At 69.7% G+C, this 56,168-nt stretch carries 56 protein-coding genes (1 of these 56 running past the window's edge); 36 read left to right on the top strand and 20 right to left on the bottom strand.

From position 1 onward, the window contains the following. Positions 1–540 precede the first annotated feature (540 nt). Positions 541–3,261 carry an FG-GAP-like repeat-containing protein gene (locus tag VNJ48_RS18135; protein ID WP_325604679.1) on the top strand — a complete coding sequence of 907 codons (2,721 nt, stop codon included), beginning with the start codon at positions 541–543 and terminating at the stop codon, positions 3,259–3,261. Positions 3,262–3,274: 13 nt separating this feature from the next. Here the strand turns inward: VNJ48_RS18135 and VNJ48_RS18140 are convergent, their stop codons facing one another. Then, complete coding sequence (locus VNJ48_RS18140) at positions 3,275–3,988, bottom strand: TIGR03089 family protein (protein ID WP_325604681.1); 714 nt, start codon at positions 3,986–3,988, stop codon at positions 3,275–3,277. Between the two features lie 58 nt (positions 3,989–4,046). Between VNJ48_RS18140 and VNJ48_RS18145 the strand changes: the two genes are divergently transcribed. After that, positions 4,047–5,195 (top strand): mannose-1-phosphate guanylyltransferase, encoded by a 1,149-nt coding sequence (locus tag VNJ48_RS18145; protein ID WP_325604683.1) that lies wholly within the window; start codon positions 4,047–4,049, stop codon positions 5,193–5,195. Between the two features lie 18 nt (positions 5,196–5,213). On the opposite strand, the gene VNJ48_RS18150 is transcribed toward VNJ48_RS18145, so the two are convergent. The 3 genes from VNJ48_RS18150 to cofD form a co-directional block, all read right to left on the bottom strand. Next, positions 5,214–5,948 carry a DUF3105 domain-containing protein gene (locus tag VNJ48_RS18150; protein ID WP_325604685.1) on the bottom strand — a complete coding sequence of 245 codons (735 nt, stop codon included), beginning with the start codon at positions 5,946–5,948 and terminating at the stop codon, positions 5,214–5,216. Between the two features lie 63 nt (positions 5,949–6,011). After that, complete coding sequence (gene cofE, locus VNJ48_RS18155; RefSeq protein WP_325604687.1) at positions 6,012–6,995, bottom strand: coenzyme F420-0:L-glutamate ligase; 984 nt, start codon at positions 6,993–6,995, stop codon at positions 6,012–6,014. Then, positions 6,992–8,008 carry a 2-phospho-L-lactate transferase gene (cofD, locus tag VNJ48_RS18160; protein WP_325604689.1) on the bottom strand — a complete coding sequence of 339 codons (1,017 nt, stop codon included), beginning with the start codon at positions 8,006–8,008 and terminating at the stop codon, positions 6,992–6,994. Before cofD ends, cofE begins: the two co-directional genes overlap by 4 nt. A gap of 173 nt (positions 8,009–8,181) precedes the next feature. On the opposite strand from cofD, the gene VNJ48_RS18165 reads away from it, so the two are divergent. From VNJ48_RS18165 to VNJ48_RS18175, 3 genes are all read left to right on the top strand, one after another. After that, the gene (locus VNJ48_RS18165) at positions 8,182–8,439 is read left to right on the top strand and encodes a WhiB family transcriptional regulator (protein WP_108343836.1); all 258 of its coding nucleotides are present in this window, start codon (positions 8,182–8,184) and stop codon (positions 8,437–8,439) included. A gap of 117 nt (positions 8,440–8,556) precedes the next feature. Further along, positions 8,557–11,439, top strand: coding sequence for a glycosyltransferase family 2 protein (locus VNJ48_RS18170; protein WP_325604694.1), 2,883 nt, complete (start codon positions 8,557–8,559; stop codon positions 11,437–11,439). Further along, positions 11,432–12,811 carry a DUF5719 family protein gene (locus tag VNJ48_RS18175; RefSeq protein ID WP_325604696.1) on the top strand — a complete coding sequence of 460 codons (1,380 nt, stop codon included), beginning with the start codon at positions 11,432–11,434 and terminating at the stop codon, positions 12,809–12,811. Before VNJ48_RS18170 ends, VNJ48_RS18175 begins: the two co-directional genes overlap by 8 nt. Positions 12,812–12,819: 8 nt before the next feature. Here the strand turns inward: VNJ48_RS18175 and VNJ48_RS18180 are convergent, their stop codons facing one another. Further along, positions 12,820–13,245, bottom strand: coding sequence for a metallopeptidase family protein (locus VNJ48_RS18180; protein ID WP_325604698.1), 426 nt, complete (start codon positions 13,243–13,245; stop codon positions 12,820–12,822). Between the two features lie 50 nt (positions 13,246–13,295). On the opposite strand from VNJ48_RS18180, the gene VNJ48_RS18185 reads away from it, so the two are divergent. After that, on the top strand, positions 13,296–13,652 hold the full coding sequence (locus VNJ48_RS18185; RefSeq protein ID WP_325604701.1) for a DUF3499 domain-containing protein: 357 nt from the start codon (positions 13,296–13,298) through the stop codon (positions 13,650–13,652). A gap of 6 nt (positions 13,653–13,658) precedes the next feature. Next, complete coding sequence (locus tag VNJ48_RS18190) at positions 13,659–13,937, top strand: superinfection immunity protein (protein WP_325604703.1); 279 nt, start codon at positions 13,659–13,661, stop codon at positions 13,935–13,937. A 32-nt stretch (positions 13,938–13,969) separates the two neighbouring features. On the opposite strand, the gene VNJ48_RS18195 is transcribed toward VNJ48_RS18190, so the two are convergent. The 4 genes from VNJ48_RS18195 to VNJ48_RS18210 are packed head-to-tail and all read right to left on the bottom strand — an operon-like array spanning position 13,970 to position 15,796. Next, entirely contained in the window at positions 13,970–14,131 is a 162-nt protein-coding gene (locus tag VNJ48_RS18195; protein WP_325604705.1) for a hypothetical protein, read from the bottom strand. A 42-nt stretch (positions 14,132–14,173) separates the two neighbouring features. Then, positions 14,174–14,437, bottom strand: a complete 264-nt coding sequence (locus VNJ48_RS18200) for an NUDIX domain-containing protein (protein WP_325604706.1) — start codon at positions 14,435–14,437, stop codon at positions 14,174–14,176. A 12-nt stretch (positions 14,438–14,449) separates the two neighbouring features. After that, on the bottom strand, positions 14,450–14,959 hold the full coding sequence (locus VNJ48_RS18205; RefSeq protein WP_325604708.1) for a SigE family RNA polymerase sigma factor: 510 nt from the start codon (positions 14,957–14,959) through the stop codon (positions 14,450–14,452). After that, positions 14,960–15,796 carry a hypothetical protein gene (locus VNJ48_RS18210; protein WP_325604710.1) on the bottom strand — a complete coding sequence of 279 codons (837 nt, stop codon included), beginning with the start codon at positions 15,794–15,796 and terminating at the stop codon, positions 14,960–14,962. Between the two features lie 1,027 nt (positions 15,797–16,823). Here VNJ48_RS18210 and VNJ48_RS18215 point away from each other — a divergent pair. Beyond that, complete coding sequence (locus tag VNJ48_RS18215; protein WP_325604712.1) at positions 16,824–17,114, top strand: hypothetical protein; 291 nt, start codon at positions 16,824–16,826, stop codon at positions 17,112–17,114. Positions 17,115–17,181: 67 nt separating this feature from the next. Here the strand turns inward: VNJ48_RS18215 and VNJ48_RS18220 are convergent, their stop codons facing one another. From VNJ48_RS18220 to VNJ48_RS18230, 3 genes are all read right to left on the bottom strand, one after another. Continuing rightward, positions 17,182–17,583 (bottom strand): hypothetical protein, encoded by a 402-nt coding sequence (locus VNJ48_RS18220; RefSeq protein WP_325604716.1) that lies wholly within the window; start codon positions 17,581–17,583, stop codon positions 17,182–17,184. 650 nt (positions 17,584–18,233) lie between these two features. Further along, positions 18,234–18,785, bottom strand: a complete 552-nt coding sequence (locus VNJ48_RS18225; RefSeq protein ID WP_325604719.1) for a SigE family RNA polymerase sigma factor — start codon at positions 18,783–18,785, stop codon at positions 18,234–18,236. After that, complete coding sequence (locus tag VNJ48_RS18230; protein WP_325604721.1) at positions 18,782–19,672, bottom strand: hypothetical protein; 891 nt, start codon at positions 19,670–19,672, stop codon at positions 18,782–18,784. Before VNJ48_RS18230 ends, VNJ48_RS18225 begins: the two co-directional genes overlap by 4 nt. 135 nt (positions 19,673–19,807) lie before the next feature. Here VNJ48_RS18230 and VNJ48_RS18235 point away from each other — a divergent pair, with 135 nt between their 5' ends. The 15 genes from VNJ48_RS18235 (at position 19,808) to secA (ending at position 37,022) form a co-directional block, all read left to right on the top strand. Further along, entirely contained in the window at positions 19,808–20,233 is a 426-nt protein-coding gene (locus VNJ48_RS18235; RefSeq protein ID WP_325604724.1) for an HIT family protein, read from the top strand. A gap of 11 nt (positions 20,234–20,244) precedes the next feature. Further along, positions 20,245–20,931 (top strand): polyprenyl diphosphate synthase, encoded by a 687-nt coding sequence (gene uppS / locus VNJ48_RS18240; RefSeq protein WP_325604726.1) that lies wholly within the window; start codon positions 20,245–20,247, stop codon positions 20,929–20,931. A 13-nt stretch (positions 20,932–20,944) separates the two neighbouring features. Continuing rightward, positions 20,945–22,339 (top strand): phosphomannomutase/phosphoglucomutase, encoded by a 1,395-nt coding sequence (locus tag VNJ48_RS18245; RefSeq protein ID WP_325604728.1) that lies wholly within the window; start codon positions 20,945–20,947, stop codon positions 22,337–22,339. 2 nt (positions 22,340–22,341) lie between these two features. Further along, the gene (locus tag VNJ48_RS18250) at positions 22,342–22,500 is read left to right on the top strand and encodes a Trm112 family protein (RefSeq protein ID WP_349255869.1); all 159 of its coding nucleotides are present in this window, start codon (positions 22,342–22,344) and stop codon (positions 22,498–22,500) included. 18 nt (positions 22,501–22,518) lie between these two features. Then, the gene (locus VNJ48_RS18255) at positions 22,519–23,550 is read left to right on the top strand and encodes an SIS domain-containing protein (protein WP_325604731.1); all 1,032 of its coding nucleotides are present in this window, start codon (positions 22,519–22,521) and stop codon (positions 23,548–23,550) included. A gap of 46 nt (positions 23,551–23,596) precedes the next feature. After that, on the top strand, positions 23,597–24,703 hold the full coding sequence (locus VNJ48_RS18260) for a DUF808 domain-containing protein (protein WP_325604734.1): 1,107 nt from the start codon (positions 23,597–23,599) through the stop codon (positions 24,701–24,703). 93 nt (positions 24,704–24,796) lie between these two features. Beyond that, a complete protein-coding gene (ahcY, locus tag VNJ48_RS18265; RefSeq protein ID WP_325604736.1) occupies positions 24,797–26,281 on the top strand; it encodes an adenosylhomocysteinase in 1,485 nt (494 codons plus the stop codon). A gap of 15 nt (positions 26,282–26,296) precedes the next feature. Further along, positions 26,297–26,995 carry an MtrAB system response regulator MtrA gene (mtrA, locus tag VNJ48_RS18270; RefSeq protein WP_325604738.1) on the top strand — a complete coding sequence of 233 codons (699 nt, stop codon included), beginning with the start codon at positions 26,297–26,299 and terminating at the stop codon, positions 26,993–26,995. A gap of 7 nt (positions 26,996–27,002) precedes the next feature. After that, on the top strand, positions 27,003–28,637 hold the full coding sequence (mtrB, locus tag VNJ48_RS18275) for an MtrAB system histidine kinase MtrB (protein ID WP_325604740.1): 1,635 nt from the start codon (positions 27,003–27,005) through the stop codon (positions 28,635–28,637). Beyond that, on the top strand, positions 28,634–30,364 hold the full coding sequence (locus tag VNJ48_RS18280) for an LpqB family beta-propeller domain-containing protein (RefSeq protein ID WP_325604742.1): 1,731 nt from the start codon (positions 28,634–28,636) through the stop codon (positions 30,362–30,364). Before mtrB ends, VNJ48_RS18280 begins: the two co-directional genes overlap by 4 nt. Positions 30,365–30,425: 61 nt before the next feature. After that, positions 30,426–31,139, top strand: a complete 714-nt coding sequence (locus tag VNJ48_RS18285; RefSeq protein ID WP_325604744.1) for a ComF family protein — start codon at positions 30,426–30,428, stop codon at positions 31,137–31,139. A 351-nt stretch (positions 31,140–31,490) separates the two neighbouring features. Continuing rightward, a complete protein-coding gene (hpf, locus tag VNJ48_RS18290; RefSeq protein WP_325604746.1) occupies positions 31,491–32,129 on the top strand; it encodes a ribosome hibernation-promoting factor, HPF/YfiA family in 639 nt (212 codons plus the stop codon). 36 nt (positions 32,130–32,165) lie between these two features. Then, positions 32,166–32,849 carry a response regulator transcription factor gene (locus VNJ48_RS18295; RefSeq protein ID WP_325604748.1) on the top strand — a complete coding sequence of 228 codons (684 nt, stop codon included), beginning with the start codon at positions 32,166–32,168 and terminating at the stop codon, positions 32,847–32,849. A 16-nt stretch (positions 32,850–32,865) separates the two neighbouring features. Further along, complete coding sequence (locus VNJ48_RS18300) at positions 32,866–34,086, top strand: winged helix-turn-helix domain-containing protein (protein ID WP_325604749.1); 1,221 nt, start codon at positions 32,866–32,868, stop codon at positions 34,084–34,086. A 77-nt stretch (positions 34,087–34,163) separates the two neighbouring features. Further along, on the top strand, positions 34,164–37,022 hold the full coding sequence (gene secA / locus VNJ48_RS18305) for a preprotein translocase subunit SecA (RefSeq protein WP_325604750.1): 2,859 nt from the start codon (positions 34,164–34,166) through the stop codon (positions 37,020–37,022). Positions 37,023–37,032: 10 nt separating this feature from the next. On the opposite strand, the gene VNJ48_RS18310 is transcribed toward secA, so the two are convergent. Beyond that, on the bottom strand, positions 37,033–37,542 hold the full coding sequence (locus tag VNJ48_RS18310) for an Rv3235 family protein (RefSeq protein ID WP_325604752.1): 510 nt from the start codon (positions 37,540–37,542) through the stop codon (positions 37,033–37,035). 20 nt (positions 37,543–37,562) lie between these two features. Beyond that, positions 37,563–38,252, bottom strand: a complete 690-nt coding sequence (locus VNJ48_RS18315; protein ID WP_325604754.1) for a LysM peptidoglycan-binding domain-containing protein — start codon at positions 38,250–38,252, stop codon at positions 37,563–37,565. A 92-nt stretch (positions 38,253–38,344) separates the two neighbouring features. Here VNJ48_RS18315 and VNJ48_RS18320 point away from each other — a divergent pair, with 92 nt between their 5' ends. Beyond that, positions 38,345–38,890, top strand: a complete 546-nt coding sequence (locus VNJ48_RS18320; protein ID WP_325604756.1) for a hypothetical protein — start codon at positions 38,345–38,347, stop codon at positions 38,888–38,890. Positions 38,891–39,151: 261 nt separating this feature from the next. Here VNJ48_RS18320 and VNJ48_RS18325 read toward each other — a convergent pair whose 3' ends face one another. From VNJ48_RS18325 to VNJ48_RS18340, 4 genes are read right to left on the bottom strand one after another with little or no spacing between them, the layout of a single operon-like run. Then, positions 39,152–39,472, bottom strand: coding sequence for a sec-independent translocase (locus VNJ48_RS18325; protein WP_325604758.1), 321 nt, complete (start codon positions 39,470–39,472; stop codon positions 39,152–39,154). Positions 39,473–39,475: 3 nt separating this feature from the next. After that, positions 39,476–40,621: an Mrp/NBP35 family ATP-binding protein gene (locus tag VNJ48_RS18330; RefSeq protein ID WP_325604759.1), complete on the bottom strand. Its 1,146-nt coding sequence runs from the start codon at positions 40,619–40,621 to the stop codon at positions 39,476–39,478. A gap of 33 nt (positions 40,622–40,654) precedes the next feature. Next, on the bottom strand, positions 40,655–41,182 hold the full coding sequence (locus VNJ48_RS18335) for a DUF1003 domain-containing protein (RefSeq protein WP_325604761.1): 528 nt from the start codon (positions 41,180–41,182) through the stop codon (positions 40,655–40,657). After that, on the bottom strand, positions 41,179–42,450 hold the full coding sequence (locus VNJ48_RS18340; RefSeq protein ID WP_325604763.1) for a magnesium transporter MgtE N-terminal domain-containing protein: 1,272 nt from the start codon (positions 42,448–42,450) through the stop codon (positions 41,179–41,181). Before VNJ48_RS18340 ends, VNJ48_RS18335 begins: the two co-directional genes overlap by 4 nt. Before the next feature lie 102 nt (positions 42,451–42,552). Here VNJ48_RS18340 and VNJ48_RS18345 point away from each other — a divergent pair, with 102 nt between their 5' ends. The 12 genes from VNJ48_RS18345 to VNJ48_RS18400 all read left to right on the top strand — a co-directional run bounded on the left by VNJ48_RS18345 (position 42,553) and on the right by VNJ48_RS18400 (position 55,316). Further along, positions 42,553–42,951, top strand: coding sequence for a hypothetical protein (locus tag VNJ48_RS18345; RefSeq protein ID WP_325604765.1), 399 nt, complete (start codon positions 42,553–42,555; stop codon positions 42,949–42,951). 89 nt (positions 42,952–43,040) lie between these two features. Next, positions 43,041–44,501 (top strand): phospholipase D-like domain-containing protein, encoded by a 1,461-nt coding sequence (locus tag VNJ48_RS18350; protein ID WP_325604767.1) that lies wholly within the window; start codon positions 43,041–43,043, stop codon positions 44,499–44,501. Between the two features lie 161 nt (positions 44,502–44,662). Next, a complete protein-coding gene (locus tag VNJ48_RS18355; protein ID WP_325604769.1) occupies positions 44,663–46,630 on the top strand; it encodes an endonuclease/exonuclease/phosphatase family protein in 1,968 nt (655 codons plus the stop codon). A 107-nt stretch (positions 46,631–46,737) separates the two neighbouring features. After that, complete coding sequence (locus VNJ48_RS18360; RefSeq protein WP_325604771.1) at positions 46,738–47,820, top strand: hypothetical protein; 1,083 nt, start codon at positions 46,738–46,740, stop codon at positions 47,818–47,820. Next, a complete protein-coding gene (locus tag VNJ48_RS18365; protein ID WP_325604773.1) occupies positions 47,817–48,692 on the top strand; it encodes a glycosyltransferase family 2 protein in 876 nt (291 codons plus the stop codon). Before VNJ48_RS18360 ends, VNJ48_RS18365 begins: the two co-directional genes overlap by 4 nt. Positions 48,693–48,699: 7 nt before the next feature. Next, on the top strand, positions 48,700–50,283 hold the full coding sequence (locus VNJ48_RS18370) for a class I SAM-dependent methyltransferase (RefSeq protein ID WP_325604775.1): 1,584 nt from the start codon (positions 48,700–48,702) through the stop codon (positions 50,281–50,283). Next, the gene (locus VNJ48_RS18375) at positions 50,280–50,474 is read left to right on the top strand and encodes a DUF6752 domain-containing protein (RefSeq protein WP_325604777.1); all 195 of its coding nucleotides are present in this window, start codon (positions 50,280–50,282) and stop codon (positions 50,472–50,474) included. The genes VNJ48_RS18370 and VNJ48_RS18375 overlap by 4 nt, the downstream gene beginning before the upstream one ends. 3 nt (positions 50,475–50,477) lie before the next feature. Further along, the gene (locus tag VNJ48_RS18380) at positions 50,478–51,587 is read left to right on the top strand and encodes a hypothetical protein (protein ID WP_325604779.1); all 1,110 of its coding nucleotides are present in this window, start codon (positions 50,478–50,480) and stop codon (positions 51,585–51,587) included. Positions 51,588–51,686: 99 nt separating this feature from the next. Continuing rightward, on the top strand, positions 51,687–52,886 hold the full coding sequence (locus VNJ48_RS18385) for an acyl-CoA dehydrogenase family protein (RefSeq protein WP_325604781.1): 1,200 nt from the start codon (positions 51,687–51,689) through the stop codon (positions 52,884–52,886). Between the two features lie 36 nt (positions 52,887–52,922). Continuing rightward, positions 52,923–53,948 (top strand): hypothetical protein, encoded by a 1,026-nt coding sequence (locus VNJ48_RS18390; protein ID WP_325604783.1) that lies wholly within the window; start codon positions 52,923–52,925, stop codon positions 53,946–53,948. Continuing rightward, a complete protein-coding gene (locus tag VNJ48_RS18395; RefSeq protein ID WP_325604785.1) occupies positions 53,945–54,754 on the top strand; it encodes a class I SAM-dependent methyltransferase in 810 nt (269 codons plus the stop codon). Before VNJ48_RS18390 ends, VNJ48_RS18395 begins: the two co-directional genes overlap by 4 nt. Positions 54,755–54,764: 10 nt before the next feature. Then, a complete protein-coding gene (locus tag VNJ48_RS18400; RefSeq protein WP_325604787.1) occupies positions 54,765–55,316 on the top strand; it encodes an AAA family ATPase in 552 nt (183 codons plus the stop codon). Between the two features lie 10 nt (positions 55,317–55,326). Here VNJ48_RS18400 and VNJ48_RS18405 read toward each other — a convergent pair whose 3' ends face one another. Both VNJ48_RS18405 and VNJ48_RS18410 read right to left on the bottom strand, forming a co-directional pair. After that, positions 55,327–55,806: an HIT family protein gene (locus VNJ48_RS18405; RefSeq protein ID WP_325604789.1), complete on the bottom strand. Its 480-nt coding sequence runs from the start codon at positions 55,804–55,806 to the stop codon at positions 55,327–55,329. Between the two features lie 21 nt (positions 55,807–55,827). Beyond that, positions 55,828–56,168: the final stretch of a glycosyltransferase gene (locus tag VNJ48_RS18410; protein ID WP_325604791.1), read on the bottom strand. Its footprint extends 796 nt past the window's final position; the window shows 341 of its 1,137 coding nt (coding positions 797–1,137); the start codon falls outside the window, past its right edge; its stop codon occupies positions 55,828–55,830.

Raw genomic sequence — 56,168 nt, forward strand, 5'->3', positions numbered from 1 at the left:
CAGACCAATCAGCGGCATGCGTGATCGGCGCACCCCCACACACCAGATCGAAGAACTCCTCCTGCATCTCGAACGAGATCCACTTCGGCATCACAACGCTCCTCAGTCAGCGTTGCTTAGACCGATGGACTCCGCCCGGTAGGTAAGTGCAGGAGTCCCCGGTTAAGCGGGGACTCCTGCGAGTGCTCGAAGACCCGCAACGATCGCGGGGCGGGTCCAGAACCGATCGCGCTGGCCGTGCTTGGGTCGAGCAACTGGCGGGGGACGACACCAGGTACGCCGACAGGGGTGTCGGGCGCCGCCAGTTCGTGCTGGACCGCCGCGTGGGCCTCCGCCCGGGCTCCCGTCAAGCACTCCGGAATGGATCCGGCGGCAGGAAGTCGGGGGTAAGGTGCTCAGAAACTTGACATTTCCCGAAGTCATCGGCGTGGCGACTGGAAATTACAACGTTGTAGTTACTCACGTTCCCTAGTAAACGCGTGTGACTGATGTGACTCTTGCTACTCGTGTGACCTTCCCCGCGCACTGGAGTAGCCACTTATGCGTCCTGTTCAAGCCCGATTCGTCACCGTCTGCCAGCAGCTGCTGGCTCTCGGTGTGGTCCTGGCCGTCATCACCCCCGCCGCCAGCGTCCTGTCCCTCGACATCGTGGGTGGACCCTCGCGCCCGGGCGGCGCCCCGGCGCCGCTGACCGGTGCGTTGAGCTCGGCCACCGTGCCCACCTCGACGGTCGAGCCCGAGGTCACCGAGGTCCCCCTCACCAGCCTCGCCGGGAGCTCTCGCGCCCTCGTCGGCTCGACGGTCCAGCGCCAGTCCCTCTCAGCCACGCAGGTCACCAGCCGCCCGCAGGCCGTCACCGGGTACGGCGCGGTCGGGGTCACGTGGGCCAGCGGAACCGAGGTCGCCGAGGACGGAATCACGGTCCAGGTGCGGACCCTGTCGGGGCAGGAGTGGAGCGAGTGGAGCGCGATCGAGTATCACGACGACCACAGTCCCGACGCTGACAGCCCGGAGGCGCTGAACGACCGCCCCGGCACCGAGCCCCTCATCATCGGCGACGTGGACTCCGTCCAGGTCAAGGCCGTCGTCGACGGAGGGAGCACCGCCGTGCTGCCCAGCGACCTCACGCTGGCCGTGATCGCGCCGGGTACCGCCGAGGAGTCCGAGAAGCAGGCCCCGGCCGAGGGTCCGTCGCCGGAGGAGGAGTTCGAGGAGCGCAGCGAGGGCGCGATCTCCCTGCGATCAGCCTCGACGACGCCGGCGATGCCGACCATCTACTCGCGCGCCCAGTGGGGAGCCAACGAGTCGCTCCGCAACAAGTCGGCGCTGCGCTACGGCACGGTCAGCGCGGGCTTCGTGCACCACACCGTCAACGCCAACGACTACACCGAGGCCCAGGTGCCCGGCATCCTCCGCAGCATCTACGCCTACCACGTCCAGTCCCGCGGCTGGAGCGACATCGGCTACAACTTCCTGGTCGACCGGTTCGGTCGCATCTGGGAGGGGCGCTACGGCGGCGTCGACAAGAACGTCGTCGGTGCCCACACGCTGGGCTACAACGAGCACTCGTTCGCGATGTCGGCCATCGGCAACTTCGACGTCGTCGACGCGCCTGACGTGATGCTCCGCTCCTACGGAGCGCTCTTCGCCTGGAAGCTCTCGATCAACGGCGTCTCGCCCGCCTCCATGTCACAGCAGGTCGGCCGGAAGACCTTCCCGGCCATCAGCGGCCACCGCGACGCCGGGTCGACCGCGTGCCCGGGTCGCTACCTCTACGCCAAGCTGGCCACCATCCGGTCCTACGCCTCCGCCGCGGCCCCGGCCCCGGCCCCGGCGCCGCCGCCCGCCCCGGTGCCGGAGACTCCGCTCGAGATCACCGACCCCGCGCCGCAGTCCAACCTGGTCGGCGCGGCCTACCCGGACCTCGTCGTCCGGCGGGCCAGCGACGGCCGTGGCCTGATCCTGCCCACCGGTGGACTGACGTCCTTCAGCAAGGCCACCGAGGTGTCCAGCAAGGGCTGGAGCAACCGCCCCGAGGTGCTGATCACTCCTGACGTGACGGGTGACGGCGTGCTCGACCTCGTCTCCACGAGCGAGCAGGGCGTGCTCCGGATCCGGCCCGGCAAGGGCAACGGCAGGTTCAAGGCGACGTCCAAGGTCATCACTGCCACCGAGGACCACACCCTGATGACCGCGGTCGGCGACGTCGACAAGGACGGACGCAACGACCTCGTCGCCCGGCACAAGGGCCGCATGGTGGCCCTGCTGGGCACGCCCAAGGGCGGCTTCAAGCGCAAAGAGCTGGCGAAGGGCATGGGCAGCTACACCCAGTTCATCGGCGTCGGCGACCAGACCGCTGACGGATCGCCCGACGTCCTCGCCCGCGACGGCAAGGGACGCATGTTCCTGTTCGCGGGCAAGGGGTCCGGCGCCTTCGGGGGCCGCACGACCGTGCCGGGGTCGTGGTCGTCGTACAACCGCGTCACCGGTGGCGCAGACTTCAACGGTGACGGCCGGGGCGACCTGGTGGCACGCACTGCCAAGGGCAAGATCTTCATCCACGTCTCCCACGGGGACGGGTCCTTCTCGCAGGCGATCGGTCCCGCCGCCAACGTGCGAGCCCTGCGCTCGCTGACCTCGGCCGGCAACCTTGTCGGCGACGCTGCTCCCGACCTGATCGGCGTCAAGGGCAACAGCCTGGTCGTGGTGCCCCACAAGGGCACCTTCGACCTCGGGGCACCGATCGACACCGGGATGTCCTTCGCGGGGGCCAACGCGATCATCAGCGCCGGCGACTGGGATCGCGACGGCGCCGGGGACGTCATCACCCGCGGCAGCGACGGTTTCCTCCGGCTCTACCGTGGGGACAACACGGGACTGCTGACGGGGCCGATCGACCTGGGTGGCGGGTTCGGCGAGGTCACCGGGCTGATGGCGGCCGGCGACGTGACCGGTGACGGATTCCCGGACCTGCTCGGCATGTCGGGCGGCGCACTCGCAGTGTGGCCGGGCACCGGGAGCGGGATCTCGCCCGGGCGGATGGTGGCTGCGCGCACGATCGCACGCACCGGCCTGCCCGCGGACCTGTCGCCCTTCGACTGGGTGATCCCGGTCAGCGACATCAAGGGGTCGGGGACCGGCGACTACCTGGTCCGTCAGCCCAGCACGGGCTATCTCTACGTCTACACCGGGACGCGGTCGGGTGTTGCGCCGCCACGGTGGCTCGGCGAGGGACTGGGGGCCTACGACCTGGCCGGCTGAGGCCCAGCGGCACTCAGAGTCGGTGCGTGGCGCGTTCGGCGTCGTACGTCGACTGCGACTGCTCGGCCGCGAGGTGCCGCACAAGAACCAGCGATCCGCCCTTTGCGAGCGGCTCGGTGAGGGTGACGATCCCCGGTGGGGAAGCCGGGTTCGTCGCCGAGAAGAGACGGCCGCCGTCGGTGAGGACACTCCCGGCGGCGGCCGCCTGCATCATCTCCGCCTGCGTCAGCCGCGTCCCGGGAGCCGCCACGGCCACGTCCGTCCCCGCCGGTGCGTCCCAGGCGGTGAAGGCGTCGGGCTGGGTCCACACCTCGATGCCGACGTCGTGCACTCCTGGTGGGACGGGCTCGGCGAACCGCACGCCGAGCGGGCGCAGGCTGCAGGCAAAGACCGGTAGCTCGTCAGCGCGCTCGCTCCACGCAGCCAGGGTGTCCGGACCGCACACGACCGCGTCTGCGTCGTCGTCGGTCACCACCAGTCCGATCGTCCAGGCGGCGCCCAGGAAGACCGGCCCGAGCCAGTGGGTCGGCAGGTCGAGGCGGAGCCTCATGCCGCGCTCGAGCTCGCCCTCCTCGACGAGCAGGCCGGCGGCCTTCGCCACCCAGTTGGCGTAGGTCGTGAGCGACAGCTCGACCCGTTCGCCGGTCGCATGGTCGTAGAAGGTGATGAACGGGCGGGACGCGTCGCTGCGCAGCTGTCGGGCCAGCTCGGCCGGGAAGGTCGTCACGGCCCCGAGCCTAGGGTTGCGGCCCGGCGGGTCTCGGCGGTGGCCTACTGTCGCGCCCATGAGCGAGCCCACGAGTGAGCCCAAGAATGAGCCCAAGAATGAGCCCAAGAATGAGCACAGCGCCGACCAGTTCCCTCACGAGCTCGACCACTTCTGGGCGGTGATCCCCGCAGGTGGGGCGGGCACGCGGCTGTGGCCGCTGTCGCGACAGACCTCACCGAAGTTCCTGCACGACCTCACCGGCACCGGGCGGACCCTGATCCAGGCGACGTACGACCGTCTGGTCCCGCTGGTCGCCGACCGGATGATCGTCGTCACCGGACGGGCGCACCAGGACGCCGTCGTCGCGCAGCTCGGCGCCCTCGGTCCCGACGCCGTCGTCGCGGAGCCGTCGGCCCGCGACTCGATGGCCGCCATCGGCCTCGCTGCTGCGCTCATCGAGCGGCGCGACCCCGACGCAGTGATGGGCTCCTTCGCGGCCGACCACGCCATCTCGGCCGACGAAGCCTTCCGGGCCGCGACGGCCACGGCGGTCGAGGCGGCACGAGCGGGTTGGTTGGTGACGATCGGGATCGAACCGACGCACCCGGCGACCGGCTTCGGCTACATCAGCGTCGGCGACGCGCTGGGCGACGTGCCCGGCGCCTTCGCCGTGCGTGAGTTCGTGGAGAAGCCCTCCGCCTCCGTGGCCGCGTCCTACGTGTCGGCGGGCTACCGCTGGAACGCTGGCATGTTCGTCGTACGCCCGGGGGTGCTCCTCGACCTCCTCGCCGAGCAGGACCCGGAGTTCGCTGCCGCCCTGCGCGGCATCGCCGCCGATCCGTCGACCCTGGGCGAGGCCTGGCCGAGCCTGCCCAAGGTCGCGGTGGACCACGCAGTGGCAGAGCCGGCCGCAGCCGCCGGTCGCGTTGCGGTGGTGCCGGGCGCCTTCGGCTGGGACGACATCGGTGACTTCGCCTCCCTCGAGGCCCTGCTCAGGACGGGGGACGGGATGACCGTCCTCGGCAATGCCGGGCTCGTGCGCGCGATCGACTCGTCGGGCGTCGTCGTGCCCGCCAGTGGCAGGTTCGTGGCCGTCGTGGGGCTCGACGACGTCGTCGTGGTGGACACCGGCGACGCCATCCTGGTCACCACCCTGGCGCGGGCGCAGGACGTGAAATCGATCGTGGCCGCCCTCAAGGAGGACGGCCACGACCACCTCGTCTGAGGTGGGAACAGATCGGGCTCAGCCGGCCCCGGGCTCGGGGGAGTCGAGGTAGGGATACTTCTTCATGAAGTCCTCCAGGGCTTCACCACTGGGTGCCGAGCAGTACTGGAAGACACCGGCCTGCTTGTCCTCAGCGGTCTCGCCGACGCCACCGACCGACCAGTGGGTCAGGGCCACGTGCTGGCCGCCGGGGAAGGGCTCGCCGTCCTCGGAGGTCCAGGGGGCGGCGATGAACTTGTCGCGGAAGTTCTCGGTGCCCTCGAGCTTGTCGGCGATGCCACGCAGGTCGTCCATCATCGCGTCGCTGTCGGCGACGGTCTTGTCGTACCAGAGGACCGTGTAGCCGTGCTCGAGGTTGTGCACGAGCGTGCCCACGTCGGGACGGTCCGAGGTGTAGAGCTTGCGCTCCATCAACGCGGGCACGTCGAAGTGCTGGCCGAACGCCGGCGGGGAGTCCTCGTAGGCGATGGGAGTGCCGAGGGGGACGTGGTCCTGGACGCCGGAGGCCTTCTTGGTCGTGATCTCCCCGCACTCGTCGGCGGCAGCGCCGATCTCGTCAAGGGACTTGGAGGAGAAGGCGCGCAGGTCGTACCAGTCCTTGATCGGCTGGTAGGCGGCCGCGCCGACGATCAGGAGGGCGATGGTGACGCAGACCCCGACGATCGCGAAGCCTCGCCGTTTCTCGGTGCCCTTCTGCTTGTTGCGGATGGAGTCGATGACCGCCTGGCGGTCGGTCCGTTCCTTCTTGGCCACAGCTGCTGAGTCTCTCGAAGTCGGTGGGCTCGCCCAGTGAACAGGCGGGGTCGGGGGCAGAGTCTACGGAGTGCCCGCTGAGACCTGCGCCACGACTCCCATTTCGTCCTCGTCCCAGCGCTCGAGGCGCCAGCCGTGGGCGAAGCAGACGGCAGCGATGACGGTCCGCTCTGGTCGCCCGCTGATCTCCAGGGCGTAGGCCGCCTGGCCCGCTGCGTCCCGGGCGCCGGCACCGATCCGTCCGGTGGCGTGCACGCGACCGACGGCCGCCACGAGCTCGCTCACGTCGGCGGGCGCACCGAAGGGCGGGCGGTCCGCCTCGTGCCCGGCCAGGGCCCGGAGCACGGCTTCGCGTGCGCCGTACCCGAAGAGATCGGAGCTCTCGGGGCGGATGAGCGAGATCGCCCCCGCTCCGTCGTCATCGATCGGCAGCACGAGGTCACCGCGGCCACGGACCAGGGCGACCGGTCGGCCACTCAGCTTGCCCTGCACGAGGTCGGCGGCCCCGGCGATCTCGTCAGCCACGGCCGGCAGCGTGACGACGAGGTCGTTGCCGTGGGCGTCGACCCGCCCGGCGTAGTCCTCGGCGACGCGGAGGCCGGCGGCCCCGACGGCGATGTCGGTCTGGCCGTCGCGCCACGCCCGTCCGGCGGTGTCGGTGACGACCACACCGACCCGGGCGCCGGTGAGGTCGTGCAGCCGGGCACGCAGGGCTCGCGCGCTGGCGTCCGGGTCGAGTGGCAGCAGCACGATGGAGCCAGGCTCCACGTTCGACGCGTCGATCCCGGCGGCGGCCATCGTCAGCCCGAGACGGGTGCGCACGATCGTGGTGGGGCCGCGACGCGCGACGACGCGTCGGGTCTCCTCGGCCAGGGCGTCCTCGCGGTCGCCGGAGCGGACCCGGCCCTCGGCCTTGCTGACGACCTTGCTCGTGACGACCACGATGTCGCCGTCAGTCAGCGTCATCGCGTCGGCGATGAGCGAGGCGAGGTCGGAGTCGGGAGTGATCTCGGGCAGGCCGTCAGGGGCGGTGACGACGAGCCTCACGCCGGCCGGACCAGGTCGATCGCGGCCGCCGCCATCGCTGCCGTGGCGTCGTGGTCGGTCATCATCAGCGGCACTGCGGCGCAGGTGATCCCCGCGGCCTCGACCGCGGCGACGTGGTCGCTGTCGGACTCGTCGACCAGCCAGCCGTCGAGCACCCCACCGGCGGTGCGCGAGCCGTAGTGGAGCGCAACGGCAGCCGCCGTCACGTCCACGCCGATCGCGTCGAGCATCTGCTTGGCCATCCCGTGGACGTGGGTGTCGGCGACGATGGGGGAGAGGCCGACCACCGGGGCGGGCGCGGAGATGAGTGCCTCGCGAAGACCCGGCACCCCCAGGATCGTGCCGACGGAGACGACGGGGTTGGACGGCGGCAGGATGACGAGGTCGGCGTCGACGATCGCGTCGAGCACCCCGGGCGCCGGCGTCGACTGCTCCAGACCCACGAAGACGAGCGCCTCAGCCGGGACTGCGGCTCGCAGGCGCACCCAGTACTCCTGGAAGTGGATGACGCGCCTGCCGCTCGGTGCGTCGGCATCGGCGATGGCGACATGCGTCTCCACCCGGTCGTCGGTCATGGGCAGCAGCCGCACTCCGCCCCAGGACTCGGCCGAGCGCCAGCGTCGGCACAACGCCGTGGTGACCTCGGAGAGCGGGTAGCCCGACTCGAGCATCTGCGTGCGGACCAGGTGGGTCGCGATGTCGCGGTCGCCCAGGCCGAACCAGGTCGGCTCGACGCCGTACAGCTCGAGCTCGGTCTTCGCGCTCCAGGTCTCCTCGCGACGTCCCCACCCGCGTCCGGTGTCGATCCCGTCTCCGAGGGTGTACATCACCGTGTCGAGGTCGGGGCAGACCTTGAGCCCGTGGATCCACAGGTCGTCGGCCGTGTTGGCGATCACGGTGACCTCCGCGTCGGGCGGGACACCTGGCAGCGAGCCGCGGGCGATCCCGTGAAGGAGCCCCTGGATGAACCTGGCTCCGCCCACGCCGCCGGACAGGACCGTGATCTTCTGCATGCGGACAGCCTGCCCTAACCCCCCGTACACCCTTCGTCGCTGTCCGTGGTGCGAAGGGGCCATATCAGATCCGGGCTTGACTTCCGCGTAGGACAGGCATGTAATTCCAACAGTGTTGTTCACACCGCGCAGCACTCGCAGCATCACATCACCGGGTCGAAAGGGCGAAAGCCATGAGAGCAGAACTTTTTCTCCTTGAGCCGGACGCTGAGGACATGGGCTGGCAGGATCGCGCTCTCTGCGCGCAGACCGACCCCGAGGCCTTCTTTCCGGAGAAGGGCGGATCGACCCGTGAGGCGAAGAAGGTCTGCCTGACGTGCGAGGTCCGCAACGACTGTCTCGAGTCCGCGCTGAGCAACGACGAGCGCTTCGGCATCTGGGGCGGCCTGTCGGAGCGGGAGCGCCGCAAGCTGAAGAAGCGGGCCGTCTGAGCCGCACCACCACACGTACCACCAGCACGCAGTCACGTCCCGGGTCGCCTGCGACCCGGGACGACTGCATTTCGGCTCCATTTCAGGGCCTGGCAGGTGCATGGCTAGGGTGCTGCGGTGACCGTCACCGCCCTGCTCGTCAGCCATGACGGGGCGCGGTGGCTGCCTGCGGTCCTCGCAGGAGTGGCTGCCCAACACCGGCGCGTCGATGCCTTCGTCGCCGTGGACACCGGCAGCAGCGACGCGAGTGCCGACCTCGTCGCCCGGGCGTGGGGCGAGGACACCGTCCACGTGGTCGACAGCTCCACGACCTATCCCCAGGCTGTTCGCACAGCGCTCGCGACCCTGCCCCCGAGGGCCTCGGACGACGAGTGGATCTGGCTCCTGCACGACGACGCCAACCCCGACCCGGACGCGTTGCTGGCGCTGACCCTGGCCATCGAGGAATACCCGGATGCCGACATCTTCGGCCCCAAGCTGCGTGAGTGGCCCTCGCTGCGCAGGCTGCTGGAGGTCGGGCTGACCATCAGCGGCACCGGTCACCGGGAGACGGGTCTCGAGCGCGGCGAGTACGACCAGGGCCAGCACGACGAGGCCCGGGAGGTGCTCGCCGTCAACACCGCCGGGATGCTCGTACGCCGCCGGGTGCTCGAGGAACTCGGCGGGTTCGACGACGAGCTGCCGATCTTCGGCAACGACATCGACTTCGGCTGGCGCGCCGCCGAGGCCGGTCACCAGACGATGGTGATCCCGCAGGCGGTCGTCTTCCACGCGGAGGCCGCGCACCGGGGGGCCCGGCGCACACCGCTGACGGGCACCCACACCCACTACCAGGAGCGGCGGGCGGCCCTTTTCACGCTGCTGGCCAATGCGCCGACGCGCAGGCTGCCGTGGCAGGTCGTCCGGCTGTTCTTCGGGTCGACGCTGCGCGTGCTCGGGTTCCTCGTCGTGCGCTCGGTCGGCGAGGCGTTCGACGAGCTCGGGGCGGTCGTCTCCGTCTACTCCCGGCCCGGTCATCTGCGCGCCGCCCGCAAGGCTCGCGCCGAGCGACGTGTGGGCCAGCCGGCCGAGGTCGGCAGGCTGCTGGCTCCCGCCTGGGTGCCCTACCGCCACGGCCTCGACTTCGTGACCGACCTGACCGCGGCCGCCACCAACCAGGCCGCGGACGTCGCCGAGCGGCGGCGCGCAGCGAAGCTGGCCGCGGCCGAGCCGGCCAAGCAGGAGCGCGGACCGCGATCGAGCAGCGACGAGGAGGAGGACTTCCTCCAGGACTCCGGGTTCGTCGCGCGGTTCGTGACGAGCCCGGTCGCGATGGCGCTGACCATCTTCGGCCTCCTCGCGATCATCGCGGCCCGGTCCGCGTTCGGCTCGATCACCGGTGGGGCGCTGTCACCGGTGCCCGGTGAGGTAGCGGACTGGTGGCGTCTGCACGCCGAGGGCAGGCATCCGCTGGGCACCGGCACCGAGGTCCCCGCACCCGCCTACGTCCTGCCCTTCGCTCTCGTCGGTACGCTCCTGGGCGGCAGCACCGGAGCCGTGATCTCCGCCCTGATGCTACTGGCCGTCCCCTTCGGGGCGTGGGGTGCGTGGCGCCTGTTGAAGGTCGTCGCCCACCTCGTGGACACCCGCGACCTGCCCCGCGGAGTGCACGTGTGGGGGGCCGTCACCTACGGGCTGGTCCCGGCCACCTCCGGCGCCTGGGGCGAGGGCCGCTTCGGCACCGTGGCCGTGGCCGCCCTCCTGCCGTGGGCTGCCCGTGCCGCCCTGGGCTTCGCCGACCCGGAGGCCGACGGCCGGTGGCGCGCGGCATGGCGCACTGCGTTGCTGGTCGCGCTGGGCGCGGCCTTCGTGCCCGGACTGTGGCTGTTCGCCCTGTTCGCGGCCGCCATCGTGTTCGGGGCAGCCGTCTTCGTGGCACCGCGGTTGCTCAAGGACCGATCCGTGTGGGCTCCGCCGGTGGTGAGCCTGCTCGCCGTCCCCGTCCTCCTCGCACCGTGGTTGATCCCCCTCGTCACCACCGGCTCCGCACCGGGGCTGCTCCTGGAAGCCGGGCGGCTCCCGGGTGACGAGGTCGACTTCGTCGGGTTGATCACCGGACGGCTCGGCGACGTGGGTGCGCCGTGGTGGATCGGCGCGCTGCTCGCCGTACTCGCCGTGCTGGCGTTGGCCCCCCGATCGACCCGTGTGCCGGTCACCATCTGCTGGCTGGTCGCCCTCGCTGCCGCCGTGGTGGCTGCCGGCCTGGCCTGGGTGACGCTGTCGCTGCCCGCGGCTGTGACGCGTCCGAGCCTGGGCCTCTTCGTGGTGATCCTGCAGGGGGTGGCAGTCACCGCCTCGGTGCTCGGCGCAGCGGCCTACGCTCGCCGGCTCCAGGCGGGTTCCGCCCACCCGGTGTGGCAGCGCGCCGCGGCCGCCCTGCTCGCTGTCACCGCCGCCGTCGTGCCGCTCAGTGGCCTGGTCTGGTGGCTGGCCGACCGGGATGACGCTCTCACCCGCACGGAGCAGGCGGTCGTCCCCGCCTACATGGAGCAGAGCTCCCAGCTCGGCGACGAGCACGGCGTGCTGGTGGTGCGTGGCTCGATCGACCGCGGCATCGACTACGGCATCCGTCGCGGCGACGGCATCACGCTCGGCGAGGACGAGATCCTTTCCTTGTCCGACGTCGACGGGGACTTCGATGCCTCGGTGCGCGCCCTCGTCTCGTCGCCGACGTCGACCGTCGTGAAGGCGCTGGGGGATGCGGGGATCGAATACGTCGTGCTCCCGTCCCCGGCGGACGGCACCATCGCGGCGGCCCTGGACGCGACCGCCGGCCTCGACCAGGCCAGCGCCGAGGACCGCTCGACCCGCGCCTGGCGGGTGGACCGCCCGTTGGCGGCCGACGACGTCGAGAGTCGCACCAGCGCCTTCCGGTCCGCCCTGCTGATCGTCCAGGCCCTGGCCATCCTGGCCGCGCTCGTGCTGGCCGCGCCCACGCTCAGGAAGGGCCGCGATGACTGAGCCGACCACCGTGGCGTCCGGACGCCGTTCGGGCAGCGTCCGGAATGCCCGCTTCGGGCCCCTCGATGTGCTCGCCGTGCTGCTGCCCGTCCTGACGGTGGCGGCGCTCGCGCTGGTGCGGCCCGTCGACGATCCTTCGGAGCTGCTCCCGCCCACGGCGGCGCCCCTGTCGCGCACCACGCTGGTGTGCCCCAGCGCCGTGCCCCGCACCGGCACCCTGGCCCTCGCCAACGCGGATGGGGTCCGAGGCGAGCTCGCGATCCGGCCCCCCGCCGACGACACCCTGGTCATCGACGGCACGGCTCGGACCGGGCTGAAGGCGTCCTACGTCGCCCAGGCCGAGGGCGAGCTCGCGTCCGGTCTTGTCGGCACGCGGTACGGCGAGGGCGCGGCCACCGCCTGCGGGGCGCCGCAGCCCCAGCAGTGGTTCACCGGCGTCGGTGCCGCTCCGGAGCACTTCTCGACCCTCGAGCTGGTCAACCCCGACGGCGGGCCGGCGGTGGCTGACGTCACGGTGCTCGGTCCGGACGGCCCGCTGGAGGTCCCGGCCCTCCGGGGCGTCACGGTGCCGGGAGGGCGGACCCTGCGGTTCGACCTGTCCGAGGTCGTGCCGTCGCGCGACGAGCTCGCACTGCAGGTGCTGGTGTCGCGGGGCCGGCTCGGGGTCCACGTCGTCGACCAGGTGGACGAGGTCGGTCGCGGTGTCCGCACCCGGGACTGGCTACCCGCCCAGGGCGAGCCCGACACGTCGGCATACCTGCTCGGACTGGGGGGGACGTCCGGTGAGCGGACGCTCGTCGTGGCCAACCCCGGGGACAGTGAGGCGCGGGTGAGCCTCGAGGTGATCACCAAGGAGAGCCAGTTCGCTCCTGCTGACCTGGATGAGATCCGGGTGCCGCCGGGCTCCACGAAGACCGTCGACCTGACCGATCTGCTGGCCGACCGGACGACCCGAGGTGCGACGGGGCTGGTGCTCGACGCGACCACGCCGGTGACAGCCGGCCTGCGCACCGTGGCCAAGGGCGACCTGTCCCACGCGGTGGCCGGCGGACGGATCGTTGAGCGGGCAGCTCTTTCCATGCCGCGTGGGCCTTCGCGCCTGGTGCTCGGCGGGGCCGACGGTGTCGGGGTGGCGACCTACGTGGTGAGCGACGAGGACGGCCTCGAGATCGCTCGGGAACGCGTCGAGCTCGTCCCCGGTGTCAGCATCCGCATCAAGCTTCCCGCCGCGGGAGCGCTGCTCGACCTGGGCGTCGAGCGCTCGAGCGTCATCGCCGCGGTCGAGGTCGGCCCGCCCGGCCTGGCGGTCCTTCCGCTCTCCGAGCTGGTCGTCGACGCTCGGGTGCCCGATGTGCGCCCTGCCCTCCGTTAGGAGTCGTGCTAGTCGGCATACCTCGGATCGATCTCCTCAGGCGGCAGCCCCAGGAGCTCTGCGACCTGCTCGACCACCACGGTCAGGACGAGCGCGTCGAGCTCGGCGCGAGACTCGCAGCGGTGCTCGATCGGTCGCCGGAACAGCACCAGCCTGCTCGGATCACCGCCCGTGCCCCGGATCAGCGACGACAGCGGGACCGTCTCCTGGCCCCAGTCGTCGGGGAGCAGGGGGGTGTCCTCGACGGCATACTCGACCAGCCCGAGCTCCCGCTGCCAGCGCGCGTCGACCTCGGTGACCGTGTCGAGCACGAGGCGGTCGAAGCGCTCGCGACGGCTGGGCCGCTCGGGGGTGCCCGGGTCGCGCGGCACGATGCCGGGCCCGCGCATGCCGCGCCCGCGGCGGTCACGGGTCGACCGCTTGGACTGGTTCACGACCGCGAGCCTAAACCGAGGGTGGAGTCCTCACGGGTAGCGTCTGGCGCGTGAGTCTCCGTCGCTGTTCGCGCACCGCCTGCGGGCGCAGCGCCATGAACACGCTGACCTACGTCTACGCCGACCAGACCGCTGTGCTCGGGCCGCTTGCGACGTACGCCGAACCGCACGCCTACGACCTGTGCGACATCCACAGCGAGCGGCTCTCCGCCCCGCGTGGCTGGGAGGTCCTGCGGCTGGCCTCGGACAAGTCGTCCCGCGGTCCGAGCTCGGACGACCTGCTCGCCCTGGCCGACGCCGTCCGCGAGGCTGGCAGGCCCCCGGAGCGACCAGCGCCCATCCACTCGGCCGACGACCCGCAACGTGGCGAGAAGCGCGGTCACCTCCGGGTGCTCACCTCGGACTGAGGCACCATGAGCCAGATGGACGCCGACCAGATGGACACCGAGCTGCGATACGACTCCATGGCCGTGCTCGTGTCGATGGTCGTGGCGGTGTTCACCTGGGGCTACATGGCTCCGTGGCTGGTGGCGACCGCCCGGGGCAACCCCGACCACTGGCGGGTCTTCCTGCTCAACCTGTTCCTCGGCTGGACCGTCATCGGCTGGGTCTGGTCACTGGTTGTCGCGATGCGGCCGCCCCGACCGCCCCGCGTCGTCAAGACCAACGGGGTCGTGACCGAGCTCCGCTGAGGCGCCAGCGGCTGGCGTGAGCTGCGGCCCTCTCACTCAGTGATGTCGATCGGGATCGCCGGGACCCCGTTGTCGAGCAGGATGGAGAGAAGGTCCCCGAGGTGAGGGGGATAGACCGTGTCCGTCGTCGTGGCGAGGTCTTCGATCGTCCACCAACGGAAGTCCTTGATGGTCCTGCTCTCGTAGTCGCTCAACGCCGTGGGTGTCGGGTCGAAGTGCTCGACGCGGTGGAGCAGTCACTCCTCGCTGACGTCCACCTCACGCCCGTCATACCGATAGGTGTGGTCCCGCGTCCACACGGGAGCACCCGGCGCCAACCCGACGAGACCGGTCTCCTCAGCGGCCTCCCGAGCAGCCGCCTGCTGGGTCGTTTCGCCCGGCTCGATGCCGCCACCGACGGGGTACCAGCACTCCTCGCCGCTTCGCGGGTCGCTCGAGTGGATGAGCAGGAGGCGGTCCTGCTCGTCGAGGAGCAGGAGCTTGACGGTCAGTCTCGGCACCGCGGCATGCTGTCAGACCGCATGCTGCTCGCCGAGCGCCAGCTGCAGGGCGGCCAGCCCTCTCGAGCTGTGGCTCTTCACGGTCCCCTCATTGATGCCGAGCTCGGTGGCGGTCTCGCGGACCGACAGGCCGAGCCAGTGGCGCAACACGACGACCTTGCGCTGCTGCTCGGGCAGTGCCTGGAGCGCGGTGATGAGGGCGTCGTGCTCCTCGAGCGGCATACCCAGCCTGTGGGCCACGTCCCGGTCGGCGACGAGCGCCACCGTGGGCACGCGCCGCTCTCGGTGCCGGTGCGCATCGATGCTGGCCCGCACCAAGATCTTGCGCACATAGGCATCGGGGTCGTGGTTGTCGCGGAGTCGTGGCCAGGCCAGGTAGAGCTTGGTCAGGGCCTCCTGGACGAGGTCGTCGGCCCGGTGCCAGTCGCCGCACAGGGCGTACGCCACCCGGCGCAGCCAGTCCTGGCGAGCGACCACGTAGTCGCTGAAGGCGGCCTCGTGCTGCCTCGCGTGGCGCGCCACTCAGATCGCCGACCGCAGGTTGGCGATGGCGGACTCGAGGGTCGGAATGCCGTGCACGCCGGGGCTCGTGAACGACGACTCGCAGTTCCCGGCGCCGAGGACGGCGAAGTAGGTCTCGTCCTTGTAGCGCACCTCCACTGCTGCCGTCTCGTGCTTGGTGCACCAATCCTCGATGTCCGGCTCCTCGATCACGCGCACGATCGTGACGCCCGGCACGGTGTAGAGCTCGCCGTGGTCGTAGCCGACGAGCGGCAGGTCCGCGCCGAGGCCGCGTCCGCCGCGGTGGAGGGCGACCGGCAGGCCCAGGAACGGACTGACCTCGTCCTGGGCGAACTGCTCCAGCGATCGCCCGTCGGGCTGGTCAGCGCCGCTGCTGCTGATGATGCCGCCGTTCTGGAGGACGAGCAGCACGAAGCGCCGCTCACCCTCCCGGGTCACGTCGAGAGCCACGGACTGGCGGCCCGGCACCGCCGGGTCGAGGGTGTCCGTCACTGAAACCCCTCTGCGGAGGGTGATGTTGCCCTGCTCGTCCATTCTCGCCCACTCGTCTTCCGCCCAGCCGTCGTCCGACGTGGCCACGGTGGTGGCGCGGGTCGGCGTCGGCGCGGGCGCTGCCACCGCCGGAGCTGCAGGTTCAGTCGCGCGATCCTGACCAGTGGCGAGGGTGGCGAGGGTGGCGACGCCGGCGACGACGGTCGCCGCTGCGGCTAGCGAACCGACTGCTCGTCGGGCCGTACGCCGACGTACGGCACGTCGTCCGAGCTCGAGCCGCGTCCCCAGCGGCACGTGCGACGGGCCGCCCGACGTAGCCAAGTCGAAGCGATCCTTGAGGTCCATGACGTCTCCCCGTTCGTTGCTGACTGATGCTGTCACGGATGAATACGCCTGCGAGGTGGATCGGTTGTCACCCCTTTGCGGGCAGTCATTTGGTTTCCGCGAACTTCTCGGAAGAACTTTCCCCAGGCACGACCACTCGACGCACAAAGCCCGGCCCACCGAGACGCCGACGTCACGAGCGATCGGCCCGACCAGTAGCGGTATCGCCCCAAACCCTGCAGACCAACAGGCTGCGTGGCCACAGTGACGTCTTGTTCGCGAACAAGGTCGCGCCGATCGACAAGCGGGGCGTTTCCGCCCACCTCGCAACGAGGGCTCAGAGCCGATCACTCGGGGTCAGAGCAAGTGTGCCGGCGACATACCCCGCACCGTCACAGGACTTGCCGTTCGGGTAGGACCGCGTGAGTCGTGCGTCTCGTTGGGCTGCCGCGATCACCGTCCCGTTGGCGTTGGACAGCTCGACCGTAACGATGACTGACCCTGGCTCGAACCGGCGACCCAGGTCACCGAATGTGACGTTGATTTCTCGACCTACGGCTCCCCCGGGTACGGCATCGAGTGGCTGGGTCGCAGACCCGCAGCCGTCTGCGGCGCAAACTTCAACGGACACACTCCCCGTCGCAACGAAGAGGGCACGCGGGATCTGCACGGCTAGGCCGTCGAATCCACCGACGTCGGAGCAGCCACTGCCAGCACAGCCCTGCAGCCCGAGGGCCGATAGGGCGAGGAGCGCGGTCAGGCACTTCACCGTCTTGGTCGTACTTCCGGCACGTTGGACCCCGCTCGCGGACGCAGTTGGCATGGCGCCAGTATCGAACAGGACTCACCGGACGACCTGAACTCGTCGGCCCGAGCCAACGAAGTCCGCGCTGTAGACCTTCGGGTCATCGGACCACCACGAAGCGCGACGCGCGCGTCCCAATTGATCACCTACATCGACGTCTGGCCAGACCCCGATCCTGTGGGAGGTCGCGTGGGTACCGATGTGCGGTCGCGCGATCAGACCGACCCCCTGCATCATTGAGCGATGACTGCGGCTGAGTCCTTTCGCCTACGGGTTGAAGGCGTGTTCGACCTCTCGGAGCGCGGCACGACGGTCCTGGGCCCGATCCTGGCAGGGGAGGTCTCTATCGGCGATGTGCTTGCGGTCGAGGGCCGCGAAACAGGACCCCGAGCCACATGTGTCGGGATCGACGCAGCGCCGAGAATGCTGAGGACGATGAAAGACGCCCTACCGCGAGTCGGCCTGACAGTGACCGCCTGGTCGAGGGATGACGTGGCCGAAGGTGACGTGCTGGTGGCGACGGAGCGGGCGTGACGAGACCACCGCACATGCCGCGATCAGCTCGTGCGCACAGGGCGAGCGTGTGCGCGCGCCTCGGCGTTCAGCGGACGCGGACCTTGGCCCGTTGACCGTGTTCCGGGACCAGGGTCGCCCAGCCGGCCTTGACCTCGCTCGGGATGTCGACGGTCCAGGTGACCGTGGCGTTCTCCCCGGCCTCGGCTGTGCCGAGGGGCCACGAGCGTCCCTGCTGGCGCAGGGTCAGAGTGATGCCGCTCCTCGGCGTGGGCTCGGCGCCGTAGTCGCACTCACTGCAGCCGAGCGTGGTCGTACACGAGCCGAGGTCCTGACAGCCGTTCGCGAAACCAGCACCTTTGATCTCGACGGTGGCGCCTGGGCGAGTCACCAGATCGTCGACGTTGGTGAGGTAGGGGCTGGCGCACGAGGCCGCTGCTGGCTCATGCCCGAAAGGCAGGAAGGTGGCGGCGGTCAGTAACGCCAGCATGATCGCTGGGGCAGATCGCATACGGCTTCGACGGCCGCGGCAAATCGTTCGTTCCATGCACCGGTCGCCGGTGAGTGCGGTCGTCAGGACGAGCTGTCCAGGATCGTTCCATCCGCCGTGAACCGTGCGGCAACCGCGCCACGCGTGTCGGTCGCCCATCGTTCGAGCCACTCACTGGACTGCGCGGCGGGTCTTGCCAGCCAACTCTGCGCCGCGGTGCGAACGACTGCGTGGAACTGCTCCGGGCCTGAGCGGCCGATCTCGTACAGGTCCTCAAGCTCGGCCCAAGCGCAATAGAGGTCACCTGCGTGGGGCATCCGAGGATCGCCGAGCAGGTCGATTCGGGACCAGGTGATCGACTCGTACGCGCCACGAGGGCCCGTCGCAGCGAGCGCGGCTCTGGCGGCAGGGTCGGCCTTCAAGAGGAGTTGCCACTCTCGTTCCAACGATTCGCTCGTCATCGCGCCAAACTTATGACACCGACATGCGGAGTCAAGGCCGTGACGCTCGTGACAGTGACGACCCCGGCCCCACACCCGCAGACCACCACCTACAGGGCCGCAGGCACGCGCTCAGATCGCCCCTACGCCCTCCCGGCTACGCCTCCACGACCCTCCTGAAGAGTGCGGCACAGGTCCGGCCCGCACTCTTCAGGAGGGACCTTGGGTGGCCGGGGACTGAGAGGCCTCGATGGCCGAGTGCGGCTCGGCTCCTTCCATTCGAGCCAGCGCCGTCCTCAGCTTCTCGAGGCCTCGCGACGAGTGGCTCTTGACCGTGCCGGTCGCGATGCCCAGCTCACTCGCTGTCTCCTCCACCGACAAGCCCAGCCAATGCCGCAGCACGACCACCTTGCGTTGCGCGATGGGCAGATCCTGCAACGCGTCGAAGAGGGCCGACCGCTCCTCGAGCGGCAGCTCCGTCCTGGCGACGGCGTCGTGCCCGAGAAGGCCGGGCCGCTCGCGTCGCCAGGGTCGTCGGCTCTCGTCGATGTTGGCGCGCACGATGATCTGCCGGACGTAGGCCTCCTCGCGGCCATCCAGGTGCAGCCGCGGCCAGGCGACGTACAGCTTGACCAGCGCGGTCTGGAGGAGGTCGTCCGCCTGGTGCCAGTCGCCGCACACCGCGTAGGCGATGCGCCGGAGATGGGTGCGTCGAGCGCTGACGAAGGCGCTGAACTCGGCGTCCCTCGAAGGGGTCCTCATCGCAGTCCCTCGCCCGAGGCGTACTTCAGCTGGGCCCAGGCCAGGAGCTCCTCGAACGTGCGTCCGACGATGTCGCCGGGCGGCGTGGTGATCACGTCGAGCGTCCCGTCGACCACCCGCCACACGACGAAGTAGTTCCCCTCCTTGCCGGCGACCGACACCACCGCCGCGCCCGTGATGTCGCCCGGTGACGCGAAGGTCGGACCGAGCTGCGGGTCGTCGGTGCGATTGAGGACCTGGGTGCCGGGAGTCGGGACGACCCGTTCCTCGTCGTCGAGCCGGAACGTCTCCGGCCAACCGCTGACGATGCCCGCAGTGGGGTCGACCTGGCTGGCGACGTAGTCGGCGAAGCTCGCCCAACCATCGCTGGGCTCCGACCACAAATCCAGAGTGCCCAGAGGCATCCGGCGCTTCTTGATGATCAGCCAGTGCCGCTCGCCCTTCCACGTCACGTCGAGTGCGTCGGAGAACTCCGGCGGCTGCAACCCGTAGGGATTACCGATGTGCTCGTGGACGATCACTCCCGGCCGGACCTCGAGCTCCCCGTCTGTGTAGCGGATCAACACACCAGGACCAGGACCTGGGCCACTCGCCTTGGGCCATGGCGCCTCGGAAGCAGCAGGGGCGGAGTCCTGCGAGGGACTCGGATCGGCCGGGGAGGTCGTCGAAGCCGGATCCCCGCCGCGCAGGTCGGAGGCGGTCGTGGAACCGGGCGAGACGGCGTACCAGCCCGCGATCAGCACGGTGACGGCAGCGAGGCCGGCAGTCACGCCGGCCACCCGTCGCCGGATCAGGGCGCGTCGACCTGCGGTGACGTGGATGCCGACCGGCGGAAGCGCGGGACCGTCGCCGAACGAGCGATCCAGCTTCTCCTGCATCGTGTCCATGATTCTCCTCCGGTGGCCAGGGCTTCACAGTGAATACGGAACGCGCCGTCAATGGGTTGTCACACCGGTCCTCCGGCCCACTGATCCGCAGACGGTAGACCCCCACTGGCCCCGTGACTCGCTAGCGTGAGCCACATGACCGACTCCTGCCTGTTCTGCGGCATCGCGGCCGGCGACATCCCGAGCGTCAAGGTCGCCGAAAGCCCTTCGACGTACGCCTTCATGGACATCAACCCCGCCTCCGACGGGCACGTGCTGGTCATTCCGAAGCGGCACAGCCGGGACCTGCTGGACATCAGCGCCGACGACCTGGTCGACGTGACGAGCGCCGCCCAACGCATCGCCAAGGCCGCTGTCGTCGCCTTCGATGCCGACGGGGTCAACCTGCTCAACTGCTCCGGCGCCGAGGCATGGCAGTCGGTCTTCCACTTCCACCTGCACGTCGTACCGCGCTATGCCGACACCACCAAGGACCGTCTTGAAGTCCCGTGGCAGCCGGGGACGACGGGTGACCCGGAGCTGATCGCCGACCTGGGCAACCGCCTGGCGGCCAGCCTGTGAGCGAGGTCCGCATGAGCAGGGCGCCCGTCCACGTCGGGGTCGTGATGGACGGCAATCGCCGCTGGGCCAGAGCCGCCGGGCTCACCAATGTGAGCCACGGTCACCGGGCCGGGGCCCAACACGTCGAGGACCTGCTCGCGTGGTGTGTGGAGGCGGGCATCGAGCACGTGACGACCTACGTCCTGTCGGCGGACAACATCCGCAAGCGCCCGGCGCACGAGGTGGGCTTCCTCTTCGACCTGCTGGCCGGCGAGCTGCCGAGCCTCGTGGAGCGGTCGGAGCAGTGGTCGCTGCACGTGTCCGGGGACCTCGAGATGCTGCCGCCGGACGTGAGGGGGGCGCTCACCGGAGCGGTCCGCACCACTGCCGGCCGGGCGAGACACCTGACGATGGCGATCGCCTACGACGGACGGGCCGACATCGTGGGCGCCATCCGTGCCGCGATGCGGGACGGCGCCGACGCCTCGGACCCGGAGGCGATCACGGCGCACCTCGGCGGCGGCCCGGTGAAGGAGATCGACCTCGTCATCCGCACGAGCGGTGAGCACCGCCTGTCCGGCTTCTTCCCGTGGCAGACGGCGCACGCCGAGGTCTACGTGTGCTCGAAGCCCTGGCCCGCCTTCGGGCGGGACGACTTCCTCGAGGCGCTCCGGCACTACTCCGACCGGGCCGACCCGGAGCGGCACGCAGCCTCCTGACTACGCTGCCCCCATGCCGACGAGTGCGACGCTGGACCAGGCGAACGTCAACGCCATCTTCAAGGCCTACGACGTCCGCGGCACCGTTCCGGACCAGCTCGACGAGGATCTCGCGCGTGCGACAGGCGCCGCGTTCGTCGAGGTGATCGGCGCCCCGACGATCGTCATCGGCCACGACATGCGGCCCGGCTCGCCCGACCTCGCGGGCGCGTTCGCCGCGGGCGCGACCGAGGCCGGCGCCGACGTCATCATGATCGGGCTGGCCTCGACCGACCAGCTCTACTTCGCGTCCGGCCGCCTCGACCACGCGGGCGTGATGTTCACCGCGAGCCACAACCCTGCGGGGTACAACGGGATGAAGATGTGCCGAGCCGGCGCGGTGCCGATCGGCTCCGACTCGGGGTTGCTGGAGATCCGCGACTCGGTGGTCCGTGGTGGCCATCGGCGCGCCACCACCGTCGGCAGCGTGAGCCAGCAGGACGTGCTGGAGGCGTACGCCGCACACCTGCTGTCGCTGGCGCCCGTCCCCGAGCCCCGGGTGGGGCGACCCCTGAAGGTCGTCATCGACGCCGGCAACGGAATGGCAGGGCTCACCGCCCCCACAGTCTTCGAGCGCGTCGGCACCGACCGCATCGAGGTCGTGCCGATGTACTTCGAGCTCGACGGCACCTTCCCGAACCACGAGGCCAACCCCATCGAGCCCACCAACCTGGTCGACCTGCAGGAGCGGGTCCTGACCGAGGGAGCCGACATCGGTCTGGCCTTCGACGGCGACGCCGACCGCTGCTTCCTCGTCGACGAGCGTGGCGTCGCGGTCTCGCCGTCGACCCTGACCGGGCTGATCGCCGCCCGGGAGCTCGCCAAGGAGCCCGGGTCGACGATCATCCACAACCTGATCACCAGCCGCGCCGTGCCGGAGATGGTCACCGAGCTCGGCGGCAAGCCGGTCCGCACCCGCGTCGGCCACTCCTACATCAAGGCCACCATGGCCGAGACCGGTGCGATCTTCGGTGGCGAGCACAGCGGCCACTTCTACTTCCGCGACTTCTGGAAGGCCGACTCGGGCATGCTGGCGGCGCTGCACGCGCTGGCTGCGCTGGCGGAGACCGACGCGCCCCTGTCCGAGCTGTTGTCGGCGTACGAGCGCTATGTCGTCAGCGGTGAGATCAACTCGACTTCTGCCGACCAGGCCAGCATCGTCGACGGCCTCGAGGAGCAGTACGCCGACGCCGAAGGTGTCACCACCGACCGTCTGGACGGGCTCACCGTGAGCCATGACGACTGGTGGTTCAACGTCCGTCCGTCCAACACCGAGCCGCTGCTGCGGCTCAACGCCGAGGGCCGGGACCGTGCCACCATGGAGCGCGTCCGCGACGAGATCCTCACGATCATCAGGAGTCAGTCATGAACATCGACCAGGGTCTGCTCGACATCATCGTGTGCCCCGACTGCCACGGCGACCTGTCCGTGCAGGGCGAGGAGCTCGTCTGCGCCGGCTGCGGCCTGGCCTACCCGGTCCGCGACGACATCCCGGTGCTGCTCGTCGACGAAGCCCGCAAGCCGGCCTGAGCCGGGAGCGGGAGCGACATGGCCACGTGGTTCGACGAGTCCCGGCTCGACGACGAGGCGGTGCTGGAGGCGTTCGGCCTCCGGCTGCGGAGCCTGGCGGAGAGCGGCGCCCGAGTGCGCCGGGAGTCCCACGACGCCGCCAGCGCCACCGCCGAGGCGATCGCCCGTGACCGCACGTCGTCGAGACCGCGCGCGGTCATCGCCGCCGGTCCCGACTCCCGCCTGCTGCGGGCCGTCCTGGAGCCGCGGTGCCCGGTCCCGTTCGTCGCCTGGCCCGCTCCGGCACTGCCCGGCTGGACCGGGAGCCTCGACCTGGTCGTGATGCTGGCGCCCGAGGGCTCGGACTCGCCCTCCGCGTCCGCGGTCGCCGAGGCCGTACGCCGCGGGGCACAGGTCGTCGTCGCGTGTCCGCCCACGTCGTTGGTCGCCGAGCACGCGGCCGGCCGCTACACCACCATCCTGCCGACCGTCACGGGTGACCAGCTCGCCACCGCGGTCGTCATGCTCGACTACCTCGAGCAGGTCGGCCTGGGCCCGCGCGCCGATGCCGAGAGCGTCGCGACGGCGTTGGACGAGGTCGCCCTCTCCTGCTCGCCCCACCGAGACCTGGCCGTCAACCCGGCGAAGATGCTGGCCATCGCCCTGGCCGACACCACGCCGGTCGTGTGGGGCGGCTCCGTGCTGGCCGCCCGCGCGGCTCGACGCGTCGCGGAGTCGATGCGGCGCGCGAGCGGCCGCAGCGCACTCGCCGCTGACGCCGACCACCTCCTCCCGCTGATCGAGGCGACCCGGCAGCGGGACGTCTTCGAGGATCCCTTCGCCGAGGAGGTCGGTGACCGACGCCCACTCCTCGTCGTCCTCGACGACGGGGCGGAGGACCCGGCGGTCAGGGAGCAGCGTGGTCGTCTGCAGGCAGCGGCGGCCGACCGCGGGGTGCGGACGGAGACCCTGACGACCGACGCGGCCACGGAGGTGGCGCGCTACGCCTCGCTCATGCTGCAGGGCCTCTACGCCGCGGAGTACCTCCGCGTGGGTCTGGTCGACGAATGAGCGCTGGATAGGGTGACGTCGTGAGTGACGTGAGAGAGATCGCCTGATGGCCGCAGGACTCTTCGCCCTGCTCGACGACGTGGCAGCGATGGCCAAGCTGGCCGCCGCCTCGGTCGACGACATCGGCGCTGCCGCCGGTCGGGCGAGCGGAAAGGCCGCCGGCGTGGTCGTCGACGACACCGCCGTGACGCCCCAGTTCCTCCAGGGCTCCGCGGCCGCCCGCGAGCTGCCGATCATCAAGAAGATCGCCATCGGCTCGCTGCGCAACAAGCTGTTGTTCATCCTGCCCGCGGCCCTGCTGCTCAGCGAGTTCGCCCCCTGGCTGCTGCCGATCCTGTTGATCTTCGGTGGCACCTTCCTGGCCTACGAGGGTGCCCACAAGGTCTGGGAGAAGATCAGCGGGCACGGCCACGAACAGGAGACCGAGGCAGAGGTCGAGGAGCTCGGCGGGCTCACGCCCGAGCACGAGAAGGCGACGGTCGCCGGTGCCATCCGCACCGACTTCATCCTGTCGGCCGAGATCATGGTGATCGCACTCAATGACGTGGTGAAGTCCGATCCGGGCTTCGTCACCAAGGCCGTGATCCTGACCGTGGTCGCCATCTTCATCACCATTGCCGTCTACGGCTTCGTCGCGCTCCTGGTCAAGATGGACGACGTCGGCGTCCACCTCACGACCAAGCCCTCCCAGGTGGCGAAGAAGGTCGGCTACGCACTCGTCGCCGGCATGCCCAAGGTGCTGGCGGTCATCTCGGTGATCGGCATCGCGGCCATGATCTGGGTCGGGGGGCACATCCTCCTGTTCAGCCTGAACGACCTGTCCAAGTCGCTGAGCGGCACCCTCGCCGAGGTCCTGCATGCGCCGTACGACTTCGTGCACCACCTCGAGGAGGGCGCCCACGACGCGCTCGGTGCCTTCGGTGGCGTGGGGGGATGGTTGGTCAACACGCTGCTCTCGGCAGTCCTGGGACTCGTCGTCGGCGGCATCGTCGTCGCCCTCATGCACCTGTTGCCCCACCGCCAGGACAAGGGGCACGACGGCGATCACGACAGCACGCATCCCGACGTGCGCGAACCGACCATCGACGGCCTCCCCGACGTGGCACCCGAGGTGACCCCCGGCGGGCCCGTCGAGGATTCTGAGAATCGGTGAAGCCGGTTCTACGCTTCTGAAGTCAGCGTGGGAGATCCCGACGACGCACAGACGTGCGGCGCAGACGCGCTCCACACACTTCAGGAGACAACGATGGACTTCAAGGTCGCTGACCTCAGCCTGGCCGAATACGGCCGCAAGGAGATCGAGCTCGCCGAGCACGAGATGCCCGGACTGATGGCCATGCGTGAGCGCTTCGCCGCGAGCCAGCCGCTCGCCGGAGCCCGCATCGCCGGATCACTGCACATGACGATCCAGACCGCCGTCCTCATCGAGACGCTGACCGCGCTCGGTGCCGACGTCCGCTGGGCCACCTGCAACATCTTCTCCACCCAGGACCACGCCGCCGCGGCCGTCGTCGTGGGACGCCCGTCCACCGGGGGCACTGTCGACGCGCCCGCCGGTACGCCCGTGTTCGCCTGGAAGGGCGAGTCGCTCGCGGAGTACTGGGACGAGGCCGAGAAGGTCTTCGACTTCGCCGACACCGCCGACACCGCCGACACCGCCGGCAACCCGGTCGGCCCCAACGTCCTGCTCGACGACGGTGGCGACATCACCATGCTCCTGCACCTCGGTGCGGAGTTCGAGAAGACCGGCGTCGTGCCGTCCCAGGACAGCACCGACAACGAGGAGTTCAAGGAGGTGCTGCGTGTCCTGGCCCGCTCGGTCGAGGCCAAGCCGCAGCACTGGACCAACATCGCCAAGGACATCAAGGGAGTCTCCGAGGAGACCACCACCGGCGTCCTGCGTCTCTACGACCGCTTCCGCGAGGGCACGCTGCTCTTCCCGGCGATCAACGTCAACGACTCGGTCACCAAGAGCAAGTTCGACAACAAGTACGGCTGCCGCCACTCGCTGATCGACGGCCTGAACCGCGCGACCGACGTCATGATCGGCGGCAAGGTCGCCGTCGTGTGTGGCTACGGCGACGTCGGCAAGGGCTCGGCCGAGTCGCTCCGCGGCCAGGGCGCTCGCGTCATCGTCACCGAGATCGACCCGATCTGCGCGCTGCAGGCGGCCATGGACGGCTACGAGGTCAAGCGCCTCGAGTCGGTCGTCGAGACGGCTGACATCTTCATCACCACCACGGGCAACTTCGACATCATCACCGTCGAGCACTTCATGAAGATGAAGCACCAGGCGATCGTCGGCAACATCGGTCACTTCGACAACGAGAGCAACATGGCCGGCCTGGCCAAGATCCCCGGCATCGTCAAGGACGAGATCAAGCCGCAGGTCCACCAGTGGATCTTCCCGGGGGAGGACGGCGAGCCCGGCAAGAAGGTCATCGTCCTGTCGGAGGGTCGTCTGCTCAACCTCGGCAACGCGACGGGTCACCCGTCGTTCGTGATGTCGAACTCCTTCACCAACCAGGTGCTGGCACAGATCGAGCTCTACACGAAGGCCGACGAGTACGACCTCGGTGTGCACGTGCTGCCCAAGCACCTCGACGAAGAGGTCGCCCGTCTCCACCTCGACGCCCTCGGTGTCGAGCTGACGGAGCTCTCCAAGGAACAGGCTGCCTACCTCGGCGTGCCGGTCGAAGGCCCCTACAAGTCCGATCTGTACCGATACTGAGGCAGACTGCCTCACATGAGCCCGACCGAGCAGCCCACGAGGGGCAGCGTGCTGGTGGTGGACGACGACTCGTCGCTCGCCGAGATGCTGTCCATCGTGCTGCGCCAGGAAGGCTTCGAGTGCCGGATCGTCACCCGTGGCGACCTGGCCCTCGAAGCCTTCCGCAGCTTCAAGCCCGACCTCGTCCTGCTCGACCTCATGCTGCCGGGCAAGGACGGCATCGACGTCTGCCGGGAGATCCGGGCCGAGTCCGGGGTCCCCATCGTGATGCTGACGGCGAAGGGCGACACCATCGACGTGGTGGTGGGCCTGGAGTCCGGAGCTGATGACTACGTCGTCAAGCCGTTCAAGCCCAAGGAGCTCGTGGCGCGGATCCGCGCCCGCGTCCGCCGAAACGATGCGCCCACCAACGAGTCCCTCACCATCGGCGACCTCAGCATCGACGTCGCCGGGCACTCCGTGACGCGCGGCGAGGAGTCGGTCAACCTGACCCCGCTCGAGTTCGACCTCCTCGTGTGCCTTGCTCGCAAGCCGTGGCAGGTCTTCACCCGCGAGGTGCTGCTCGAGCAGGTGTGGGGCTACCGCCACAGCGCCGACACGAGGCTCGTCAACGTGCATGTCCAGCGGTTGCGGTCCAAGGTCGAGCACGACCCCGAGAACCCCGAGATCGTCGTCACGGTCCGCGGCGTGGGATACAAGGCCGGTACGGCGTAGCCCGACCATGTCCACGCCCCAGACCCCCGTCGCTGCACCCCCGATCCGGCCGGTGGACAGAGCGACCCACGGCGTCCGGCGGGCCCTGACGTTCTGGCGCCGCTCGATCCAGGCCCGGGTCGTGGCCAGCACCCTGCTGCTCTCCGCCACAGTGGTGGGAATCGTCGGGGCGTTCCTCATCCAGCAGACCCGGGACGGTCTCGTCGACAACCGAGTGGACCAGGTGGTCGCCGAGGCCGAGAACGAGACGGCCGATGCCCGCGAGCGGCTCTCCTCCGCGGTCGGCACCGACGACGAGTCCCGACAGCAGGAGGACCTCGTCGCGCCGATCATCAGCCGCGGCTCCTCCCGGGGCTTCGCCGTGATCCTCTCGCCGGCGGCCGGGCCCGGCGGCCGGCTCGAGGACGGCGGCGCCCAGTTCACCCGGGGCCTCGAGCTGTCGAGCGTACCGGCGTCGCTGCAGGAGCACTTCGAGCAGCCGGCGGCCACCTCCTGGACCTTCACCACGATCCGGACCAGCCGGGAGATCACCGGGCTGCCGCCGGGGCCGGGCATCGTCGTCGGCAGCCAGGTGACCCTGCCGGCCGACAACGAGACGTACACGCTCTACTACCTCTACTCCCTCGAGGAGGAGTCCGACACCCTCGACCTGGTCGGTCGGGCGCTGCTGACGGCAGGGGCGCTGTTGCTGCTCCTGGTCGCCGGACTGGCCTGGGTGGTCACCCGACAGGTCGTGACGCCGGTGCGGATGGCGCGACGCGTCGCCGAACGGCTCGCCGCCGGACAGCTGCAGGAGCGGCTGCGCGTGACCGGTGAGGACGACCTGGCGCGCCTCGCGACCTCGTTCAACCAGATGGCCAGCAACCTCCAGAAGCAGATCCGCCAGCTGGAGGAACTCAGTCGCCTGCAGCGCAGGTTCGTGTCCGACGTCTCGCACGAGCTGCGCACACCGCTGACCACCGTACGCATGGCCAGCGACGTCCTGCACGACGCGCGGACGGACTTCGACCCCGGCTCCAAGCGCGCGGCCGAGCTGTTGCAGAAGGAGCTGGACCGCTTCGAGACCCTGCTGGCCGATCTCCTGGAGATCAGCCGCTTCGACGCAGGAGCGGCGGTCCTCGAGCCCGAGGACGTCAACCTGGTCCACGTGGCCCATCGTGTGGTCGACCTGACGCGGGCCCTGGCCGAGCAGCGCGACACGCGGGTGATCGTGCACGGACCCGGGCACCCGTGCCTGGCGGAGGCGGACGTACGCCGCGTCGAGCGGATCGTGCGCAACCTCGTCACCAACGCCATCGACCATGCCGAGTCCCGTGACATCCACGTCTTCGTCGGGGGCGACGAGCACTCTGCCGCGATCGCGGTCCGCGACCATGGCGTCGGGCTCGGACCCGGCGAGTCGGCCATGGTGTTCAACAGGTTCTGGCGTGCCGACCCGGCGCGCGCCCGCACCAGTGGCGGCACCGGCCTGGGGTTGTCGATCTCGCTCGAGGACACCCACCTGCACGGGGGATGGCTCCAGGCCTGGGGTCGGCCGGGCGAGGGCTCGCAGTTCCGGCTCACGCTGCCCCGCAGGCTCAACGAGCCGCTCCGGCACAGCCCGCTGCCGCTCGTGCCCGCGGACGCCCTGGAGTCCGCGTGAAGACCTTGGCGGCCCGCGCCGCCCTCCTCCTCTGCACCCTGCTGGTGATGTCGGCGTGTGTGCGCATGCCGAGCGAGGGGCCGGTCACCGAGGTCCGAACCGACACCACCGACACCACCACGTCCGGCATCGCCTACGACCCCAAGCCGCCGCAGAAGGGGGAGTCGGCGACCGAGATCGTCCTCCACTTCCTGGAGGCGATGAAGGCGACGCCCAGCACGACGAGTGTCGCTCGCCAGTTCCTCACCGCCGACGCGCAGCTGAGCTGGAAACCGGAGGCGATCGTCACCTATGGCGAGCTGGGTGACCCGGAGGGCGAGCGGGAGGTGGCACTCCCGATGAGCAGCCTCGAGATGTACGACGAACGGGGTGCCTGGCAGCGGTCGCGGGACGAGAAGACCCAGGTGTTCGAGGTCACGGTCGAGAACGGGGAGCGGCGCATCGCCGTGCTGCCGGACGCGCTGATCGTCCCAGAGACGTGGTTCGCGGGCGTGTATCGCCGCGTGTCCCTGTACTTCTTCGACCCCACCACCCAGATCCTTGTGCCGGAACCGGTCTTCGTCCCCGAGGGTGATCAGCTGGCGTCCTCGATGGTTCGGGGTCTGCTCGACGACCCGACGGCCGATCCCCGGGTGAGTCGAACCGTCGTTCCCCCGGGCTTCGAGTCGTTCCCGGTGCCGGTCAAGGCTGACGGCACAGCGGAGGTCTCGCTGCTCGGAGATCCCAGCGCCGTCGACGACGAGCGCCGCGACCTGATCCTCACCCAGCTGGTCTGGACCCTGCGCCAGGATCAGCGGATCAGGGCGTTGCAGCTCGCGATCGGCGAGGAGGAGCAAGGCGAGTCCAGCGAGGCGATCCCTGTCACCAGAGAGGTCGGGACCGCCTACGACCCCACCGGGGCGCAGGCGAGTGGCGACCTGTTCGGCCTGGTGGACGGTCGTGTCGTGCGTGGTTCCATCGGGTCGCTCACCGAGACCTCCGGTGCGATGGGCACCGAGCGGCTCGGGGTGCGCTCCATCGGCGTCAACCTGGCCGGTGACCGGGTGGCCGGTGTCACGACCGACGGCCAGGACGTCCTCGTCGCCCCCGTCGACGAGGAGGTTCGAGCCAAGCTGGTGGCCAGCGGCGGCCGCAACCTCCTGCCCCCTGCCTGGGACTTCGCGGACCGGATCTGGCTGGCCGACCGCGCACGCGGCGGCGCGGTGATCAGCGTCGTCATCGGCGACCAGTCGCCGCGCGCCATCAACGTGCCCGGCATGAGCGGCCGCGACGTACGCCGCCTGCTCGTCTCTCGCGACGGAAGCAGGCTGGTCGCTGTCGTGCGTACGCCGACGGGCGACCGGGTCGTCGCCAGCCGGGTCCTCCACAACCTCTCGGGCAACGTGCTGCGGGCGACGCGGGCGGTCGTGCTGGACTTCCAGCCCGCCGCTGCGACGCCGGTCATCCGAGACATCGGCTGGCGGTCCCCGACCAGCATCTCGGTGCTGACGGACATCAACGACGACCTCTCCCAGGTCGCGACGATCTCGGTGGACGGCTCGCCCGGCGAGCTCTTCCTCGTGGGGGCCTCGTCCGTCCGCGGCGGCAAGCGCGAGCTCGTCAGCTCCCCGGTGGAGGGTGCAGAGGTGTTTGCCGTGGCCCGGGACGCCGTCAGTGACCTCACTGCCCCCGAGCGCCCGCTGCAGGCGCCCGAGCAGGGGCTCTCCTCGCTGACCTACGTCGGCTGAGGCCTCCACAGCCTCCGAGCGGGGCCTTGTCGCGGCGCGGCAGGCCTGATGCGATGACGGGGTGCGCGACGCCGTCCTCGACCTGCTGACGGGGAGCACCTGCGTCGGGTGCGGGCGCCCCGGTCGGATGCTCTGTCCTGCGTGCTGGGGGCTGCTACCCGCCCGGGCGAGCATCTCCTGGCCCCAGCCGACGCCGCCGGGCCTGGTGACCCCGTGGGCCGTGGCCGACTACGACGGGGCCGTCCGGGAGATGGTCGTCGGCCACAAGGACCGGGGCCAGTTCGCCTTCCGTCGGGTCCTGGGCGACCTGCTGGTCGAGTCCGTGCTGTGCGCCGTACCGCACCACGAGCAACCGCTCGTGCTCGTTCCGGTGCCCTCGCGCCCAGGATCCGGCCGGCGCCGGGGCTACGACCCGATGGGCGCCCTCGTCCGGGTCGCGGTGTCCCGCCTGCGGAGCCATGGACTCACCGCGTCGTCTGCACCGTTGCTGGTGTCGAGCCGATCGGTGGTGGACCAGGCAGGACTGTCCGCCGACCAGCGATCGGCCAACCTGGCCGGCTCGATGGCGTGTCCCTCACCCCGGCTGGCCCGACTCGCCCGGCGACACACCCATGGGCACGTGGTGATCTGTGACGACGTCTTGACCACGGGCGCCACCGCCGCCGAGGCCCAACGTGCCCTGACCGCGGTGGGTCTGACCCCGGTCGGCATCGCCGTCATCGCCGCGACGCGCCGCAGGCTTCCCGCTCAATTCAGCCGTTCGCTTTTGTCCTGAGGTGCAAGGGGCTAGCGTCGGTCCATGGAGTCCGTCCGGGTCCGTGGTTGCGTCATCCGGGCCGGTGCGCGTGCGCACCATCATGGATGGCAAGCCGATGCCAGTCGCAGGCGAAACGGTCCACGTAAGGCTGGAGACAGCCGATCACGGTGCGGCTTAGACGTAAGTCCTGCTTCGGCGCCGCCGTCAGACACGGCGACCGTCGGGAGAGGGCCGGTAGTGGCATTCAAGCTGCGGAAGCCCCAGCAGGCGATTGTGGGGACGAAGACCAGGTCGGCCGGGCGGGCTCCATCTCACCTTGCCAAACGTGCAGGCGTGGGTGCTTGAGCAGCCCGCTACAAGGAGGTTCACATGGATGTTGTGGTCACCGGCCGACACTGCGAGGTGTCTGAGCGGTTCCGTGAACATGTTTCGGACAAGCTCGCCAGACTCGAGAAGCACGATCACCGGATCATCCGCGTGCAGGTCGAGGTGGAACAGGAGAAGAACCCACGACAACACGACCGAGCCACCCGAGTGGAGCTCACCGCCTTCTCCAAGGGTCCGGTGATCCGCGCCGAGGCAGCTGCTGAGGACAAGATGGGGGCGCTGGACCTGGCGGTCGACAAGATGGCCGCCCAGATGCGTCGGGCCGCGGACCGCCGCCGCGTCCACCACGGTCGGCACGCGCCGCTCTCCGTGAGCGAGGCGCTGGCGGAGGTGGAGCCGCTGAAGACGGAGGAGAGCTCGGAGGGCCTCGACGAGACAGTCACCGAGCGTCAGGTGGGTCCGATCACCGTCGTGGGCGACGGGCCCCTGGTCGTGCGCGAGAAGTCCCACGCGGCCACGCCCATGACCCTCGACACCGCCCTGTACGAGATGGAGCTGGTGGGTCACGACTTCTACCTCTTCGTCGACAAGGACAGCGAGAAGCCCTCGGTGGTCTACCGCCGGCGTGGCTACGACTACGGCGTGATTTCGCTGGATCTGGACCAAGAGAGCCCCAAGTGAAGACCGGTCACGCCCGCGTCATGACATGATGCGGGCGTGACCGAGGCAACAATGAGGCCAGGGGCCGAGCCCATCCGAGTTCTCGTGGTCGATGACCAGGAGCTGTTCCGCCGGGGGCTCACGATGCTGCTGGCGCAGGATCTCGACATCGAGGTGGTGGGCGAGGCAGAAGACGGCATCACCGGCACCGAGCTCGCTGTCGCCCTCGTGCCTGACGTCGTGCTCCTCGACGTCCGGATGCCGCGACGCAGCGGCGTCGAGGCCTGCACTGCCATCAAGGAGGGCGTGCCGTCGGCCAAGATCATCATGCTGACGGTGTCCGACGAGGAGGGCGACCTCTACGAGAGCGTCAAGAACGGCGCCTCGGGATATCTCTTGAAGGACTCCTCGATCGAGGAGGTCGCGCAGGCGGTCCGCGTGGTCAACGAGGGCCAGTCGCTGATCAGCCCGTCCATGGCGGTCAAGCTGATCGACGAGTTCAAGCAGATGTCCAAGCCCAACAAGGAGCGGAGCACGGCGCTCAAGCTCACCGACCGTGAGCTCGAGGTGCTGCGGCTGGTCGCCAAGGGCCTGAACAACCGCGAGGTCGCCAAGGAGCTGTTCATCTCCGAGAACACCGTGAAGAACCACGTGCGCAACATCTTGGAGAAGCTGCAGCTGCACTCACGGATGGAAGCTGTGATGTATGCCATGAAGGAAAAGCTGCTCGACCTTCCCTGACGGCGATGGCCAGGCGATGACACCGCTGCAGTCACTGTCGAACGTCCAGGCACGCCGCGTCGCCCTGGCGGCCCAGGGCTTCACCGACCGCCCCCATGCCACGGCGTCGATGGCGACGCTCCAGCGCACGGTCGGACGGACCGGCGTCCTGCAGGTGGACTCGGTCAACGTGCTGCAGCGTGCCCACTACATGCCGCTCTACTCGCGGATGGGTCCCTACGACCCCGACCTCCTGCGGCGAGCCTCGCAGCAACGCCCTCGTCGCCTCGTGGAGTACTGGGCTCATGTCCAGGCCTTCATGCCGGTGGACCTGTGGCCGGTGATGCAGCACCGCATGGACCGCTACCGCACCCAGCGCGGCAAGTGGGGCTTCGTCGCTGACTCGGACCTCGAGCCGCGCGTCCTGGCCGCCGTACGCGATCGGGGCCCGGTCACGGCGCGGGGGCTCGACGAGGAGTTCAGCCAGCCCCGGCTCAAGGAGCACTGGGGCTGGAACTGGTCGGATGCTCGCCGGGTCCTCGACTACCTCTTCCTCGTGGGTGACGTGGCGATCGCTGGCCGCACCAGTCAGTTCGAGGTGTTGTACGACGTCCCGGAGCGGGTGCTGCCCCCGCATGTCCTGGCCCTGCCGAGACCGAGCAAGGTGGATGCGGACGTCGAGCTGGTCCGCCGCGCTGCACGCTCGCACGGCGTCGGCACGGTCCGCTGCTTCGCCGACTACTACCGGATGTCGATGGCCGACGCGAAGGCTGCGGTCGAGACCCTGGTCGAGACCGGGGAGCTCCAACCGGTCCAGGTGCAGGGCTGGGGGAAGTCGGCGTACCTCCACACGGCGGCCAAGCTGCCGCGACGCGTCGAGGCCAGGACCCTGCTCAGCCCGTTCGACCCGATGGTCTGGGAGCGCGACCGCGCCGAGCAGCTCTTCGGCTTCCACTACCGGATCGAGATCTACGTCCCGGCCCACAAGCGCGTGCACGGCTACTACGTGCTGCCCTTCCTGCTGGGCGACGCGATCGTGGCCCGGGTGGACCTGAAGGCCGACCGTGCGGGTGGTCGGCTGCTGGTGAAGGGCGCGTACGCCGAGGAGCGCGCGCCCGCAGCGACCGCTGAGGAGCTCGCGGCCGAGCTGGTCCGGCTGGCCGGTTGGCTGGGGCTGACGAGCATCGTGGTGGAGCCTCGCGGTGATCTCGCGCCTGCGCTGGCCGCCGCCTCTGCTGTCGCTGGGTGGCGTGGGTAGCATGATCGACGGCCATCCGGCCGTCCTTTTCCTGAATTGTCCAGTCTCATCAATCTTCATGACGGAGTTTCATCACCGTGCCTGCCATCATCGACAAGCTCCTCCGCATCGGCGAGGGCAAGATCCTTCGCGAGCTGGAGGCGATCGCCAAGACGGTCAACGCCATCGAGGACGACTTCGTCAAGATGACCGACGACGAGCTCCGCGGGATGACGCAGGAGTTCAAGGACCGGCTGGAGAAGGGCGAGACCCTCGACGACCTGATGCCTGAGGCCTTCGCGGTCGTGCGTGAGGCTGCCAACCGGGTCATCGGCCAGCGGCACTACGACGTCCAGCTCATGGGCGGCGCGGCACTCCACCTCGGCAACATCGCCGAGATGAAGACCGGCGAGGGCAAGACGCTGGTCTCGACGCTGCCCGCCTACCTCAACGCCTTGTCGGGCAAGGGCGTCCACGTCGTCACGGTCAACGACTACCTCGCGAAGTACCACGCGGAGTGGATGGGCCGGATCCACCACTTCCTCGGGCTGACCACGGGCGTGATCCTGCCGAGCATGCGCCCGGCCGAGCGCCGCGTCGCCTATGCCGCAGACATCACCTACGGCACCAACAACGAGCTCGGCTTCGACTACCTGCGCGACAACATGGCCGATGACATCGCGGACTGCGTCCAGCGCGGGCACAACTTCGCCATCGTCGACGAGGTCGACTCGATCCTCATCGACGAGGCCCGGACCCCGCTCATCATCAGCGGTCCGACCCAGGACGAGGTGAAGTGGTACGGCGAGTTCGCGATCATCGCCAAGTCGATGCGCAAGGACGTCGACTACGAGGTCGACGAGAAGAAGCGCACCATCTCGGTGCTCGAGCCCGGTATCACCAAGGTGGAGGACCACCTCGGGATCGACAACCTCTACGACTCGGTCAACACCCCGCTCATCTCGTTCCTGAACAACTCCATCAAGGCCAAGGAGCTGTTCCGCAACGACAAGGAATACGTCCTGATGGACGGCGAGGTGCTCATCGTCGACGAGCACACCGGCCGCATGCTCGCCGGGCGCCGCTACAACGACGGCCTGCACCAGGCGATCGAGGCCAAGGAGGGCGTGACGGTCCGCGAGGAATACCAGACGCTGGCCACCATCACCCTGCAGAACTACTTCCGTCTCTACGACAAGCTCTCCGGCATGACCGGGACGGCCATGACCGAGGCTTCGGAGTTCGACAAGACCTACAAGCTCGGCGTGGTCCCGATCCCGACCAACAAGCCGATGTCGCGCGCGGACCGGGGTGACCTCGTCTACCGCACCGAGGAGGCGAAGTACGCCGCCGTGGTGGACGACATCGCCGAGCGCAACGCCCTGGGTCAGCCCATCCTCGTCGGCACCGTGTCCGTCGAGAAGTCCGAGCTGCTCTCGGGACTGCTCAAGAAGAAGGGCGTCCCGCACACCGTCCTCAACGCCAAGCAGCACGCCGACGAGGCCAAGGTCGTCGCCCTGGCCGGGCACAAGGGCTCGGTCACCGTCGCCACCAACATGGCTGGTCGAGGCACCGACATCATGCTGGGTGGGTCGGTCGACTTCCTCGCCGACCAGGAGCTGCGCAAGCAGGGGCTCGACCCGGTCGAGAACGCCGAGGACTACGACGCGGCGTGGCCGGCCATGGTGGACAAGATCCAGGCCCAGGTCGGCAACGAGCACGACGAGGTCAAGGACCTCGGTGGTCTGTACGTCATCGGCACCGAGCGTCACGAGTCCCGCCGCATCGACAACCAGCTGCGCGGTCGCTCCGGGCGGCAGGGCGACCCGGGTGAGTCGCAGTTCTACCTGTCGTTGCAGGACGAGCTCATGCGCCTGTTCAAGTCCGACTGGGTCGACCGGGTACTCCAGGTGCTGAAGGTCCCCGACGACGTGCCGATCGAGAACAAGCGCGTCACCGGCGCCATCGCCAGCGCGCAGGGCCAGGTCGAGTCCCAGAACTTCGAGTCCCGCAAGAACGTCCTGAAGTACGACGACGTGATGAGCCGGCAGCGTGAGGTCATCTACGGCGAGCGTCGTCGCGTGCTCGAGGGTGCGGACCTCGAGGAGCAGATCCGCACGTTCATCGACGACGTGATCACCGGCTACGTGATCGGTTCCACCGAGGGCTACGCCGAGGACTGGGACCTCGACGGGTTGTTCACGGCTCTTCGTCAGATCTACCCGACCGAGCTCACCACGGAGAGCGTCGAGAAGGCTGCTGGTGGCCGCACCGGCCTGAGTCGCCAGGCGTTGATCGAGGACCTGAAGAAGGACATCCAGTCGGCGTACGACCGTCGCGAGGCGGAGGTGGGCCTGGAGGTCATGCGCGAGCTCGAGCGACGCGTGATCCTCTCCGTGCTCGACCGCAAGTGGCGCGAGCACCTCTACGAGATGGACTACCTGCGCGAGGGCATCGGTCTGCGCGCCTACTCGCAGCGTGACCCGCTCGTGGAATACCAGCGCGAGGGCTTCGACATGTTCGCCGCGATGATGGACGGCATCAAGGAGGAGGCCGTCGGCTTCCTGTTCAACCTGCAGGTGGAGGTCGAGCAGGAGACCGAGGAGGGCGACGAGGTCGGCGAGGACACGTTCACCGAGTCCGACCGGGCGGCTGCACCCACGCTCGACCCGACGACGCCCCAGATTGACTTCGCGCAGGCGCAGCGGAAGTCTCAGGGCGACGCCGCCCCGCAGATCCGCGCGAAGGGCCTGGAGCGGAAGGCGAAGCCGACCAACCTGGCCTACTCGGCGCCTAGCGAGGACGGTGACGTGGAGGTGACCACTGCGCCGGTCGACGAGGATCCCTTCGCCGGCACTGGCCGCAACATGGACTGTCCCTGCGGGTCGGGCAAGAAGTACAAGAAGTGTCACGGAGCTCCCGGCGGGGCATCGGGGCACGCGACCGTGGGCGGCTGATCAGACCGGGTCAGGCCCACTCCAGCGCGACGCACTGCCAGCGGCCGTCCCGGGCCTCGAACCGGGCGGCGATGGCGCGCGACCGTGCGCCGTAGCGCACGTGTGCCGAGGCCTCGAGCGCGCCCGACGAGACCAGGCTGGTGCGCATGGTCCTGAGCACCGGGCGGACCGCGCCACGGCCACGGCCTCGGGACGGCAGGGTGCCGGCGGCCGCCGAGACCAGGCGGGCCCGGCGTGCGAGGTCGTCGTAGACCCGGGGGGCGGACTGGCGCAGGAGCTGGGTCACCGGTCGGTCACCGGACGCGATCTCAGTGGCCCGGACGAGGAACGCGTGGGCGAAGCGGTCCAGGGCCATCCGTTCGCCCGGCTCCACGCTGACCACGTCACTGCGACGCTGGCAGGCGGTGGCGGGCCTCGCGTCGGGTGGATCGAGACGCGGGGTCAGGTCGAGGGCGAGCGAGCCCTGGACGCTCGCGGCCGGGACGGTTCGACGGATCGGGATGACGGGTGCCATGGGCATGCGCGTGCCTTTCGGGTCGGTCACTGGTCGGTCTCAGGCAGGGGCGGGCGGAGCTGCTGGCCCGGCGTGATGAGGTCGGGGTCGTCGCCGATCTCGGCGCGGTTCGCGGCATAGAGGGCTCGCCACCGTTCGTCGACGTCGTGGAGCCCCGCATCCGGCCCGAGGTCGGCCTGCGCGATGGACCACAGCGAGTCGCCAGTCCGCACGGTGATGGGCTCGGGACGCCCCGTCGCGGCCGCAACCGGGGGCGTATGTCGAACGGTCGGTCGGGGAGCGGTGGCGGGCCGCGGCTCCTGCGCTCGCCCGGCAGGGGCTCCGGCCACCGCCCGGTCGGGCAGCGGAAGGCCCGCGAGCACGGGCTCGTCGGCGCCGCCCCGGGCGAGGGCCGGGCTGGAGACGCCGGCCACGACGACGACCCCGCAGGCCACCAGGACGAGGCGACGGGTCAGACCCTGCGCCGAGCACGCGCGACCGGCCAAGAGGTCGGCAATCGTCAGCGTGGTGACGATCCACAGCCAGGACGCACAGGTGAGGAGAGCGGCCGAGGCCACTGCCACCAGCAGCTCCTCGAAGGTGCCCGTCCACACCTGCTCGGAGCCGAGGGACGCCACTGTCCGGGCCACGCCTGCCCAGGTGCCGGCGACCGCGGCCGAGACCAGGACCCACACCACGGTGGGTCGAGCAGAGCCTGGAGCGGTGTCCCGAGTCATCGCCAAACCTTTCGTTTGCTTCTGTTTGACACATTTAAGGGACTTTTGCGCGTGTAGTCAACGGCTTGTGCACAGGCCGCTAGAGTTGGCCGATGCCGCCGCAGCCGTCCTGGGACGACCAGCTCTTCGTCCTCTTCGACGACCTCGAGGGACAGGCCGCCGCGCTCTACGAGCTCGATCGCGATGCCGAGCTCGTGGACCGAAGTCGCGCCGCCTACCGCCAGGTCAGCCTCGAGTCCCGGCTGGTGGCCAGCACCGGTCTGCAGGTCGGCCTGGACGTGGCGGGGGTGGGGCGGATCGAGGGTGCGCTCCAGCGCGTCGGGACCGGGTGGTGCCTGGTCAGCGGCCATGCCCAGGACTGGATCGTGCGCACGAGTCGTATCCACGTCGTCCATGGCGCCTCGGATCGCTCCGTGCCGGAGGCGGCCTGGTCCCCGTTGCACAAGCTGGGCCTGGCATCAGCGCTGCGCCGGTTGGCTGAGTCGCAGCTCCGGTGCGTCGTCCACCTCGTCGACGGCGCTCAGCACGAGGCGGTGGTCTGCCGGGTGGGGGCCGACTTCCTGGAGATCCGGAGCCCCAGCGACGCGCTGGTGCTCATCGGCTACGACGCCGTCAGCGCCGTCCAGAGCCGGGACTAGATGCTCGGCCGAGAAGCGTTGTCACTGGCACTTCATCGGCCCAGGCGACCCTTGGCCGTCGGGTCAGCAAGGGCTGTGGTGTGCCCGTCACCGATCGGCGTACCGCTCTCGGCAGCAGCTACCGAACAGTCGCGGGGTGCGTGAGAACTCTCGACCCCCGGACTGTTCGGTAACGCGCCGGCGGGTCGTGGTTCTGCCAGCTTCCGGTTCAGGATGCCGGCCGGTGGTCGAAGGTCGCCCCCACAAGCCCCCGCTCGAGGATCAGGTCGCGTCGACGTCGTACGGCGGAAGCTGACCCTCGGCCAGGGCGGGCTCGGTGACGTGGCGTTCGTCCTCGTCCTCCATCGCCTCGATGATGTGGCGCCGGACGATGGCGCGTGGGTCGAGGTCGCGGAGCTCGAGGTCGGCGTATTCGGGACCCAGCTCGTCACGCAGCTCGTCGCGAGCGGCGTGCGCCATCTTGCGGGCCTTGCGCAGCATGAACGCGGCCTGCTTGGCGAGGTCGGGCAGGCGATCGGGTCCGAAGACGACGATCGCGACGAGCGCGATGACCACGACCTCGAGGAGCCCGATGTCGAACACAGGTCAGAACTTTGCGCTCGGAGTGAGGCCCAGCTGCATGCCGGCCAGGCCTCGGCTGCGTCCGGCCAGGGCGTCCGCCACCGCAGTCAGCACCACGGCAGCGGGCGCGGTCGGGTCGGACTCGACGATCGGCTTGCCCGCGTCGCCACCTTCGCGCAGTGACGGGTCGAGGGGGATCCGGCCGAGGACCTTCACGTCGTAGCCGAAGCGTTGAGACAGCGTCTGCGCCACGCGGTCGCCGCCACCGCTGCCGAAGACCTCCATCGTCGAGCCGTCGGGGAGGGTCAGGAAGCTCATGTTCTCCACGACCCCCACGACGCGCTGGTGCATCATCGAGGCCATCGTGCCGGCGCGCTCAGCCACCTCCGCCGCCGCCTCCTGGGGCGTGGTGACGACCACGACCTCCGCGTTGGGGAGGTGCTGGCCCAGCGAGATGGCCACGTCGCCGGTGCCGGGCGGAAGGTCGAGGAGCAGTGCGTCCAGGTCGCCCCAGTAGACGTCGGACAGCATCTGGACGAGCGCCCGGTCGAGCATCGGCCCTCGCCAGGCGACCACCTGGTCGCGGCGGGGCTTGAGCATGCCGATGGAGATGACCGAGACCCCGCTCGGGGTGGGGACCGGCATGATGAGGTCCTCGACCTGGGTCGGGCGCGCGTCGGCGATGCCGAGCATCGCCGGGATCGAGTGGCCGTAGACGTCGGCGTCGAGGACCCCGACCTTGAGGCCCTGCTTGGCCATCGCGATGGCGAGGTTGACGGTCACCGACGACTTCCCGACGCCGCCCTTGCCGCTGGCGATCGCGAAGACCTTGGTCAGCGACCCCGGCTGGGCGAAGGGGATCTCTCGCTGCGCCTGACCGCCGCGCAGGACCTCCTGGAGGCCGGCGCGCTGCTCGGCGCTCATCACACCGAGCGTCAGGTCGACCGAGGTGACGCCCGGGACGGTGTGGACGGCCGCCGTCACGTCGCGGGTGATGGTGTCCTTCATCGGACAGCCCGCGACGGTCAGCAGGACCGTCAGGGCGACGTCGCCGGTCTCCGAGACGGTGATCGAGTCCACCATGTCGAGATCGGTGATGGGACGCTTGATCTCGGGGTCGTTGACCTGGGCGAGAGCAGTGGTGACCTGCTCGACAGTGGGGGCGCTCATGATGGGGATGAGTCTACGAGTCGTGCGGTCGCCTCAGCCCGCCGGTCGGGCATCCGGACCATCCTTCTCGTCACCCTGGGCCAGGTCTTCGATGTCGTTGAGCAGGCCCCTGAGCTCGGATCGCAGGAAGTCGCGGGTCGCGACCTCTCCGACCGCCATCCGCAACGAGGCGACCTCGCGGGCGAGGAACTCCATGTCTGCGTGGGCGCGGGCGTTGGCCTGGCGGTCCTGCTCGCCGATCACCTTGTCCCGGATCTCCTGGCGATTCTGGGCCAGGAGGATCAGCGGGGCGGCGTAGGACGCCTGGAGGCTGAGCATCAGGGTCAGGAAGATGAAAGGGAACGGGTCGAAGCGGAGCTCTCGTGGGGCCAGGTAGTTCCAGAGCACCCAGACGATGACGAACATCGTCATGTAGATCAGGAACTTCGCGGTGCCCATGAACCGCGCGAACTGCTCGGCGAAGATGCCGAACGCGTCGGCGTCATAGTTGGGCCGGGGCATGAGGGACCGGCGGGTGTCGCGGGGCTGGTCGAGGCGCACGCGCGCGCGGGATTCGCTCACCGGCCGCTACCTCCGCCGATGGGGCCGGGCCGCACGGCCCGGTCGCGCCAGTTGTCGGGCAGCATGTGGTCGAGCAGGTCGTCGACCGTCACCGCGCCGAGGAGGCGTCCCTCCTCGTCGACCACCGGCGCCGCGACGAGGTTGTACGTCGCGAGGTGCGCCGCCACCTCGTCGATGGTCGCGTCCGGGCGGAGCGGGTCCATGGATTCGTCCAGTGCGGCCGCGACCAGGGTCGAGGGCGGCTCCCTCAGGAGTCGCTGGATGTGGGCTGCCCCGAGCAGCCTGCCGGTGGGCGTCTCCAGGGGCTGCCGGCAGATGTAGACCAGAGCTGCGAGCGCGGGCGTGAGCTCAGGGTTGCGCACGTGCGCCAGGGCGTCGGCGACGGTGGCGTCGGGGGAGAGGATCACGGGCTCGGGCGTCATCATGGCGCCAGCCGTGTGTTCGGCGTACGACATCAGGCGGCGTACGTCCTCGGCCTCGTCCGGCTCCATCAGCCCGAGCAGGGTGGCGGCGGTCTCCGGGCTGAGGTCGGCGATGAGGTCGGCCGCGTCGTCGGCGGACATCTCTTCGAGGACGTCGGCGGCTCGCTCGGAGTCGAGGTGCTCGAGGATGTCGACCTGGTCCTCGTCGGGGAGCTCCTCGAGCACGTCGGCGAGGCGCTCGTCGCCCATCGCAGCGACGACAGCCGAGCGTCGCTCCCGAGGAAGGTCGTGGATGACGTTGGCGGCGTCGGCCGGTCGCATCTCGCTGAGAGCAGCGATGAGTTGGGTGGCACCCTGGGTCTCCTCGCGTCGACTCAGTCCTTCGAGGTCGCGCCAGTCGACCGTGTGGGTCTGGCCGCTGCGCCGGAAGCCCTTGGACGGCTCCTGCACGGCGACCTTCGAGAGCACCCAGTCGCGGTTGCGTGCCTGCTCCATGGCGACGTCGTAGACCGTCCCCTGGACGCCGGTGTCCTTGATGGTCACGCGACGGTCCAGCATCTGTCCCATGACCAGTGTCTCGCTCGGGCGCTGCTCGAAGCGCCGCATGTTGAGCAGACCCGTGGTGTAGACCTGCCCGCTGTCGATGTGGGTGACGCGGGTCATCGGCACAAAGATCCGGCGTCGGCCGAACACCTCGGCGACCATCCCCAGCACCCGCGGCTGGTGTGCCTCCGTGCGCAGGGCCACGACGATGTCGCGCACCTTGGCGACCTGGTCACCCTGGGGGTCGAAGATCGGCAGGCCCACGAGACGGGCCAGATAGACCCTGGTCGGCTTGCTGCTCATGGCACCCAAGGCTACCGGGGACGGCGCCGGTCGAAGCCCGACGCGACGGGCCGGAGTCGCGGAAGATGTGGCAGGGCCCGCGATGTCAATTACCATCGGCCCATGGCAACTCTGGGGACCAAGATCGCCTCCGCGCTCGTGGCGCTGTGCGCTGCGACCGTGCTCGGGGCATGCGGCAGCGAGTCCGGCACCGACGACTCGGCGGCCGACCCCACCTCGCAGCCGACGTCCGAGTCGCCGAGCACGGCATCGACGGAGCCGGGCGCCCTGCCCGAGTGCGCTGACGTGTGGGTCGACGGGACCGATCTCCCGAAGGACTACACGGCGTGCACCACCGACGGTGTGACCGTCGAGCCGGTCAAGCGGACCTGTGGCTACGGCGCCAAGTTCCTGGAGCAGGACGGCCGGTTCTTCGCCATCAAGGGCAACCGGATCACCGATGCCGGCGACCTGGAGACCAGCGAGGAATACCAGCAGATCCTGGCTGCCTGCCAAGCCTGAGACAACGAATCCCGCGTCGCCGACATCACAGCACCAACGGCACGCCCACGTTCACACCAAGGGGACAAGTCATCACCATGAAGTCACGCATGACCATCACGGTCGCCGCCTCAGTCCTGGCGGTCGTCGCGCCACTGACGACGCTCGCCACCCAGGCCAGCGCCTTCGAGCAGCCTTCACAGGTCGCCAGGACCAGTCCCACCGCGACGCCCACGCCCACGCCGACGCCCACGCCGACGCCCACGCCCACGCCGACACCCACGGTGCCGGCGCCGACGGCGACCACGACCACGGCGACGCCCACCCCGGTCCCGACCGAGGAGCCGACCGAGGAGCCCCCCCAGTCGAAGAGCAGGTGGAGCCCCAAGGACGGTGTGCGCTTCAACGAGCCCCGGCAGGCCGAGAAGTCCCACAAGATCAACCGCTACATCCGCCACGCGATCGCCAACAGCCCCAAGGGCTCGCAGATCCGGCTGGTGACGTGGAACTACAGCAACGCGCTGTTCGTCAGCGACATCATCGCCGCCCACAAGCGCGGCGTCAGCGTCCGGGTCATCATGGCCAACGGTCTGGCCGCGTCCCAAGGGGCCGGCAGCTTCTACCCGCGCACGCGTGACGCCCTCGCCAGGGGCAACGCCAAGCGCGACCCGGAGATGACCAGCTGGTTCCGCACCTGCCTGAACTCCTGCCGCGGCAAGGAGGGCATCCAGCACGGCAAGTTCTTCATGTTCAGCCGCACCGGCGGCGTCAACAACGTCGTCATGTCGACCTCGGCCAACCTGACCGACGCGGCGGCGTACGTCCAGTGGAACGACCTCCTGACCATCTCGAACCGTCAGGTCACCTGGGACAACTACACCAAGGTCTTCAAGCAGATGTCGCGCGACAAGCCCATCAAGAAGGCGTTCCACACCTTCGAGGACGGCAACTACTCGGGCTGGTTCTTCCCCAACATGGGCAAGCTCAGCAACTACAACGTCATCAGGATGCTCGACAAGGTGAAGTGCAAGGGTGCCGTCGGTGACGCCGGCAAGAACGGCTACACCGTCATCCGGGTGTCGCAGGCGGTCTTCAACGGCAAGCCCGGTTCGGCGGTCTCCGCCAAGCTCCGCAACCTCCACGAGCGCGGCTGCAAGATCAAGCTCGTCTACGGCGTCCTGAACAACCTGTCCCGCACGAACCTCGAGGACATCCCGAAGAAGACGATCCTCGAGGACACCAACGGTGACGGGTACGTCGACCGCTACATCCACATGAAGGCGCTGACGATCTCCGGTCACTACGACGGCAAACGCTCCTCGCACATCGTCTACCAGGGCAGCGCCAACTGGTCGGGCATGAGCACCCTCTCCGACGAGCAGGGCTTCATCATCCGCAGCAAGTCGCTCGAGGAGGACTACTCGAGGTTCATCAACTACCTCTACAAGAACCCGCCGCCGCAGGGTGAGGACCTGATCAAGCTGATCGTGCTGCGCCAGCGCCTCGGGTTCGACCCCTACGCCCAGATCCGCGAGGAGATGGGCATGGGAGCGATGAAGCCGGCTCTCTGAGCAGGTTGCGGTGTCGCTCGACAACTCCAACGCGCGTTCGTGCGTCAAGTAATGCAGGGGCCAGACCGGTCGCGGTCTGGTCCCTGTTGCATTCGTGAACTACCGTGACTGGTGTTACTGATGTTGTCCCTTGCTCTGTGCTGTCTATCCCGGAGGTTGCCATGAAGGCGCCCATCGCCCTCATCGCCCTGTTCGCGAGCCTGCTCACGCCGCTCGCCCTGACCGTGCCGGCTGATGCTGGTGCAGGGTCGGTCCAGCTGAGCGGGGTGCAGTCCGCTGCCCCATCGCAGGACGTTCAGCAGGCTCCGGTCCGGAAGCGGCGCAACGCCGGGGAGACCGTGTCCAGCGGCGGTGAGCACGGCTGCCAGCTCCCCGGAGACGGTTCGCTGCTCTGCTGGGGCCGTGACCAGTACGGCCAGCTCGGCGACGGCAAGGTCGGCCCGGACGTGATGGCACTGCAGCGCGTGATGGGCGGCAACAAGTGGCGCAGCGTGTCCAGCGGAGGCGCCTCCACCTGCGCCATCAAGAACAGCGGCAAGCTCTTCTGCTGGGGAGTCAACCACCGCGGCCAGGTCGGCGATGGCTCCACCAAGGTGCGCGCCAAGCCGGTGGTCGTCAGCAAGAACACGAAGTGGCAGAGCGTGAACGCCAGCTGGTTCAACACGTGCGGCATCACGAGCCAGGCAAAGCTCTACTGCTGGGGCGACAACGCGGCGGGCCAGCTGGGCAAGGTCAAGGCGAAGCAGTCCGCCAAGCCCGTCAAGCTCCCAGGCGGCAAGTGGGCCTCGGTCCACGTCGGCAGCCGCTTCGTGTGCGGCACCAAGACCGACGGCTCCCTGTGGTGCTGGGGCGGCAACCTCTTCGGCCAGCTCGGCATCGGCTCGTACGGCGGCAAGGACAAGCCGACCCGCGTCGGTACGTCGACCGACTGGGCCGAGGTCTCGACCTCCTGGACCCACACCTGCGCGCGCACCACCGCCGGCGCCGTCTACTGCTGGGGTCGCAACACCTATGGCGCGCTCGGCAACGGCAACGTGACCACCACCGCCACCCCCCAGCTCGTCATCGGCGGCCGCACGGCAGTCGACATCACCACCTTCGAGGGCGGCTCGTGCCTGCTCGACGACAAGGGTCAGGCCTGGTGCTGGGGGAACAACGCCTACGGCCTCATCGGCGATGGGACCGTGCCCTTCACGGCAGAGCCCGTGGCGGGCCCGACTGGCCTGTCCCAGATCGAGGCAGGCTGGCGTCATGTGTGTGGCATCAACAGCGCCGGACCCACCTGCTGGGGCGCCAACGACCGGGCGCAGCTCGGCAACGGGACCCTGACCAGCAGCATCTCGCCGATCGAGGTGGAGCCGCTGCCACCGGCCGACCCCGCTGGCGTGACGGACTTCCGCATCGCCACCGTCAACGCGCTGGGCAACCACCACACCCGCGCCTACGCCCACGACGACTCCTTCGGCCCGGCCACCACCCGGATGGGCTGGATGGCCGACCAGCTCGACGCCAGCGCGGTCGACATCATGGGCATGCAGGAGGCCAACTCCGACCAGATGTTCCACTTCCTCAAGGCCGCGCGCGGCACCTGGGACGTCTACCCGCGCCCCGAGGCCGGCGACGACTTCGCCGAAGCGGCCATGGCGTGGCGCACCAGCGTCTGGGAGCTCGTCGAGGCGAGCACCATGATGAACCAGTTCATCAGCAAGGAGCTCCCGCGCCCCGTCGTGAAGCTGCGGCACCGGGTGACGGGCAAGGAGATCTACGTCATCAACGTGCACAACGCGCCCTGGGACTACGCCTTCAAGCGCCAGCGGGCCGTCAACGTGCAGGTCGCCAAGATCAACGAGCTGCGCGCCACCGGCACCCCGGTGTTCTACATCGGTGACCACAACGAGAAGCGGGAGATCCTCTGCAAGGTGCTCGAGAAGACCGACCTGGTCAGCCCGTTCGGTGGTGCGTACGACGACGCCACCGGCAGGTGCACCAACCCCCCGAGCCGGATGCGGGTCGACTGGATCTTCGGCTCGCCGGAGGCTTCCTACGCCAACTTCGAGTACACCCGGCCCCCGCTGCTCAGCTTGGTCACCGACCACAACATGGCCCTCGTCGACGTCCGCCTGCCCTGATCCTGCGACCCGAGGGGCCGACTCGATAGGGTCGGCCCCGGCAGCACCGCACTACCGGCCAACCGGGGCCGGCTGCGACGGTGCCGATCAAGGGGAGGGAGTTTCGCGTGGCTGAGCGCGTCGTGCTCCACATCGGCTCGATGAAGTCGGGCACCAGCTTCATCCAGAACGTCCTGGGCAACAACCGCGACGCACTGGCCCAGCACGGCATCTCGTTCGCCGGCGAGAAGTGGCGCGACCAGGTGGCGGCCGTGCAGGACCTGGCTGCCCACGGCGGGCCGAAGCAGCCCCCGCTGGAGCCGGCCGGCGCGTGGCAACGGCTCGTCGACGACATCAACGCCAGCCCTGGCACGTCCGTGGTGTCGATGGAGTTCCTTGCGCCACGCATGACCCCGAAGATCGAGATCATCCGCGATGCGCTGCACGGTCGGCTGGACGTCGTCCTGACCGGGCGCGACCTGGCCCGCAACATCGCTGCCATGTGGTTGGAGTCGGTGCAGAACGGGTCTGCCGTCACCTGGGACGACTACCTTGCCGCCGTACGCTCCGAGGACAACGTGTCGCCGGTCGCCCGCAACTTCTGGAACCACCAGGGCCTGGCCACGATCGCCCGTCGGTGGAGCGACGTGGTCGGCCCCGAGCACTTCACCGTGATGACCGTGCCGCCCAAGGGGGCGTCGAGCAGCCTGCTGTGGGAGCGCTTCGCGCAGGTCCTCGAGCTCGACCCGGCCGCCTTCGAGCTCAACGTGCGCGCCAACCGGTCGATCGGCCTGGCCACGGCGATCACGCTGCGACACCTCAACGAGATCCTGGCTCGAGACGGCACGCCTGCCGCCGACCAGCGGTTCTACGACCTGCTCGTCAAGCACCTGCTCACCAAGCGCGGGCTCGTCGCGCGGGAGGGTGAGCCGACCCTGGGTCTCGACGAGCGCTGGGTGATGAAGCGCGGTGCGGCCGAGGTGACCGCACTGCGGGCGCAGGGACACCGGGTGGTCGGGGATCTCGACGAGCTGTTGCCCCAGCCGGTCCGCGGCATCCACCCCGACCAGGTCTCCCTCGCCCAGCAGCTCGACGCAGCCATGGAGGGCCTGGCCCGGATGACCCAGATCAGCATGGAGCGCGAGGACAAGCACCGCCAGCGGCTGCGTCGCCGCAACGCGCGGCGCCGGGCCCAAGGAGGGAACCCATGAGTCTCCCGCACGTCGCCGTGATCACCATGGCCCGCGACGAGGGCACGATGCTGAGGCGCTGGGTGGAGCACTACTCGCGCGAAGTGGGGGCCGACAACCTCCTGGTGGTCGACGACAACAGCTCCGACGGGTCCACCGACGACCTGCCCTGTCCCGTGCTGCGGATCCCACCACTGACCAAGAAGTCCTTCGAGCCGGCCCGCATGGGGCTGCTCGGCGGCCTCTCGGCCGGGCTGCTCGAGGCGTACGACGCAGCGATCTTCTGCGACGTCGACGAGTTCATCGTCGCGGACCCCAAGATCCACGAGTCGCTGCGTCACTTCGTGGCTGCCCGGCCGGACCGCCGGGCCGTCGGGGTGATGGGCCTCAACCTGGTCCACGACGTGGCAACCGAGCCCCCGCTCGTCGAGGGTGAGCCGATCCTGGGGCAGCGACGGCTGGCGAAGTTCCTTCCCCTCATGTGCAAGCCGTCGCTGAAGTGGGAGCCCGCCAACTGGGCGCTCGCGTCGCACGGCATCCGCTGCCCCTTCGAGGTCGACCCGGAGCTCTTCATGTTCCACATGAAGTTCGCCGACCGCGACCACCTCAAGGCCGTGGCCGACAAGCGCCACGAGATGTTCCGCACCGACGGGCGCGCCGCCCGGACGAGCTGGGAGCGCAGCGGGGGCGACATGGTCGACCTCCTCGACGAGATCACCGCCGACATCGACCACGACGCGATCAAGCCCTTCGGTCCGCCGCTGCAGAAGCTCGCGAGCATCGTCGAGCAGAGCGCTCCCGACATCTGGCGCGCCGTCGGCGGTGGCCAGGTCCAGGCCATGCGCAACCGCCCGTTCGTGCGGATCCCGGACCGGTTCCTCGGCCGGGTGTGACGGCGGCATGACCAGTCCCGGGGATGTGTCGGTGATCCGCGAGGTGCGCGTCGACGACGACGGCCTGACGTTCGCGGCCGAGAAGGACGTGCTGTGCAACCTCTCCTTCGACGGCCGGCGCATCTGGTCGTTCTGGTCGGTGCGCGACAGCTCCGTCGACGGGCCACGTCGGCGGATCGCCTGGCCGGAGCGGCTCACGCTGCACCTCGAAGGCACCACCCGCCTCGGCCTCGCCCTCGGTGACGGCACGTCGGTCTTCGACGACGAGGTCCGCCTCGGCACCGAGGACCGCCGACTGACCGTGGTCGGCCGCGACGGAGCACTGCTCGGGATCGACATGTACGGCAAGCTGGTCAAGACCTTCGAGACCAAGGACCGCAGCGAGCTCACCCCGCTCCTCGACGCCCTCGAGACCGTCCTCGCCCTGCTGCACGAGCAGGGGCTGGCGGCGTTCCCGGCCTACGGCACGCTGCTCGGTGCGGTGCGCGAGGGGACCTTCCTGGGTCACGACAACGACGCCGACGTCGGCTACGTCAGCCGGCACACCCACCCGATCGACGTGATCCGCGAGTCGCACCGCGTGCAGCGCGCCGTCGAGCGTCAGGGCTGTGCCACCAGCCGCCACAGCGGTGGAGCCTTCAAGATCGACGTGCCCGACGCTGACGGGTCGGTGCGCGGGCTGGACGTGTTCGGCGGCTTCTTCGCCGAGGGGCACCTGGCTCTGCTCGGCGAGATCTGGGAGCCGTACCAGCGCGAGTGGATCTTCCCGCTCGGCACGGTGACGCTCGACGGACGCGAGCTGCCGGCCCCGGCGGATCCCGAGCGGCTGCTGGCTGCCGCCTACGGACCAGGCTGGCGGGTGCCGGACCCGGCCTTCCAGTACGTCAAGGACCCGGACGTGCAACGCCGCTTCGACGAGTGGTTCCGCGGCACCCGCCTCCATCGCGCGGCGTGGGACCACCGCTACGGCCTGGCGCGGCTGCTGCCGCCGTACCAGCCGCCCCACGACATCTCCCGGCACCTGCACGAGCGTGAGGACCCGGATGCGTGGGTCCTCGACCTCGGCTGCGGGCGGGGGCGCGACTCACGGTGGCTGGCCAAGCAGGGCCGGCGGGTGGTCGGGCTCGACTACTCCGACGTGGCGATGCAGTTCGTCCGGACCGCGGCGCTCGAGCAGGGCTGGCCGCTGGAGCTGCGCACGATGAACCTGCTGGAGCTGCGGCACGTGCTGTCGTGGGGGGCGCTGCTCGCCTCGCGCCCGGGGCCGCGCACCGTGCTTGCGCGGCACCTCATCGACTCCACGTCGACCTACGGCGTCGACAACTTCTGGCGCCTCGTCTCCATGGTCCTGCGGCCGGGCGACCGGGTGCATCTGGAGTTCCTCACCGAGGAGATCGAGGACCGCGAAGGTCGACCGTCGTTGACGCGGGCGCTGGACGTGGCGGCCGTGAGCGCCGACGTCGTCGGTCGTGGTGGAGTGGTCACCGACCGGGTGGACCTGGTGGGACAGGCGATCGACTACGGCTATGGCGAAGAGCTGTCCAAGGGCATGAGCTGGCGGTCCTGCCGCCTGGAGGTGGAGTGGCAATGAGGATGTCCAACAAGGACCTGGAGGCCCGCGTGGCCCAGCTGGAGTCGCAGGTCGCGACCCTGACGACGCGGGTCGAGGAGGGGGCGGTGCTGCACCAGCGCTTCGCGGAGCTGCTCGACCTCGTCACCGAGCTGCTGCCCGGTGCCGATCCCGCCAAGCTGCAGCAGTACGTCGACGAGCTGGGCTCCTAGGACGTGCCCATCTCTGCCAGCACCGAGGTCTTCGTCCACATCGGGCTGCCCAAGACCGGGACGTCCTACCTGCAGGCGATCGCCTGGCCGGGTCGGGCGGAGTTGCGCGACGCGGGGCTGCTGCTGCCGGGGGCACGCAAGAGCGACCACCTCTTCGCCTCGATGATCGTGCGCGACGATCCCGGCGTCGCCCGGCGCGGACCCGACGCCCCCCAGGCGTGGGACCGGATCCTGGCGGACATCGCCGACTGGGACGGCAACGCGCTCATCAGCCACGAGTTCTTCTGTGCCGCGTCGGCCGACCAGGCGCAGCGGATGGTCGGCCAGCTCGCTCCGGCCGAGGTCCACGTCGTCGTCACCGCGCGCGACCCGCTCGGCCTGCTCACCAGCAGCTGGCAGGAGTCTCTCAAGAACAAGTCCACCACCCCGCTGGCCGACTACGGACGCACAGAGTCCGACGACCCGCGCGACGTGTGGGACTGGCGTTCCCTCGACCTCGGGCTGGTGCTCCAGCGGTGGGCGCCCGCAGTCGCGCCCGAGCGCCTGCACCTGATCACGCCCACGCCGGCGGGCTCCGGGCGTGAGGTGCTGTGGGAGCGCTTCGCCGGGGTGCTCGGCATCGAGCCCGACACGTGCGACACGTCGCGCGGGTTCGCCAACTCCTCGATGGGCCTGATCGAGGCGGAGACGCTGCGTAGGGTCAACGAGCGGCTCAAGGGTTTCAACAACGCGCGGGCCCGCGGGGTGTGGCTGCGCTCCTTCCTGGCCGACGAGCGACTCGTGCCGCGCGGAGGCGAGCCGTTCTGGCCGGCGTCCGACCAGGTCGAGGACGCCCGCCGGCGAGGCGCCCGCGCGGTGGAGCTGGTCCGCGCTGCGGCGTACGACGTGGTCGGCGACGTGGACCTGCTGCTGGTGCCCGACGACCTGCCGCCCCGGCGCAACCCGCAGTCGGTCACCGACACCGAGGTCGCTGACGTGGCGCTGGACCTCGTGGCCACCCTGCTCGGCGACCTCCAGCGCCGGACCGACCGGAAGCCGTCATCGTCCGGGCCGCCGCCGACCCCGCCGCCGACCCGGCTCGCCAGACTGCGCCAGGCCATCCGCGGCGTGTGACGACTGTCATGCCGGACGGCCGACCCAGTCCCTGCCCACCTGCCTAAACTACCGTCGAGTAGCCACCACGCTCCGAGCAACGAACTGAAGGGACGCCCCATGGGTCGCCTGTGCCAGACCGACGGACTCACCGAGGACCAGACGGAGATCCTCAAGGCAGTGCGTCAGTTCGTCGACGAGAAGATCATCCCGGTGGCGACTGAGCTCGAGCACGCCGACGAATACCCCCAGGAGATCGTCGACGGGCTCAAGGAGCTCGGCATCTTCGGCCTGATGATCCCTGAGGAGTACGACGGCCTCGGCGAGTCGCTGCTCACCTACGCGCTCTGCGTCGAGGAGATCGCGCGCGGCTGGATGAGCGTCTCGGGCGTCATCAACACCCACTTCATCGTCGCCTACATGCTGATGCAGCACGGCACGGAGGAGCAGAAGCAGAAGTACCTCCCGCGCATGGCGACCGGCGAGGTCCGGGGCGCCTTCTCGATGTCCGAGCCGGCGCTCGGCTCCGACGTGGCCGCGATCTCCACCAAGGCCACCTTGGGAGACGACGGCAACTACACGATCAACGGCCAGAAGATGTGGCTGACCAACGGCGGCTCGTCCACGCTGATCGCCGTCCTCGTCAAGACCGACGAGGGCGCCGACTCGGTCTACAAGAACATGACGACCTTCCTGGTGGAGAAGGAGCCCGGCTTCGGCGAGACCGCGCCCGGCCTGACGATCCCCGGCAAGATCGACAAGATGGGCTACAAGGGCGTCGACACCACCGAGGCGATCTTCGAGAACCACCCGATCGCAGCGGAGCAGATCCTCGGTGGTGAGCCCGGCAAGGGCTTCTACCAGATGATGGACGGCGTCGAGGTGGGCCGCGTCAACGTCGCGGCCCGCGCCTGCGGCATCGCCAACCGGGCCTTCGAGCTCGGTGTGGCCTACTCCCAGCAGCGCGAGACCTTCGGCAAGAAGATCGCCGAGCACCAGGCGATCCTCTTCCGTCTCGCGGAGATGGCGACCAAGGTCGAGACCGCGCACACGATGATGGTCCGCGCCGCGCGTACGAAGGACAAGGGTGAGCGCAACGACGTCGAGGCCGGGATGGCCAAGATGCTCGCCAGCGAGTACTGCAACGAGGTCGTCGAGGCGTCGTTCCGGATCCACGGCGGCTACGGCTACTCCAAGGAGTACGAGATCGAGCGGCTCTACCGCGAGGCGGCGTTCATGCTGATCGGCGAGGGCACCTCGGACATCCAGAAGATGATCATCGGCCGCAGCGTGCTGAAGGACTACAAGCTCAAGGGCTGAGTCTGAACCGTCCCGGCTCTGGATAGGGTGGCGCGCATGTCGCCCGGGCAGCAACGCCTCGTGCTCCACGTCGGAGTGATGAAGTCGGGCACCTCGTTCATCCAGTCGCGGCTCTTCGCGAACAAGAAGATGCTGCTGTCGGACCGCGGCATCCTCGTCCCGGGGCTGAACTGGCTCTCGCAGGTGATGGCGGCGCGCGACGTCCTCGGCTCGGGTGAGGAGCAGTGGGCCAAGATGGCCGGCAAGGTCAACGCCCACGACGGCACGTCCGTGATCTCGATGGAATACCTCGGGCCGGTTCGTCCGGCCGTGGCCCGCCGCGTCCTCGACTCCTTCCCCTCGCACCAGGTCGACGTGGTGATCACCGCCCGCGACCTGAACCGCTCGATCGCCGCGATGTGGCAGGAGACGGTGCAGAACGGCCGCACCTGGACCTTTGCCGACTACCTGGCCGGCATCGAGGCGTGGCGACCGGGGCACCGCTCTGCTGGCGATCCCCCGGAGGCCGGTCGGACCTTCTGGCGCCAGCAGAACCTCGTGCGCATCGCGCGGACGTGGGGCGAGCTCGCGCCGGTGTCGGTGGTGACGGTGCCGCCGCCCGGCGCTCCGCGCGATCTGTTGTGGGAGCGCTTCTGCTCGATCCTGCGTACGCCGCCGGACGGCTTCGCTCCGGCGCGGCTGGACAACGAGTCGGTCGGTGCCGCGTCCACCCTGGTCGTCCGGCGGTTGAACGAGCTGCTCACCGAGGCGGGACTGCCGTTCCCCGAGGGGACGGACCTGCGCAAGGGCGTGCTGGCCAAGCAGGTGCTGGCCGCCCGGAAGGCGGCCGAGCCGGCCATCGGACTGTCCGTTGCTCCGTGGGTGCGCGACCATGCCGCCCACATGGTCACCGCCCTCACCGACCTCGGGATCACCCCGACGGGCTCGTGGGACGACCTGGCGCCGGTGGACGTGCCGGGCGTGGACCCGGCCACCATCGACGACTCGACGGTCCTGGACGCAGCCATGGCGGGCCTGGCCGGGTTCCTGGCCCAGCAGATCCGGGAGGGGGACGAGTCGTGAGCTTCGACCCGCGATTCTTCTACGACGACTACCCACGCATCGAGGAGGCCTTCGGCGCCCTCGCCGACATCTCGCTCGCCCCTCGTGGCCCCGGCATCCTGTTCCAGGTCGTGCGCGAGCTCGACCTACCACCCGACTCGGTGGCGCTCGACGTCGGCTGCGGGGAGGGGAGGCACGCGGTGCGCCTCGCGATCCACTTCGGGTTCGAGGTGCTGGGCGTCGACCCGGTGCAGCGCCACCTCGACCTGGCGCGCGAGGCCCGTCGTGACGAGCCGGACGAGATCTCGTCCCGGGTCTCCTTCAGCCGCGGGACCGCGTCCGACCTGCCCGTCGCCGACGCGTCGGTCGACCTGGTGTGGTGCCGCGACGTGCTCGTCCACGTGACGTCGCTGGATGACGCGTACGCCGAGATCGCCAGGGTCCTGAAGCCGGGGGGCCGAGCGCTGGTCTATCAGCTCGTGGCCACCCCGCTGCTCATCGACTCCGAGGCCGCTGTGCTGTTCCCGGTGATGGGGGTGGTTCCGACCTCGATGGAGCGGGTCGTCACCGACGTGGCGATCGCCCGGTCCGGTTTGCAGGTCGACGCGGACCTCGACGTGGCCTCCGAGTGGGGCGAGCACGCCGAGGAGGAGTCCGGCCGTGCCTCCCAGGCGCTGCTCCGCCTCGCCAGGCTGCGACGGGACCCGGACCGCTATCGGGCGGCGTTCGGCGATGCGGCGTACGACGTGATGCTCGGTGACTCGCTCTGGCAGGTCTATCCGATGCTGGGCAAGCTGGCCGGGCGCATCCTGGTGCTGACCAAGTGAACGTGGTCGCGTGGCCCGGCTGATCCACCTGAACGGTCCGCCGGGGATCGGGAAGTCGACGCTGGCCAGGCGCTACGTGGCCGACCACCCGGGCGTGCTCAACTGCGACATCGACGTGCTCCGGACGTTGATCGGCGGGTGGGAGGACGACTTCGCCGGTGCCGGTGCGCTCATCCGGCCCTCCGCGCTCGCGATGATCAGCGCCTACCTGGCCGCCGGAAACGACGTGGTGCTGCCCCAGATGCTGTTCAGCCCGGAGGAGCTGGCGAGGTTCTCGGGCTGCGCCACCGACGTGGGGGCGGAGTACGTCGAGCGTTTCGTGATGGACTCCGAGGACTCGGCCATTGCCCGGTTCGGTCGTCGAGGGGCCGACGCGCCTGCCGACCCGTGGCACGGGCAGGTCCGCACCATCGTCGCGGCCAACGGGGGAGAGGCGGCGCTGCGGCGCTGTCACGCGGCGCTGACGACGCTCCTCCTCGAGCGGCCGGACGCGGTCGTGATCCCTAGCATCGAAGGGTCTGTGGGCGAGACGTACGACTTGCTCTGCGCCTCCCTGGGTTGATCTCCCCGAGCTACGCGTCGAAGGTGCGCGGGAGTCCGATCTCGGCGGCCAGTCTTTCGGCGTAGGGCTCGCGCTCTGCGGCGTCCACGTAGGCGGACTCTGCGTCCCGGACGTAGAGCCGGTCATCGGCGTACCGCGGGAAGACGTGGACGTGCAGGTGCCAGACGTCCTGGTTCCCGGCGGGTTCGTTGTGCTGCCGGGTGGAGATCCCGTCGCAGTCGTAGGCCCGCCGCATCGTGCGGGCGACGAGCGCCGTCAGGTCCCAGACGGCGTGACCGACGTCAGCCGGGATGTCGTAGAGGTTCTCGACGTGTGCCCGCGGGATGACGAGGGCGGCTCCCGGGTTGCCCGGCCACCACTTCGGCGAGATCCGGGCGTAGGCCAGGTCGGTCACGGCCACGACGTCGCCGGGTTGGTTGCGCTCGTTGTACGCGCCCTCCTGGATCCGGCAGAAGGGGCAGTCGTAGCCGGGGGGTTCGTGGGTCCACACGGGTGTGATTGTGGCGTACGTCTAGCGCGCGGCCTCCTCCAGCGCTGCCAGAGCGGCCGACGGGCCCGGCAGTGCCTGCCACTCGTCGGCGACGCCGACGCACCGCGCGCGCATGTCGTCATCGGCGAGGACCTCGCGGGCGCATGCCCCGACCTCCTCGAGGGTGACGGTCGCCGCGTCGAGGGTGGCAGCCAGACCCAGCTCGTGGGCGCGCATCGCGTTGTGCGGTTGGTCTGCGCCCAGCGGCAGGAGCACGGACGGGAGCCCATGGGCCAGCGTCGCCATCAGGCTTCCTGAACCGCCATGAGAGATGACCAGGTCGACGTCGGTGAGGACATCGCCCTGCGGCAGGAATCGTTCCA

It is taken from the genome of Nocardioides sp. (genome assembly GCF_035576065.1).
Classification (GTDB): Bacteria; Actinomycetota; Actinomycetes; order Propionibacteriales; family Nocardioidaceae; genus Nocardioides.

Bases quoted from the DNA above. Each gene is read 5' to 3' on its own strand.
- VNJ48_RS18135 (WP_325604679.1), top strand. From the start codon at position 541: ATGCGTCCTGTTCAAGCCCGATTCGTCACCGTCTGCCAGCAGCTGCTG.
- VNJ48_RS18145 (WP_325604683.1), top strand. From the start codon at position 4,047: ATGAGCGAGCCCACGAGTGAGCCCAAGAATGAGCCCAAGAATGAGCCC.
- cofD (WP_325604689.1), bottom strand. From the start codon at position 8,008: ATGCAGAAGATCACGGTCCTGTCCGGCGGCGTGGGCGGAGCCAGGTTC.
- VNJ48_RS18165 (WP_108343836.1), top strand. From the start codon at position 8,182: ATGAGAGCAGAACTTTTTCTCCTTGAGCCGGACGCTGAGGACATGGGC.
- VNJ48_RS18175 (WP_325604696.1), top strand. From the start codon at position 11,432: ATGACTGAGCCGACCACCGTGGCGTCCGGACGCCGTTCGGGCAGCGTC.
- VNJ48_RS18190 (WP_325604703.1), top strand. From the start codon at position 13,659: ATGAGCCAGATGGACGCCGACCAGATGGACACCGAGCTGCGATACGAC.
- VNJ48_RS18210 (WP_325604710.1), bottom strand. From the start codon at position 15,796: ATGGACCTCAAGGATCGCTTCGACTTGGCTACGTCGGGCGGCCCGTCG.
- VNJ48_RS18215 (WP_325604712.1), top strand. From the start codon at position 16,824: ATGACTGCGGCTGAGTCCTTTCGCCTACGGGTTGAAGGCGTGTTCGAC.
- VNJ48_RS18220 (WP_325604716.1), bottom strand. From the start codon at position 17,583: ATGCTGGCGTTACTGACCGCCGCCACCTTCCTGCCTTTCGGGCATGAG.
- VNJ48_RS18225 (WP_325604719.1), bottom strand. From the start codon at position 18,785: ATGAGGACCCCTTCGAGGGACGCCGAGTTCAGCGCCTTCGTCAGCGCT.
- VNJ48_RS18230 (WP_325604721.1), bottom strand. From the start codon at position 19,672: ATGGACACGATGCAGGAGAAGCTGGATCGCTCGTTCGGCGACGGTCCC.
- VNJ48_RS18235 (WP_325604724.1), top strand. From the start codon at position 19,808: ATGACCGACTCCTGCCTGTTCTGCGGCATCGCGGCCGGCGACATCCCG.
- uppS (WP_325604726.1), top strand. From the start codon at position 20,245: ATGAGCAGGGCGCCCGTCCACGTCGGGGTCGTGATGGACGGCAATCGC.
- VNJ48_RS18245 (WP_325604728.1), top strand. From the start codon at position 20,945: ATGCCGACGAGTGCGACGCTGGACCAGGCGAACGTCAACGCCATCTTC.
- VNJ48_RS18255 (WP_325604731.1), top strand. From the start codon at position 22,519: ATGGCCACGTGGTTCGACGAGTCCCGGCTCGACGACGAGGCGGTGCTG.
- VNJ48_RS18260 (WP_325604734.1), top strand. From the start codon at position 23,597: ATGGCCGCAGGACTCTTCGCCCTGCTCGACGACGTGGCAGCGATGGCC.
- ahcY (WP_325604736.1), top strand. From the start codon at position 24,797: ATGGACTTCAAGGTCGCTGACCTCAGCCTGGCCGAATACGGCCGCAAG.
- mtrA (WP_325604738.1), top strand. From the start codon at position 26,297: ATGAGCCCGACCGAGCAGCCCACGAGGGGCAGCGTGCTGGTGGTGGAC.
- mtrB (WP_325604740.1), top strand. From the start codon at position 27,003: ATGTCCACGCCCCAGACCCCCGTCGCTGCACCCCCGATCCGGCCGGTG.
- hpf (WP_325604746.1), top strand. From the start codon at position 31,491: ATGGATGTTGTGGTCACCGGCCGACACTGCGAGGTGTCTGAGCGGTTC.
- VNJ48_RS18300 (WP_325604749.1), top strand. From the start codon at position 32,866: ATGACACCGCTGCAGTCACTGTCGAACGTCCAGGCACGCCGCGTCGCC.
- VNJ48_RS18310 (WP_325604752.1), bottom strand. From the start codon at position 37,542: ATGCCCATGGCACCCGTCATCCCGATCCGTCGAACCGTCCCGGCCGCG.
- VNJ48_RS18315 (WP_325604754.1), bottom strand. From the start codon at position 38,252: ATGACTCGGGACACCGCTCCAGGCTCTGCTCGACCCACCGTGGTGTGG.
- VNJ48_RS18320 (WP_325604756.1), top strand. From the start codon at position 38,345: ATGCCGCCGCAGCCGTCCTGGGACGACCAGCTCTTCGTCCTCTTCGAC.
- VNJ48_RS18330 (WP_325604759.1), bottom strand. From the start codon at position 40,621: ATGAGCGCCCCCACTGTCGAGCAGGTCACCACTGCTCTCGCCCAGGTC.
- VNJ48_RS18340 (WP_325604763.1), bottom strand. From the start codon at position 42,450: ATGAGCAGCAAGCCGACCAGGGTCTATCTGGCCCGTCTCGTGGGCCTG.
- VNJ48_RS18345 (WP_325604765.1), top strand. From the start codon at position 42,553: ATGGCAACTCTGGGGACCAAGATCGCCTCCGCGCTCGTGGCGCTGTGC.
- VNJ48_RS18350 (WP_325604767.1), top strand. From the start codon at position 43,041: ATGACCATCACGGTCGCCGCCTCAGTCCTGGCGGTCGTCGCGCCACTG.
- VNJ48_RS18355 (WP_325604769.1), top strand. From the start codon at position 44,663: ATGAAGGCGCCCATCGCCCTCATCGCCCTGTTCGCGAGCCTGCTCACG.
- VNJ48_RS18365 (WP_325604773.1), top strand. From the start codon at position 47,817: ATGAGTCTCCCGCACGTCGCCGTGATCACCATGGCCCGCGACGAGGGC.
- VNJ48_RS18370 (WP_325604775.1), top strand. From the start codon at position 48,700: ATGACCAGTCCCGGGGATGTGTCGGTGATCCGCGAGGTGCGCGTCGAC.
- VNJ48_RS18375 (WP_325604777.1), top strand. From the start codon at position 50,280: ATGAGGATGTCCAACAAGGACCTGGAGGCCCGCGTGGCCCAGCTGGAG.
- VNJ48_RS18385 (WP_325604781.1), top strand. From the start codon at position 51,687: ATGGGTCGCCTGTGCCAGACCGACGGACTCACCGAGGACCAGACGGAG.
- VNJ48_RS18390 (WP_325604783.1), top strand. From the start codon at position 52,923: ATGTCGCCCGGGCAGCAACGCCTCGTGCTCCACGTCGGAGTGATGAAG.